Source organism: Streptomyces sp. NBC_00400 (genome assembly GCF_036048035.1).
Lineage (GTDB): Bacteria > Actinomycetota > Actinomycetes > Streptomycetales > Streptomycetaceae > Streptomyces.
Genome location: NZ_CP107940.1, coordinates 113,266 through 170,936 on the forward strand (window position 1 = coordinate 113,266; position 57,671 = coordinate 170,936).

The window sequence follows — 57,671 nt, forward strand, 5'->3', positions numbered from 1 at the left end:
TCACACGGGCCGCCAGCACCATCGACGCGTCCGAGGCCCGCCGCTTGACGAAGGCCCGGTAGAAGTCCTCGGTGAGGGCCATCGCCGAGACCAGCAGCTGGCTGTCCGCGGTGGACTTGATCGCGGCGAGCACGGCGACCAGCAGGATGCCCGCGACCCACGGATTGACCAACTGGGCGCAGAGCTCGATGAAGACGGTCTCCGGGTTGTCCAGCGGCTGGTTGAGGGCGGCGATCCCGACCAGCCCCACGAGCGAGGCACCCGCCAGACAGACGACCACCCAGCCCACACCGATACGGCGGGCCAACGGAATATCGCGGGTGCTGCGGATGCTCATGAAGCGGGCCAGAATGTGCGGCTGGCCGAAATAGCCCAGCCCCCAGGCGAGCAGGGAGATGACGGCCACCGCGCCGAGCGGCTCACCGGACGTCCACCGGGTGCCGTCGAAATGGGCCTTGGCTCCCATGTCCAGCAGGGACGACGTCTTGTGGGCGAGCAGCCTGTGCATCGCGCCGAATCCCCCGAGCAGCCCGATACCGATCACCGGGAGCGCAACGGCCGCGCAGAACATCACCGTGGCCTGCACCGAGTGCGTCACACTCACCGCGCGGAATCCGCCCAGGACGGTGTAGACGACGATCACCACGGCGAAGACGCTGAGCGCGAATTCGAAGCCGCCGCCGAAGATTTCCTCGAACAGCACTCCCCCGGCCAGCAGGCCGCTGGCCACGTAGACGGTGAAGAACACGACGATGACGGTCGCCGAGACCAGGCGCAGCATCCTGCTGCCGTCCTCGAAGCGCTCCTCCAGGTACGCCGACAGCGTTTTGGCGTCGCCGGCCAGCTCGGTGTAGGTACGCAAACGCGGTGCGACCAGACGCCAGTTGAGATAGGTGCCGACGGCCAGGCCGACGGCGATCCACGAGGCGCCGATCCCGGCCGCGTACACCGCCCCGGGCAGACCCAGGAACAGCCAGCCGGACATATCGCTGGCACCCGCGGACAGGGCCGCCAGTGGTGCACTCAGCCGGCGCCCGCCCAGGGCGAAGTCGGAGAACGTCAGCGTGTCCTGGTACGTCCAGATACCCACGGTCACCATGGCAAGCAGGAATATTCCAAATACGATCATGACCGGTACGATCAGGGGTGTCACCACTGCTCCTCGGTGCAGGCACTGCCAGGTATCGCGGGCCCGGAGGGATCCCACACGGAGCTTCCGGACGGGAAGGCTCCGGCGCGAGCTGACAATACGGAGCAGCCATCGGGAGCGGCACCCCTTTGGACGGATGTCCCTTGCATTCAAAGGCCCCACGGGCCTGAGGCGGTCCACGCACCGGGGCCATACCCGGGCGCACTTCCCCACGGCACACCAAACCCGTCAGCTGCCCATGAAGTCGATGATCCGGGCCAACGGGGCGGTGCTCCGGCACGTCCGTCCGGCAGCTACGGGGCGGACTTGCCGGCTGCGAACCGAGTGCGAGTGCGCTCCTCGCGTGAGTGGAGGTGCGTGCGGCGTACGCCCGGTACCTGCGCCGTCGCGCCCCAACAGGCCCTGGTGAGGCCAGAAATGCCCTGAGTGGGCATCGCGGCTGCGAACCATACTGGTGACGCTTCGCGGCCGGCCGCCCGTTGCCTCTCCGGCCCGGCGCGGCCTGGCTTTCCTGCTCGTACGCGACATCCCGGCCGGTCCGCAGCGACCCCGTCCCTCGCCGGCCGCCATCGAGGAAAAGGAGTTCTTCCCATGCGCCGTCTTCGCTCGTTCGTCGTCGCCGCGGCCGCTCTGACCGCCACCCTGGGGACCGTACCCAGCGCGACCGCGACTCCCGCAACGTCCCCCCGCCCGGCGGCCTTCCACTGCACCTCCGGATACTTCTGCATCTACAGCGACTGGAACGGCGGGGGAACCCGTTGCCAGTGGTCGCAGTCCAGCAAGGCGAACACCGCCGACGACTGCTCCTTCATCCAGCGGGGACAGAATGTCCGCTCCGTATGGAACAACACCCGGCACCGCGTGCAGTACTACACGCAGACCAACTACCACGCGCGCGTCGGGTCCACGCCCTCCGGCGCGGGCGGCAATCTGCAGGGCAGCTACCAGATCCGCTCCTTCAAGCCCCAGTAGGAGGAACCCGCGCGGTGCAGGAGCCGTCTTTCCCGTGGGCCGTCACCCCGGGAAAGGCGGCTCCTGCCATCTGCTCAGGGGCGAGGGGCAGCGAGAAGCCGCAGAAAGAAAGAGCCCGCAGAGTGGTTTGACGCGGCGTCGAAGACGTCAACTCCCCCCGCATAAGCCTTCCTTGAAGAATCACCAAGGACTGTTATGGGAGCAAATCACGTCGCATATCCGGTACGGCGAGCGACAGGAGAAAGCGACCGGGACGCCCCGACTCCGAAGATCCCGGAATGGGCGCGCACCATAGCGGCACCCCACAACCCAGCAGTCGCACATATATCCGGAATTGCGAAGTTCGTACAGCGAATATTTCCGGCCTAACGCCGTCAAGCGGTTGGTTGCGGGTGACGGGCCTCGACCACACGATCAGATTTCCGCGTGTCGCTCGGCCGGGTGCCGGCCACCTGACACGCCCGTCGTCGAGGAGGTCCTGTGATGAACGACCAGACGAGTCTCACCCCGGATGCGGCACGGCAACTGGCAACCACCACCAAGACCAGCCCGCAGATGCGCGGTATCACCCCGCGTTATCTGCTCCGCGCCCTGCCATGGGTGGATGTCGAATCGGGTGTCTTCCGCGTCAACCGCCGCCGCACTTACGTCCTCGGCGACGACCGCATCAGCACCCACAACGACGGTGGTTCGCCCCGCGTCATCCCGGGAGACCTGCGGGAACTTCCGTACCTGCGGGACGCCGACGACGCACTGCTCTCCGAACTGGCGGGCTCCTTCACGGAAGTCACCTTCGAGGCCGGAGAAATGCTGGCCCAGGACGGTGACGCGCACGACAAGCTGTGGGTCATCGCCCAGGGGCGTGCCGAGAAGCGGGTCAGCGGCCGCTACGGCGAGGACGCCGTACTCGAAGTGATCGGTGACGGCCAGTTCTTCGACCTCGACGCCTGGACCCGCTCCGAGCCCCTGCCGTACCGCGTCCGGGCACTCACCCCCGGCGTGGCCCTGTGCGTCGAACGCAGCGTGCTCACCGGGCTGTGTGACCGTGACACGGCAGTACGGGGAGCGATGGATGCCTACCTCTCGGCGGACGGCGTCCTGCCGGGTGCCGAGGTACCGGTCGATCTCAGCGCCGGGCACGTCGGCGAACCGGAACTCCCCATGACGTTCGTCGACTACGAGGACACACCGCGCGAGTACCACATGACCCTCGCCCAGACCGTGCTGCGCGTCCATACCCGGGTCTCCGACCTCTACAACGGGCCCATCGACCAGACTCGCGCCCAGTCCAACCTCACCGTGCACGCCCTGCGTGAGCGGCAGGAGGCCTCGCTGCTCAACCACCCGGAATTCGGCCTCTTCAACAATGTGGCCCCCGGACAGCGGGTGCAGGCCCGCACCGGCTCCCCGACCCCCGACGACCTGGACGAACTGCTGACCAGGGTCTGGAAGCAGCCCGGCTACTTCCTCGCCCACCCCAGGGCCATCGCCGCGTTCGGCCGGGAATGTACGCGCCGGGGTGTGCCCCCGGTCATCGACAACCGCTTCGGCAGTCCGCTGCTGAGCTGGCGCGGGGTCCCGCTGCTCCCCTCCGACAAGGTGCGGTTCTCCGGCAGCGCCGGCATCGGCACCACCGAGATCCTGCTGATGCGCACCGGTGAGGCGGAGCAGGGCGTGGTGGGCCTGCGTCCCGCGAAGGTCGAGGACGAGGTGGAACCCGGCCTGTCGATGCGGAACATGGGCGTCGACCAGAAGGGCGTCACGTCGTACCTGATGACGGCCTACTTCAACACCGCGGTGCTGGTCGAGGACGCACTCGCCGTGCTCCAGAACGTCGAGGTCTCCAACTACCATGACTATTCCTGACGTTACCGGGAGCCGGTGGCCGTACACGGCTCCCCCCGCGAACCCGCCGGCCGGCGACCTGACGTCCGCAGATCCGGCCGATCCGGCCGATCCGGCCACGGCACTGACTACGGCACTGGCCACGGCACTGGCGGCAGCGTCGGCCATGAGCACGGCCACGACCGCGCCCGCGGACCCGGTCACCGCTGCTCCGACCACCACCGATCCGGTCAGCGCTGCTCCGGTCACTGCTGCTCCGATCAGCACTGCTCCGGTCGGCACCGAACCGGCCGCCCACACCCGGTCCACCCACCACCCCGTACACCCCACCACCACCCAGCCCCTGCAATCCGCCGCCACCCAGCCCGGACAACCCACCGGCCTCCCCGGCCAACACGTCGCCTTCTCGCCCGAGATGGCGCGCCGGGACTTCCCGATCCTGCACCGGACCGTGAACGGGCACCCCTTGGTCTGGCTGGACAACGGGGCCACCACACAGAAGCCCCGCCAGGTGATCGAGACACTGGCCGGCTTCTACGGATCCGCCAACTCCAACATCCACCGTGGTGCGCACACCATGGCCCGGGAAGCCACCGAGGCCTACGAAGCGGGCCGGGCGGCGGTCGCCCGGTTCCTGGGTGCACCGTCACCGGACGACATCGTCTTCGTACGCGGCACCACCGAGGCGATCAACCTCGTCGCCCAGAGCTGGGGGCGGGCCAACCTCGGCCCCGGGGACGACATTCTGGTGCCTGTACTGGAGCACCACTCGAATATCGTTCCCTGGCAGTTGGTCGCCAAGGAGACCCGTGCCCGGGTGGTACCCGTACCACTGCGGCCGGACGGCCAGATCGATTTCCACGCGTACGCCGACCTGCTCTCCATGCGCACCCGACTCGTCGCGGTCAGTCAGGCGTCGAATGTGCTCGGCACCGTCCCGCCGGTACGCGAGATGACCGCACTCGCCCACCGCTACGGAGCCAAGGTGCTGGTGGACGGGGCGCAGGCGGTGGCCCACTTCCCTGTCGATGTGCAGGACCTGGACGCCGACTTCTATGTGTTCTCCGGCCACAAGCTGTTCGCCCCGACGGGCATCGGCGCCCTGTACGTGAAGCCGGAGATCCTGCGGAACATGGCGCCGTGGCAGGGCGGCGGCAACATGATCGAGTCGGTCAACTTCACCCACACCACCTACGCCCCCGTACCGCATCTCCTGGAGGCCGGAACCGGGCACATCTCCGGCGTGGTCGGTCTGCTGTCCGCGCTGAACTGGCTGACCTCCTTCGACCGGGACGCCATCGCCGCCTACGAGACCTCGCTGATGGCGTACGCGCAACAGGCCCTGGCCACGGTCCCCGGCCTTGAGCTGCTGGGCTCCGCGCCCGACAGAATCGCGGTCCTGACCTTCACCCTCGCCGGCCACGACCCGTCCACGATCGCCGAGTGGCTGGACCGCGACGGCATCGCCATCCGCGCCGGCCACCACTGCGCCCAACCGGCGCTGGCCCACTACGGCCTGGAGAGCGCGGCACGTGCGTCGCTCGCGCTCTACAACACATCCGAGGAGGTGGACAAGCTGGTGGCGTCACTGCACCGGTTGCAGCAGACCAGCTGACCCCGCTGTCCGTACGGGTTGCCGACCGTCCTCCGGTCGGCAACCCGTACGGCAACGCCGGGCGGCGACGCCGGCACCGGTACTCCGGCGGGCCGAGGTCACCGGCCGCCGGACGCCCGCTGCGTGCGCCAGTCCCGGGCCAGCACCGACCAGATCTCCATGTCGTGACGTACGCCGCGGTACGGGTTGCTCTCCCGGAGCACTCCCTCCCGCACCATGCCGAGCCGCTTGGCGACATTGATGCTCGCGGTGTTGGAGGAGGATGCGATCCACTCCACACGGTGCATCCCGCGCTCCCCGACCGCCCAGTCGATGAGGACCCGGATCGCGCGCGTGATCAGCCCGCGCCCGACAGCCGCCTCCTCCAGCCAGCAGCCGACCTCACAGTTGCCGGACTCGGTGTCGAACGTCCTGAAAAGGACCCCGCCGACGAGCACACGGTCCAGCCAGATTCCGTGGAGCCGGCCGCTGTCGGCAGCCGCCTTGTCCGCATAGAGCTGCAGGAGCGCCGTGGCGGAAGCGAGATCGGTGGCACGGTCCGGCAGTCCGATGGAGCGGCCGATGTACTCGCGGCCCCGGTCCATATGGGCGAGGTACTCCCCGGCATGCCACGGCTCCAGCGGCCGCAGCTCCGCGTCGTCGTCACCCAGCGATATCGCGAACATCTGCTTCTTTCCCGTCTCACTTCCACGTCAGCCTGTTGTGCGCTCGCGTTCCCGGACGAGCCGCTGTGCCGTCGTCGCCCGTGCGCTGCGTCCGGAATCGTCCCACAGCGGCGTGCGCTGCCTCTCTGTGCCGCCCGAGATGCGCCGTGCAGCGCAAGAGGCACAGACATGGGCCGCTCCTCGCGGTGCACGGCGGGTCCCCGCCAGGACGGCTCGCGTACACCTCGTGGACCACCGCATACGGCAGATTCCGGTGCCGTGAGCTGCAGAGACATGCAGGCAGGCAAGCACACGGACAACTGGGCAAGCAGGGTGAGGAAGAGGAAATGAACGAACCGGCAGGCAGCAGGAATCAGCAGCCGCTCTCCGTGGACGGGCTGATGGCCGTGCTGGCCGACTGCGAGGACGTCTGGGACACGCCGGACCGTTCGGGCGACCCGGTGGACATCCTCGACCACGGCCTTCAGGTCGCGGCCGTCCTGGCGCAGCGGCACCCGCACGACGAGGAACTTCAGGTCGCGGGCCTGGTGCATGACATCGGCCATCACCTGGTTCCCGGCGACGAGGCGCGGCACGGCGAGCACGCCGCGGCGGCCGTCGCCGGCCTGCTGGGCGCGCGGGTCGCACGGCTGGTCGCGCTCCACATCCCCGCCAAGCGCTACCTCGCGGCGACGGACGCGGAGCATACGACCGGGCTGTCCCCGGAGAGCACACGTACCCTCGCCCTCCAGGGCGGTCCGATGACGCCGGAGGAACAGGCCGCGTTCGCGGCACATCCCGACTTCCTCGCTGCCGTCGCGCTGCGCCACGCCGATGACGCGGGGAAGGTCGTGGGCCTGCGGGTGGCCGGCCTGGAGCATTGGCGGCCCCTCGTCGAGCGGGTGGCGGCCGGCCGCACCAGGACGTCGTCCATGAAGTGAGGCGGTGTCCCTCCTCGGTCGTGACGAGGTCGACGACCGTGGCCCGCCCGAGGAGGGCCGTCTGCCCGCCGGCGGCCGTTCGCCCGCGGCATCCCGTACCCGCCCCACGAATGCGCGACCGGCCCGGGGCGTGCGCCGTGAAACGGCCCAGCCGGACGCCCAGATCCTTCCAGTTCCGGAACCATCAAGCCCTCCCGAAGCAAGTGATGACCTCCACGAGGGCGCCTTACTTCGGGGAGTGGGGGTGCGGCATTCCCTTTCCGCTGCCCGCGTCCCCGGGGCTGCGCGCGGGGTGGACGCCGCCCGCCTCTCCCCACAGCGCCCGAGCCGGCCCCCCGGCTCAGTGCCAGGAACCGGCCCGCCACTTCGGTGCCAGGATCCGGCCCGCCGATCAGATCCCGGGTGAGGCGACCCGTGTGTAGGTCTTCGGTGCGCTGGTGCCGCCGGGGCTGGTGACGGTGACGGCGACCGGACCGGCGGCTCCGGGCAGGGCGTCGACGACGATGTGGTGGTCGGAGACGATGGTGAACCCCGCGGGGTCGGTGCCGATGAGCACCTGGGTTGCCTGGGCGAAGCCGGTGCCGGTGAGGGTGAGGGTGATCCCGCCGGCGGTGGGCCCCTGGTTCGGGACCACGGTCGTGACGACCGGTGGCGCCAGGTAGGTGTAGGAGACTCCGTTGCTCGTTCCCCCGGCGGTGCTCACGGTGACGTCGGCCGGACCGGCGGCTCCGGCCGGAACCACGGCGGTGATCTGGGTGTCCGAGACCACCGTGAACCCCGTTGCCGCGGTCGTCCCGAAGCGCACCGCGGTGGCTTCGACGAGGTGGACACCGGTGAGTGTGACGGTGTTCCCGCCCGAGAGCGGTCCCGAGGGCGGGGCGACACCGGTGAGGACCGGGGTGCTGACGTAGAAGTAGGCGCTTGGGAGGGTGCTGCTGCCGCCCGGGGTGGTCACGGTGACATTGACCGGACCCGCGGTCGCCGCGGGGACCACGGCGGAGATCTGGGTCGGGGACAGGACCGTGAAGGAGGTCGCGGGGGTGGTGCCGAAGGTGACCGCGGTCGTTCCGGTGAGGTTGGTGCCGGTGAGTGTGACGGTGTTCCCGCCGGATGTGGGCCCTTGGTTGGGGCTGACGCCGCTCAGGGCGGGCGTCACGGAGTAGGTATAGGAGACGCCGTTGCTGGTGCCGCCGGGAGTGGTGACGGTGACCTGCACCGTGCCGGTCCCGGCAGGAGCGACGGCGGTGACGTGGGTGTCGGAGACGACGGTGAAGGAGGTTGCCGCCGTGGTACCGAACCGTACGGAGCTGGTGGTGGCCAGGCCCGTGCCGGTGAGAGTGACCGTGGTGCCCCCGGCAGCGGGGCCCGAAGACGGGGTCACGGACGTCAGGACCGGTACGGAGGCCGTGGTGTAGGTGAACGGCACACCATTGCTCGTACCACCCGGCCCGACCACGGTGACCTGCACCGTGCCCGACCCCGCAGGCGCCGTCGCCGTGATCTGCGTAGCGGAGTTCACCACGAACGACGCCGACACCGCACCGAACCGCACCGCCGTCGCACCCGTAAAACCCGAACCCGTCAACGTCACCGTCGTACCACCCGACGACGGACCCGAAGCAGGAACCACCGAGGTCAAGACCGGCGCGGACACCGTCGTGTAGGTGAACAGCACACCATTGCTCGTACCACCCGGCCCGACCACGGTGACCTGCACCGTGCCCGACCCCGCAGGCGCCGTCGCCGTGATCTGCGTAGCGGAGTTCACCACGAACGACGCCGACACCGCACCGAACCGCACCGCCGTCGCACCCGTAAAACCCGAACCCGTCAACGTCACCGTCGTACCACCCGACGACGGACCCGAAGCAGGAACCACCGAGGTCAAGACCGGCGCGGGGGTGGCGACGTAGGAGAAGGTGACGAACTGGTTGCTGGTGCCGCTGGGGGTGGTGACGGTGACCTGCACCGTGCCGGTGCCGAGCGGGGTGGTGGCGGTGATCTGGGTGTCGGAGACGACGGTGAACGACGGCGTCGGTGTGGCACCGAAGCGCACGGCGGTGGCACCGGTGAAGCCGGTGCCGGTGATGGTCACGGGGGTGCCGCCCGCGGAGGCACCCGAGGCGGGAGAGACGGAGAGGACTGCGGGTGTGGCTGCGGCCGGCGTCTGCGCGGCGGAAGGGGTTGGCGGTTCTGCTGAGCGGTTCACGGCCATGGTCCTTCGAGAGCGTGAGCCCCGGCCTGCCGCCGAGGAGAAGCGCCGGGCCGAGGCTCGTCAGGTGAGCTGGGGGAGGGCCGGGCAGGGCAGGGCGCGCCCTGTCCGGACGGGTGGTGCGGGGGCCTGGCCGGGGGCCAGGCCGTCAGCGGCTCGGGGTGCCGGTCAGATGCCGGGGCCGGCCAGGTAGGTGAAGTCAGCGGTGGCAACGCCACCAGTGGTGGTCACGGTGACGGTGGCGGGACCGGGGGATCCGTCGGGCGTGGGCGGGGTGACGACGGAAACCGTGGTGTCACTGATGACGGTGAACGGTGCGGGCGTGGCGCCGAAGAGGACCGACTGGGTGGTGCTGAGGCTGGTGCCGGTGACGGTCACCACGGTTCCGCCGCTGGCCGGGCCGGAGTCGGGGTTCAGAGTGGCGACGGTCGGGGCGTCGACATAGGTGTACGACAGGCCGTTGTTGGTGCCGCCCGCGGTGGTGACACTGACGCCCACCGGTCCGGGCCCGGTGCCCGCCGGCACGGCGACGGTCAGCTGGCCGTCGTTGAGCACGGTCGGGGTCGCCGTGACGGTACCGAACTTCACCGCGGTGGCGGTGGTCAGGCCGGTGCCGTTGATGGTGACGGTGTTGCCGCCCGCGGTGACGCCGGATACGGGGGAGAGGCTGGACTTGAACGGCGCCCCTACGTAGAAGAACGACAGCGGGTTGCTGGTTCCGCCGGGGGTGGTCACGGTCACGGGAACCGTACCGCTGCCCGACGGGCTGATGACGGTGACCGATGTGGGGGTGTTGGCGGTGATGGTGGCTGTCTTGGAGCCGAAGTGCACGGCGGTGGCGCCGCCGAGACTGGTACCGGTGATGGTGACGGTGGTCCCGCCTCCGGTCGAACCCTGATTCGGAGAGATGGGCATGGCGATGCTCCTTCTGTGGAGTGTGTGAGTGGGAGTGATCAGCCGAAACCGGGCAGGTGCCTGCGCCGCCGGTGTCGGGGTGAGCTGTCTGGTGCGTGGTGGCCGATGCGCCGGCCGGCCGTCAGGTGCAGCCGATGACGCTGCCTGACGGAGCACAGTTGTCCGGGGTGTTGCCGCTGACGCTGGTGCCCAGCAGGGTCACGCCCCCGGAGTTCACGTAGATGCCACCGCCGCTGGAGGTGGCGGTGTTGCCGGTGACGGAGCTGGCGGTCAGCGACACGGCACCGTTGTCGTTGTAGATTCCGCCCCCGGCAACGGCGGTGTTCCCGGTGACGGCACTGGTGAGCAGGGAGACGGTGCCCCCCAGGTTCGAGATACCGCCCCCCGGCCAAGGGGACACGGCACTGCCGCCGCGGACGGTGACTCCCACCAGGCTCAACTGCCCTTTGGTGCCGGGCACGTTGGCGGCTCCCTGGACCTGGAGGACCCGGAAGGCCGGTGCGCTCGGGTCGCGGACGATGGTGACGCCCACTCCCAGCAGGGTGATCGACGTGGTGATGGGCGGCAGCCCCACCGGACCGGTGGGTCCGGTGCCGTGCGCGCTGGTGAGTTGGTAGGTGCAGAACGGGACCAGTGCCAGGGTGCCCCCGTCGGCCGCGTTGGCCGCCGTGATCGCGTTGACCAGCGAGGTTTCACTGCACAGCACAGGCGTCTGGGCGTGTGCCTCGTTCGGGACCGCGACCAGCCCGGCGGTCAGCGCCACGGTCAGGGCGCAGACACCGAGGATGGAGCGCAATGTACGGACAGTTCGCATGACGTCCCCAGAAGAGGTGATGTGAGCCGCCGCGCCGGCCGATGCCGACCAACGGCACCTGCCTGGTGTCTTCACGCCTCTGCGTGGGAGGGCATCCGTCGCGGTGCCAGTGCTGCACCGCCGCCTGCCCTCACGTGGGTGTGTTGTCAAGGTAGGCCAGCTGCCACTCGCCCGAGAGGGTAGGCGGCCCACCGGATTGGATGGCTCCCAGTAATCCACCCGAGTGACCACGCCTGCAACGCTCTTGACGCTCCGTCACCCGGATGGCAGAGCGCGTAGCGGCTGTGCCGCACAACGCCGGAGGCAGCACCTCACGCGTGACCCCGCGGTCCCTTGCCACCACGACTCCGGACAACGGGGCCGTGGCGCCGCGGCACGGCTGAGGGCGGCCGCTCGGCCGGGTCCGGCTCGGCCCGGTCCGGCTCGCTCAGGTCCGGTTCACTCGGATCCGGCTCGACGCCCGCTCCCCCAACGCCCCATATCACGGATGGCGATCACCTCGGCACCGTCTGTGATCGACACTGTGCCGGCCTGGTCCGGCGCGGACCGGTCCGGTTGACGGGCCGGGCCCACCAGGGACGGGCCGCCGGCCGGTGGGAAGCGGCGGATTCCCGCCCGGTACTGAGCGCGTCACGCGAGGGCCACGCCGGATCAACACCGCGGTCATGGCCGACCTCCCAGGCTGGCTGTCGACGGCCCGTCCACTCAAGAGGAGGCATCATGGCGACGAACATCCGCAAGCGAATTCCCCACGTGATCGGCGCGTCACTCCTGGCCGTGACACTCACCGGAACGGTGGGCGCGCTCACCGCGATGAGCAGTGAAGCGCCGCAGACAACGAAGGCCTGGGCCCCGACCAGCACCGAACAAGCCACAGGAGCCACCACCACCGGCGCCACCATCGGCGGCGGAGGGGGAGGCACCACAGGTGCCACCACGACCGGCGCGACCATCGGCGGCGGCGGCCTGGGCGGCACCACAGGAGCCACCACCACGGGCGCCACCATCGGCGGCGGTGTGGGTGGCACGACCGGCGCCACCACCACGGGCGCCACCATCGGCGGCGGTGTGGGCGGCACCACCGGCGCCACCACCACGGGCGCCACCATCGGCGGCGTTCTGGGCGGCACCACCGGCGCCACGACCACCGGCGCCACCATCGGCGGCGGCCTGGGCGGCACCACAGGAGCCACCACCACCGGCGCCACCATCGGCGGCGGCGGAGGCGTGCTCTGCCAGTTCCGTATCGTCCAGGGCAGGGTCGTCCTGGTGCCGGCGGGATGCAGGCTCGGCGGCGGCACGACCGGTGCCACCAGCACCGGCGCGACCATCGGCGGCCGCGTGGGCGGCACCACGGGCGCCACGACGACCGGCGCCACCATCGGCGGCGGCCTGGGCGGCACCACCGGCGCCACCACCACCGGCGCCACCATCGGCGGCGGCGGCCTGGGCGGCACCACCGGCGCCACCACCACCGGCGCCACCATCGGCGGCGGCGGCCTGGGCGGCACCACGGGCGCCACGACGACCGGCGCCACCATCGGCGGCGGCCTGGGCGGCACCACCGGCGCCACGACGACCGGCGCCACCATCGGCGGCGGCGCAGGCGGCACCACCGGCGCCACCAGCACCGGCGCCACCATCGGCTGAGACGGGCCACGCGCTGCGCGGAGCTCTCGGCGGCGGGGACGACCTGATACCCGCAGCGGGCACCTCGGACGAGGGTCCGCTCAGGGCCCCTCCAGAGGGGGCGTGGGCGACGGTCTCCTCCGCCGGCGAGGCGGGTTGGTAGCCATTCCTCCCCAGACCGTCCGAGTCCCCCGCCGGGACGGTGGTACCGGCGGGGGCGCGGTCCGGCCCGCTGCTTGCCGTGCGCAGCGCCGTACACATGGGCGCAAGCTCATCCCGTATCCCGTATCCCGCATTCGCCGCATCTGGGGGCGGCGAGGCGATCCCCCTTGTCTCCGGCCCCCGGTGCGAACGAGCCCGCCCGCACCGGGGGTCCGCGGGAACCGGACGCGTCCGCAGCGGCCGCACACCGCATGCGCACTCCCCCGGCCACGAACTCACACCGGCCGCCCCGCCCGTTCGCGCGGGTGGCAGGATGCGCGCCATGAGATCGCAACTGCCGTTCGGAGACGGATTACGGGCAACGCTGGGGACACCCGTGAGGCACCGCAGACTGGACAGCAGCCCGCGCTCGCGCGTCTGGCGGGTCGAGCTGAACGGGATACCGGTGGTCGTCAAACAGATCGTGGGCGCCCCCGACGCCGCTCAGCGGTATGCGCGCGAGGTGACGGCGCTGCGGCTCGCCTCCCGGGCCGAACCGGCCCTCGTACCGGGCCTGCTGGGCACCGACGACGAGGAACGCGTGCTCGTTCTGGAGCACCTCGAGCCCCGCCGGCCGTCCCGTGCATGGATCGTCGGCTACGCCACCGCACTCGCCCGGCTGCACGCCGCCGGCACCCCCGAGGACGCCGGACTCCTGCCGGCCTGGACCGGCCCGGCACAGGACGACATCGGTTCCTTCCTCCACCTCGCCGAGGCACTGGATGTGTCCGTGCCGTCCTGCGCGCCCGCCGAACTCGACGCACTCGTGGACCGGCTCGGCCGGGCACCGGGGCACGCCCTGCTCCACGGAGACCCGTGTCCCGGAAATGACCTGCACACCGCGCAGGGCGTCCGATTCATCGACTTCGAACAGGCCACACTCGGCAACGGGATCGTGGAACTCGCCTACCTGCGTATCGGCTTTCCCACCTGCTGGTGCTCCACCGCGGCAGCCGCACCACTCATGGACCGTGCCGAGACGGCCTACCGCACCGCATGGACCGCCGCGACCGGCACCGAGCCCCACGGCGACCTGACCGACGCCTGTGCCGGCTGGCTGCTGCGCGGCGACGCCCTGGTGCAGCGGGCGCACCGCGGCGCCGTCGACCACCTGGCCCGCATCCCGGACCACGACTGGACATGGGGCACCGCCACAGCCCGGCAGCGGCTGGCCCACCGGCTCGGCGTCGTCGCACAGATGACGGCCGAGCGGGCCGACCTGCGCGGTCTGCACCGGCTCTGTTCGGACCTGCGCCGGCGCATGCTGGAGCGGTGGCCGACGCTCAAGCCACTGCCCTCGCGGCGTCCGTAGAGCGGCCGGACCCGGTCCGGTCAGCGCCCGTCCGGCAGATCAGCCGAGGTGAGATCCGGTCTTCTCCAGGGCCTCGCGTACGGGCTGGTAGAAGGACTCGCCGCCCAGAAGGCAGTTGCCCCTGCCGCCCGAGGTCAGGCCCAGCGCGGTGTCTCCGTCGAAGAGCGAGCCGCCGCTGTCCCCGGATTCCGCACAGATGCCGGCCTGGACCAGATCGTCGACCGGCCCTTCCTGGTAGTTGGCCGTCACCTCGACGGCCGTGACGTCCCCGGTCCGGACGTGCGTGCTGCTGCCGCTGCGCCGCACCCGCTCGCCCACAATGGCATCGCCCACCTTGCCGATCGGCTGCAGGCTGCCGTTGTAGAGGTCCACCCTGCTGGGGTGGGCGATACCGGCGTCGGTGTATTTCGCGATCCCGAAGTCGTCACCGGGGAAGGCGCCGGTCTCCGTCACCGCGATCTCCGGACCTCCTTGCGAGGCGGACCAGTTGCGCACCGCGTTGGCGCAGTGGCCGGCGGTCAGGAAGTACGGCCGGCCGTCCCTGATGACGTTGAAGCCGAGCGAGCAGCGCGCGCCGCTGCCCCAGACGGCGTTGCCGCCGGCGATCAGCGGCCGGAGCGTGCCCGCCGACTGTCTGAGGACGACCCGGTCGCCGAGTGAGGCAGTGACCTTCTTGAGCTGCGCCAGGCGGTCGCCCTTGACCGTACGGTCGGCGACGACGACCACCTGGTTGGTCCTGGGGCCCATCGCCCAGGACGTCCCGGGGATGGTGGCCTTCTGCTTGAGGGTCGCACGAGCCGCATTCAGCGAGGTGAGGGAGTGTTTGACGATCTTGGCCTCGGCGCCGGCCCCACGGACCTTGGCCACGGCGGCCGTTGTGGTCACATTGACGATGAGTGTGTTGCGCGGCGCGTCGTAGTAGAAGCCCGCCGCGCTGGCTCCGAGGGCGGAGCTGATGGTCCTGGCACGCTGAGCGGCAGCCGTTGCTGACGGGGGCTCAGGGGATGTGGCAGGGGCGGCCTGGGCGCACTGCAGGATGAGTGCGGCGGCGATCAGAGCCACCGTCCCCGCACTGCCGAGGACGGTACGGGACTCAGGTGCGCTGGTGTGCTTCAACTCAAGACCTCTGGTGTGGGAGTGGGGCCTGCGGTGGATATCCGGGCCCGCCGGAGGCAGGCGTTTCCCTCCCCCTTGACCCAGCCGTTTCCGCGCCGCCCGCTCCTTCGCGCAGAAACTTTCCCGCACGCGCGCAGCGACGCATCAGTTCGCTCCTATATCGCGGTACCACCGTTACCGAGCACCCTGTGCACCGGAATGCGTTGCCTCGTCATATGCCCTGCCCTTGAGGGTGATCGGCGCCCCAGGCAGCCGGTGTGCATGGCACGGCGGAATGACGTCATTCTTTCCCGCGGCTGCTTCGCGCTCCACCCGCCCGGCCACAGGTCCCCAGGAATCACCTGTACGGCCGGGGGCGCACCAAGGGATGTCACGTGGGCCACGCCGGATACGGGCATTCCTGCGGGCGGGACTGACGACGCACCAGAGGTCTCCCCCTGGGCCGTACGAGTGAAATCGGGTCGCCTCCCTAGGCACGGGCATGGAGCGGTGGGTCAATCGAGGTATCCGCGCGACGGGCCGCCCATTCCTCCGCACGGGCCGGATCAGTCCTTCCCATCGATCCCCCGGCGACCCCCTCCGCGCACCCCTGTGCATCGGTGTGGTGGTCATGGGCCCGGTCGTTCCCGCAGGAGGCCACTCGTGCACGATCTCCCCGGACCGTCGTCCCCCTCCACCGCGACGGTCGGCCGCGTCGTCGGCCGCATCGGCACACCGGAGCCGTCGGCGAAGGACGGCACACGATCGGGCCGGCCCCGGCAGTTGCCTTCTCTGACCGGTCTGCGGTTCGCCGCTGCGGGCGGAGTCGTCTACACCCACAGTGCGCTGCTGATCAACCCGCACCTCGCCCGGACCCTGGGGCCCGAAGTATGGGTCGGGGCGAGTTCGGTTTCGCTTTTCTTCATTCTGAGCGGCTATGTGCTGACGCATTCCGCCCGCCCGACCGACACCGCACGCGCCTTCTGGCAGCGCCGGGCCGCCAAGATTCTGCCCAATCACGTACTGACCTGGTGCGTGGTCATGGCCGCGCTCGTCTGCGCCGGAGGGACGGCAACGCACGGTTCCGGATGGCCGGCGAACCTTTCCAGCCTCTTCCTGGTGAACACCTGGGTTCCCAGCCAGCGCTTTGTCTCCGCGGGTAACCCGGTTTCCTGGTCACTGGCCGCCGAAGGGTTCTTCTACCTTCTCTTCCCCCTGCTACTGCCCCATGTCCAGCGGCTGTCACGTCGTGGACTGCTGATCGGGGCGGGCGGGGCGGTCGCGCTCGTCTGGACCTGCCCGGTGCTGTACGAGTTCGTCCTCAACCAGGGCGGACCGTCATTTACCGGATACTGGTCCTTGTACATGCTGCCGATCACCCGGCTGCCCGAATTCGTCCTCGGCATGATGCTGGCCCGCATCTCCTCGACGGGAATGCGAATTCCGCGTATCGGCGTTCTCCCGGCCGCCCTGGGCGTCATCAGCACGATCGTGGTGAACGCTGCGTTTCTCCCGCACAGCTTCCTGTACGCGGCCTCGACCGTGATCCCGCTCGCCACGCTCGTCCACGCAACCGCCGAGCTGGACCTGCGCAGCAGAAAATCGCTGCTGCGCACGCCTGTCCTGGTGTTCCTCGGTGAAATCTCCTACGCCATGTATCTCGTCCACTTCATGGTGCTGGGGTTGCTGTATCTGTCCTTGACGGGTCATGGATGGAGCAACCTCGCCGTGGTCCTGGCCGGCCTGCCCGTCGTGCTGCTGACCTCGTGGCTGCTGTATGCGGGGGTGGAGCGGCCGTGTGTGCGGCGCTTCTCCGTGTCCCGCCGTGCCCGCCCCCGTGCCGCCACTGCGTAGTGCACCCGGGCGTTCCGGCGTCCGTGCGGTGCGCGCCCGGTCCCCGGAGCGGCCCGGCGTGCCCCGCCCGCCCTCCACACCGGTGGCAGCGCTCCCCCTCAGGACCACATCGGAAAGAAGCCCCCCATGATGAGTATGCGAAGCGAGCAGATCGCCGCCCACCGGCCCCGATACCAAGACGAGCTGGCACACGGGCTGGAGCGGTTCTTCGAACCACGGCGCACCACGTGTCCTTGGTGCACCTCCTCCCGGCTGCGCGGGCGCCTGCGCACCACCGACCATCCCCAGCACAAACCCGGGACGTTCGTACTCGACCAGTGCCGCAGTTGCGGGCACGTGTTCCAGAATCCCCGGCTGAGCGCGGACGGACTGGATTTCTACTACCGGGACTGTTACGACGGTCTGGGCGAGGCGACGATGGCCCGGCTGGCCCGCTCGCCCCTCGCGGTGAGGCTCTACCGGGCCCGCGCCCGGGCGCTGCTCCCGTTCGGCCGCCCGTCACGGTGGCTCGACGTGGGAACCGGTCACGGCCACTTCTGCGCCGAAGCCCGGAAGATCCATCCGGACACCCGGTTCCACGGGCTCGACTGGGGCGAGGGCGTCGAGATCGCCGCACGCAACGGCCGTATCTCCCGGGCCTACCGGGGTTCCTTCGTCGGGCTGGCAGGCCAGTTGGCCTGTCAGTACGACGTGGTGAGCATGCATCACTACCTGGAACACACCCTGGCGCCACGGCAGGAACTGGCCGCCGCCCACACCGCGCTCCGGCCCGGCGGTCACCTTCTGGTGGAGGTGCCCGACCCGGAATCCGCCTCCGCCCGTCTGCTCGGCCAGTGGTGGGGGCCGTGGCTCCAGCCGCAGCATCTGCACTTCGTCCCGCTGGACAACCTGTGCAGTGCACTGGCCGAGCAGGGATTCACCGTCGTGGCCACCGACCGGCACGCGCCCCATGTCCCCACCGATCTGACGTCCGCGGCGGTGAACCTGCTCAAATCCGTCCTGCCGAGCGAGGATCTGCCCTGGCTGCCCCGGAGGCCGGGGCCGGTCAGCCGCTGGATCCGCGGGCTTTCCCTGCTGGCCGTCGCACCCGTGCTCCTCGTCCTCATCGGGCTCGACCTCCTGCTGGCTCCCTTCACACGGCGCACCCGGCTGTCCAACGCCTACCGGGTGATCGCACGCCGCGACTGACCACCGCGCCGGGGTGCCGCGAATACGCCCGCGGGGGAGGCCACCCGGCCCTCGTCCACCACACAACTGCGCGGGGATTCCCACGCGTTCGGCTCCACACGGAAATACGGCGGTTACACCGCCGGAGTGAAGCCGGTCGCAGTCGGAATCATCGCAGCCGACGAGACGGGACACTGCCGACCATGCACATCCTGATCGCTACCGCGGGTTCGCACGGGGACGTTGCTCCCTACACCGGCCTGGGGGCCCGGCTGCATCGCGCCGGACACCGGGTGGTGATGGCCACCCATACGCGCTCGGCCGAGCTCGTACGCCGCAGCGGCCTGGGCTTCCACCCCCTTCCGCTCGACCGGTACGCCACGTCCGGAGCGGAGGACACGCCGGGGCACGGACCGGCGAAGGGCGCCGGCCTCTCCAAGGCCGAACAAATGCGGCTGGCACGGGAATTGGCGCCGGAGATGGCCGATGCGGTGACCGAGGCCTGTGCCTCGGGTGCCGAGGTCCTGTTGTTCTCCAGCAGCCTGGCTCCCCTGGGACTCGTGGCGGCAGAGGGGCTGCAACTGCCCTGCGCCGGGGTGTTCTTGCAGCCCCTGGAGCCCACCCGGGAGTTCCCGCCGGTCATCTTCGATGTGCCGTCGTGGGGACCACTCGCCAACCGGGCGCTGGGGCAGTGCGCGCAGTCGTTGCTGGCCCGGGCCTTTGCACCCGGGGTGCGCCATCTGCAGCGCCGGCTGGGCGTGACACGGGAGGCCCTGGAGCGGCGCCGGGCCACCTGGCCGGTCCACCACGGATTCAGCCCGGCGGTGGTTCCCCGGCCCGCCGACTGGCGGCCGGGAATGGAGGTGGCAGGCTACTGGTGGCCGTCGGAAGTCCCCGGCTGGGCACCGGAATCCAGGCTGGCGGATTTCCTCCGGGCCGGTCCGCCACCGGTCTTCGTGGGCTTCGGCAGCATGGCGCCCAGCGACCCGGAGCGACTGGGACGTCTCCTGGCACGCGCCTTGCGGCTCGCCGGGGTACGCGGTGTCGTCCAGTCGAGCCGGGCGGGCCTGTCGGTCGAGGGGGACGACGTCCTGACGGTGGGCGAGGTCCCGCACGTCCAGCTGTTTCCGCAGATGGCAGCCGTCGTCCACCACGCGGGTGCCGGAACCACGGCGGCCGGCCTGCGCGCGGGCGTGCCGGCGGTCCCCGTTCCGATGATGCTGGACCAGCCCTTCTGGGCGTCACGTCTGACGTCACTCGGCGTCAGCCCCGGGAAGATCCCCTTCCAGCGCCTGACCGCGGAAAACCTCGCGGCCGCCGTGGGCAAGGCCGTGCGCGACCCCCGGTACCGTCAGCGCGCCCGCCAGGTGGCGGCGTTGCTCGGTACGGAGGACGGCGCCGGCCGGGTGCTGGCAGCGGTCGAGCGCGGGGCGGGGGGATACCGCAGGGGCGGTCAGGACCCGGGCCGCTGAGGCTGCCCGAGTGAGTCCACCGAGTCCAGGAAGCTCACCATCCGGCTGTTGACCGACTCCGCGTGGTCGATCTGCGGTCCATGGCCGGTGTCGGCGACGATCTCGACGCGGGCGCCGGGCAGCAGGCGCGGGACGCGCTCCTTTTGCCGTTGCGGGTGCACCAACAGGCTCCGCTTCCCGAGCAGCAGGTAGAGCGGAGTGCGGATACTGCGCAGTTCGGCTTCGGTGAGGGGGAGCGGGGAAGGGCGGCGGATACGGTGGGCGCGCACGCCGAGCCGCACCATCGCGCGCAGTTCCGGCACCACCAGGACCGGCTGGTCGAGCCAGGCGGCGAGACGTGGACGCAGCGCTTTCGGCGCACAGGTCGCGAAGAGGTTGACGAATAACCAGGCGAAGAACCGCAGGCCCACCCTCTCCAGGCCGCCCGGGTCCAGCAGGGTGACCGAGGCCAGTCGGCCGGGCCGGTGCAGCGCCTGGTTCACGGTGAGCCATCCGCCGTAGGAGGACCCGATGAGGTGGACCCGGTCGAGTCCGAGGCCTTCGAGCGCCTCGTCGAGCCACTGTGCGGCACGTTCGGGCTGGTGGACCACCGCCTCGTTCACATAGCGGCCGACGGCGGGGTTGCGGTCTCGCGTCTTGGTGTCGGGCACAGCAGGCCACCTCCTGACAGCGTTTTGGTAATACCACCGTATCACCAAAGTGGTACAGCGGTACCATGTAGCCGATCTCCCAGGCCGGAACGGAACGAACGAGGCGGAGGGCACGGGCCGATGCCGAAGCGCGTGGACCACGAAGAGCGGCGTACCCAGATCGCCGAGGCGCTGGTCCGGGTCGCCGGGCGGCGCGGATTGCACGCCATCGGGATGCGCGATGTGGCGGCCGAAGCGGGGGTGTCCCTGCGGCTGGTGCAGTACTACTTCGAGACCAAGGAGAAGCTGCTGCTCCATGGACTGCAGCAGCTGACCACCGGGCTCGGGACCCGTATCGCCGACCGGGTCCGGGCCACCGGGGACACCCCGGGACCACGCGGGATTCTCGAGGCCATCCTCCTCGAAGCGCTCCCCCGCGACGAGGAGAGCCGGACTTTCCACCTCGTCTACACCTCCTACGCCGTGCTCTCCGTGACGGACGAGGCACTGGCCGCCCAGCCGTTCATCGACGGCCCCAATGCCGCCGAGGACTTGGTGGCCGACCAGTTGGAGCGGGCACGCGAAGCCGGTCTGACCCCGCCCGGCACGGACGTACGCACGGAGGCGGTCAGCCTCCTCGCCCTGTCGGCGGGCCTCGGCACCAGCGTTCTGGTGGGCCAGCGCACCCCGGAAGCCGCAGCAGCGGTCCTCCGCCACCACCTGGACCGGCTCTTCCCGGACGGTGGATGAACCGGCCCGGGAAGCCGGAGCCGCTGCCCGCAAAAATTACGTCGACTGCCCCAGCATCTGCAGTTAGCCTCGGCCTCCATGCCCAGCACCCCGCAGACGGTCGATGACGTGCCCGTCCGGGTCGCCGTCCTCGGTGACATCTCCCGCCACACAACGGCAGGTCCGGCACCGCGGGATGTCATCCACGAGTGCACCCGCGGGCGGCAGACGCGGCCCTCGCCGATGCCGGGGAAGCCGCAAGAGCGGCTGACAGGGCGGGGCGTGGCCCGATGACGTCCCCCAGGAAGGAAGCCGCATGACCGAGTCGTTGACCGCACGGCTCATCACCGCCCTCTACGAGGAACAGGTGCGCGAGGTGGATGCGCTCTTGCGGCAGGGGGCTTCGCCGTCCGCTGCGAGCGCCGACGGGGAGACACCGTTGTACCGTGCCGCGGTGAACGGGCACACCGACACCCTCCGGCTGCTCCTCGAAGCGGGCGCCCCACCCGATGCGGAGAGCCGGGGAGAGCCGGGCAGTTCGGGTCTGCCGCTGTGCGCGGCGGCGTGCTGGGACCACTCGGAGGCGGTGCGCGAACTGCTCGCTCACGGCGCCGACCCCGACCGGCGGGAGGACGACGGCACCTCCTACTCCCCCTTGATGTGGGCGGCCACCGGCGGCCACCACCGGACCGCCCGGCTGCTGCTCGACGCGGATGCCGATCCGAACGCGGCCCATGGTGAGCGGACCCCGTTGATGATGGCGGCCGAGCGGGGATCGATTGCGGTGGTGCGGGCTCTGCTGCACCACGGCGCCGACCCCCGTCTCACCGATGCGCAGGGCCGGACGGCAGGGGACATGGCCCGCGAACAGTGCGGCAGGGATATCGAGAGCGAGCTGCGGGAGAAGGCGGGCGCCGCCCCGGACAGCCGGTGCGGGGTCTGGCGCAGTCCCCGGCCCGAGGGCACGGAGCTGATCGAGGTCACGGTCTGCTCACCGGACGGAAGGGGCGGGGCCCAGTGGCAGGGCGAGACGGGGCACGCCCTGATCGCCGCGCTCCTGCGGGACACCATGCAGGACGCCATGCGGGATTGAGGCTGGTCGGCAAGGTTCGCGGGCACGGGGATACGGCGCGCCGGACAGCCTTGCGTCACCGAGGCGTTCGGGAGTGCGTCCGGCAGCACCCCGGTAGGCGAACGAGGCATGAGAAGAGGCACGGACCTTGCACGGACCCCTGCGCCTCAAGACCAACCTGCCGCCTCTGTAGAGTCATTGGCCTGGCGAGCACGACCGATCCGGGGAGAGTGGCATGGCCGACCGGCATCGGTACCCGCATGCGGACCGGGCGGACCGCGCCGACCGGAGCCTGGGGAGCCGACAGCTCGCCGCGATGCTGCCCGACCCGGCAGAAGCACGGCCGGCCTACCGCCACCTGGCCAGGGCGATCAGTGCGCTGATATTGGACGGACGCATCGCGCTGCACGTCAGGCTCCCCGCCGAACGGGAGCTGGCCACGGCCCTGCACACCAGCAGGGCCACCGTCACCGCCGTGTACGACCTGCTGCGCGAGAGCGGCTACGCGCACAGCCGCCAGGGTTCCGGTACCTGGACGGCCCTTCCGGAGGGCCGGGCCCCCAGCGGCATCGCACGGCTCCTCGGGCCCCAGGACACCGCGATCGACCTGGCCAGCGCCGCACCGGGACTGCCGGAGCAGGCGCTCCTCGATGCCCTCGCCCAGGTCACCCCGCGGCTGGCCGAGCACGCACACACCCCCGGCTACCATCCCTACGGCCTTCCGGAGCTGCGCGCCGCCGTCGCCGAGCGCTTCACCCGGCGGGGGCTGGCCACCATGCCCGAACAGATCCTGGTGACCGCCGGCGCCCAGCACGCGCTCACGCTCGTCCTGGGGCTGCTGTGCCGGCCCGGTGACCGGGTCATGGTCGAGAACCCGTCCTACCCGAACGCCCTGGAGGCCATGCGCCGCGCCCGGCTGCGCACCCTGTCGGTCCCGGTGACCGACACCGGCTGGGACATCGAGATCACCGAATCGACCTTCCGCCAGGCGGTTCCCCAACTGGCCTACCTGCTCCCCGACTTCCACAACCCGACCGGCTGCCTCATGCCCGATGAGGAGCGCGTCCGCATTCTGCGCGCCGCGGAGCGCTCCGGCGCCTGGCTGGTCGTGGACGAGACCCTGGCCGACCTCGCCCTCGATGTCCCCGCCCCGCCACCGTTCGCCTCCCGCGCCACTCCCGGCGGGGCCGGTCAGGTCATCACCATCGGCTCGATGAGCAAGACGCACTGGGGCGGTCTGCGCATGGGCTGGGTGCGCGCCCCCGCGCGGCTCGTCACCGAACTCGCCGGCCAGCGAGTCGCCACCGACATGGGCGGCTCGGTGCTGGACCAGCTGCTGGCCGTCCCGCTCCTGGCCCGTGCCGGGGAACTGTTGCCGGCCCGCCTGGAACAGCTGCGCCGGCAGCGCGCCGCTCTGGCCGCGGCCCTGACCGAGCACCTGCCGCAGTGGACCTGGCAACTGCCGCCCGGCGGACTGTCGCTGTGGGTCGACCTCGGCGCACCCCTCGCCTCGGCGCTGGCCGAACGGGCCCTGGACTACGGAGTACGGATCGAGGGCGGTGCGTACTTCGGCACCGATCCGGGCCTGTTCGAACAGCGCCTGCGGATCCCCTACACCACCTCGCCGGAGACTCTGCATGAGGCCGTGCACCGCATGGGCGCCGCGCTCGCGGCGGGGCTTTCACCATCATCCGCCGACCGCCGGGCGCACTGGGTTGCCTGAACCGGGCACGGGCTTCGATCGGGCACGGCTAGCGATCGGGCACAGCTTTCGGTCGGGCCCCTGGCGTCTCGGCTCGTCCGGCCGGTGTGCGCCGCACCGGAGTTGGCGCGGCCCTGAGCGGCCGTACGTCGGCCCGCCGCCGCCAGGGCCACCACGCCACACCCGCTCCCCTCGCCATTCATAGTCTGATAATTACTTTCTTTCACACTCTGTCTGCATTGTGTAAAACCTTTGGTGTTAGCCGCATATGGAGCACGTCATGGGTGCATGGTCAGTGATGCCCGGCCATCGGCAGGGCATCTCGCACCATGGCTTCGCACCATGGCAATGCAGAAAGGCACGATCGATGACTGACGGATTCAAGCGCGCCCTGGCTCTCGGCGCCGCCACCGTTGCTCTCGCCGGAGGCACCCTCCTCTCCTCGGTGGGTGTCGCCTCGGCCACGCCGTCGCACCACGGAGACCGCACGACCACCCGACACGTCGACAGGGGGCGGTGCCACATGGTCCACGGACACTGGACCCGCACCTGGCACCCGGCCTGGCGTGACCGGCACGGCGTCCGCCACCCCGGCTACTGGACCCGGACCTGGCACCGGGAGCACCTGGTCTGCCGCCGCCACTGACCACTCCCCCGCAGTAGTTGCCCGCAGTAGTTGAAGGGCCCCCGAGCCGACGCGTACTCGGGGGCCCACCCGCGTCCGGCTTCAGCGCACGCCGTGGGGCCGGAACTGGATGCTGATCCGTGGCCCCGCCGCACGGCTCTTGGGGATCGCATGTTCCCAGGTCCGCTGGCAGGAGCCGCCCATCACGATCAGGTCGCCGTGGCCCAGCGGCCGCCGTACGGTGCCGCCGCCGCGCCGCGGACGGAGCAGCAGATCGCGCGGTGTGCCCACGGACAGGATGGCGACCATCGTGTCCGCACGCCGGCCGCGGCCGATCCGGTCGCCGTGCCAGGCCACACTGTCGCGGCCGTCGCGGTAGCAGCAGAGCCCGGCCGTGGTGAACGGTTCGCCGAGCTCGCCGGCGTAGTGGGCGGACAGCGCATCCCTCGCCTCGGCCAGCACGGGGTGCGGCAGCATGTCGCCGGCCTCGTAGAAAGCGAGCAGCCGCGGCACGTCCACCACCCGCTCGTACATCCGCCGGCGCTCGGCCTGCCAGGGCACCTCGGCGGCGAGCTGCGCGAACAGGGCGTCGGCCCCGCTCAGCCATCCGGGCAGCAGATCGAGCCAGGCCCCGTCACCGAGCTCGGTCCTGCGCACGCCGCGCAGTGGGCCGAGACGGACCTCGTCGGCCTGGTCGAAGAGCGAGCCCTGAAGGTGCGTGGCCATGTTTCCAGGGTACCCATTATTCGAATACATGTTCTGCAGCGTGGCCGTCACACGCGGGCACTCCCTGCGCCATCGATTGCGCTCCGGCAATGCCCCGCACACCCCGGCCCAGCCCGACGCGCCCGGCGCCACCCGCCACACCCCGACACCACCCGCCACCCCCGGTACGCACCCCGTCCGCGAGGCAACGGCACCCGCCGCGACACGGCCTTGCCTCCCCGGGTCACCGGGAGCAGGCTGAAGACATGGGCAACGAAGAAGGCCCTACGCTCATCACTTCCGTCCAGCGCGCCTTCCGCTTGATGGAGGCCGTGGGTGCCCACGAGGGCGGCGCACCGGCGAAACAGCTGGCACGCGAGACAGAGCTGCCACTGGGCACCACCTATCACCTCCTGCGCACGCTGGCGCACGACGGGTACATCCGGAAGCTGGAGGACGGCGGCTTCGTCCTGGGCGACAAGCTGGACACCCTCCATACCGGAGGGCGGGGGCAGGCGCTGCTCAACCGGGTCCGGCCCGCGCTCGCAGCGCTACGGGACGACCTCTCGGCCGCCGCCTACCTGACGTTCTACGAGGATGGCGAGATCCGGGTGGCCGAGATCGTCGACGGCCCCCGGGCACCCCGGGTCGACCTCTGGGTGGGGTTCGAGGACGCCGGGCACGCCACGGCGCTGGGCAAGTGCGTGCTGCGTGAGCTGGATGACGAGGCCCGCGACGACTACCTCTCCCGGCACCCCCTTGCCGACCTCACGCCCCGCACCATCACCGGACGGGCCGAACTGCTGCGCAAGCTCGACACCCTGCCCATGGCACCGCTCGTGACGGACATGGAGGAGTACGCGCTCGGCACGTTCTGCGTCGCGGTGCCGGTCTACAGCGGCGAGACACTCGGATCCCTCGGCGTATCGCTGCGGGCGGACCGCATCTCGCGCATCGACGAGGTCCGCAGCCGGCTGCTTCCGACAGCGAACCGCGTAACCAGGGGACTCTCACTCACTATGTGAAATCCCGACCCTTGCCACTCCCCCATAGATGCCGCTTTTCTTGATGAAACGGACATTTTCAGGTGCTGATGCCCTCAGCCCAGGCCCTGAACAGGGAAGCGAGCCGCGGAACCGTACATGCGCCAAGCCCGGACCCCTCACCACGACCGCCTGCCGCGGCGGCAGGCCCCCAAGCCGTTCTCCACGCTGCGGACAGCGGTCCGCCGGCCCGCCCCGCCCCGGGGTGACACACCGGCCCGTGCGACGGACAACCGCCGCCACTACACCTCCTGCCTGCCGGTTCTGATCATCGCAGCCGTGACGGTCCTCGCCTTTTCCGGCGGAACCGGTATGAGCTGGCTGCCGCTGCTCGCCGTGGGCCCCGCGCTGGCTGCCGCCACCAGCGGGCCGTGGGGCGTGCTCCGCGTCGGTGTCCTGGCGGTGGCGCTGGGGGCGGCGCTCGGCCTGCATGATGGTGCGCCGGGCAGCGACCAGGCGATCGTGCTGTCCACACTGTCCGCCGTGACGTTGGCCAGCAGTCTGGCCGGCGCCCTGCGCAGGCGTCGCGAGCAGGTGCTGGCCGCCGTCCGCTCGGTCGCCGAGGCCGCCCAGCACGCCTTCCTCAAACCCGTGCCGGCAACGGTCGGGCCCTTCCAGACCGCGGTCCACTACAGCGCCGCCGCTGCCGAGGCCCGGATCGGCGGGGACCTCTACGCCCTGGTGCCGACGCCGTACGGGGTCCGGCTGATCGTGGGCGATGTGCGCGGCAAGGGGCTGCCGGCGGTGGGAATCGCCGCGCTGGTCCTGGGCGTGTTCCGGGAAGCGGCCTACGACGAGCCGGATCTGCTCGATGTGGTCCACAGGATCGAGCGCAGCCTGGCGCGCAACCTCGGTCCGGACGACTTCGTCACCGCGGTGCTGGCCGGATACCCCGAGGCCGGCCGTATGGAGCTGGTCAACTGCGGGCATGCCGCTCCGCTCCTGGTCCACGATGCGGGCGTGCGGCCCGTCGAGCCCGCCCGTCCGGCCCCGCCGCTCGGTTTGCGTGCCCTGGCCGACGAGGCCCCCGGCCTCCAGGAAATCGCCCTGCACGAAGGGAACCAGCTGCTCTTCTACACCGACGGCGTGACCGAGGCCCGGGACCACAAGCGGCAGTTCTATCCGCTCGTCGAGCGGCTGTCGCAGCACATTTCGCAGGAGCCTTCGCGCACTCTCGCCGCGCTCCACGAGGACCTGCTCGCGCATGTGGGCGGCGAGCTGCACGACGACGCCGCCATGCTCCTCCTCCGGAAGACGGCCGACGCTCCCTCGGCGGTCCCGGACGCACCGGACCCGTCGGCCGGACGGCAGCCCTGCCCTCCGGTGGCCGCCGAATAGGAGCACCGCTCCGGGGGCTGTGCGGTGTGGCGGTGCCCCGGGAGGCGGGAACCGGTGTGAGCTGAGTACGGTCGACGGTGTTGATCGACCGTGTTGACCGCCCCGGACGGCGAACAGCACCGTCTTCACCTGCCGACCCGAACGGCCCACAGCACCGTACTCACGTATGGAGGAGCGCCTCGTATGTCGAAACCACCGCTTCCCGATGAGGCAGCCGCCCTGTTGAGCAAGCCGAATCCGGCCGTCATCACGACGCTGCGGCCGGATGGGCAGCCGGTGTCCACGGCCACCTGGTACCTCTGGGACAACGGCCGGATCCTGGTCAACATGGATGAGGGCCGCAAGCGGCTGGAGCATGTCCGCAACGACCCCCGCGTCACGCTGACCGTGCTGGACGAGGGCAACTGGTACACGCACCTCAGCATCATCGGCCGTGTCGCGGCACTCCGTGACGATGAAGGGCTCGCCGATATCGACCGGCTGGCGCAGCAGTACCTCGGCAAGCCGTACCCGCAGCGGGACCGCCGCCGGGTCAGCGCCTGGGTCGAGATCGACCGCTGGCACGGCTGGGGCAGTATGAAGGACAGCAGCCAACCGGGCTGACGACAGCCACCGGCCCGCTCTCCTCCCCTCCTCCCCACTGCCGGGGCAGACGGGGGTCACCCGCCGTTGCCGCTCACCCGCACTTCCGCGGAAGGGGCCGCGCACCCGCGCGCGATGCACGCCCCAGCCGTCGCCCCAGCCGTCGCCCCGGCAGCGACAGGTGCGTTCACGTCCCGGCCAGGAGTCCCTTGCGCAAGGTGGCGCACACGCGGGTCAGCAGGCGCGAGACATGCATCTGGGAGAGGCCGAGCTCCGCACCGATCTCGGACTGGGTCATTTCCTCGCCGAAGCGCAGCTGGAGAAGGGTGCGTTCGCGGTCGTCGAGCTCGGCCAGATGCGGCTTGAGCGCCTGGATGTCTTCCGCCAGGGCGAGGGCGGGATCGTCGGTGCCCATGAGGTCGGCGACGAGACCGGTGGTCGGCTGCTTGCCGCCGCCGGCTTGGACGGGCCGGTCTATGGAGTCGCTGTCGTAGCCGTTGCCGGCCACGAGTCCTTCCGCCACCTCGTCCTCCGCCAGATCGAGGCGGGCGGCGAGTTCGGCGACGGACGGCTCGTGGCTGCCCTCGCTCTCCAGCTCTTCCCTGGCACGGGCGATGTCGATGCGGAGTTCCTGCAGGCGCCGCGGTACGCGCACCGACCAGGTGGTGTCCCGGAAGAACCGCTTGATCTCGCCCTGGATGTAGGGGACGGCCAGCGTGGTGAACTCCACGTCGCGGGACGGGTCATAGCGGTCGATCGCCTTGATCAGACCGATCGTCCCCACCTGCAGGACGTCCTCCATGGACTCCTTGCGGCTGGAGAAGCGTCGGGCGACATAGCGCACCAGGGAGAGATTCATCTCGATGAGGGTGTTGCGCGCGTACTGGTACGCGGAGGTCCCCTCCTCCAGCTCCTGCAGCCGCAGCAGGAACTGCTTGGACAACTCCCGTGCGTCGGACGGAGCGACGCGCAGCGGAAACTGGATCTGCGGCAGCACCGTCGGGGCGGGCGCGGCACACTCCTGCGAGGTGGTCTCCGACTCCGTTCCCGCGTTCATGGTGCTGTTGCTGCTCATGCTGCTGGCTCCCGCCTGTTGCTGAGCCCCCGTCGCCTGCGCCCCTACCCGTCACTGCCGCAGGCATGTCAGGTCAGCCGCCCTTGTCCGGCCCGCCCGCCGGCGCTCCTCATGAACCGGCCGTCACCCGACCATGGCCGGACCTGCCCGGCAGGCCGTCTCACGGCCGGGCCGGCGACTCCGGGCGGGTGGAGAGGAACAGCGGGGTGACCGAAGCACGGAGGTGGACGGTGCTGCCGTTCCGGTCGACGGGCACACGGGTGCCGAACGCGTCGAGCGCGTGGACCGTCGCGTGCGGCCACGGCCAGTCGACGGGTGTCCCGGGTTCGTCCTCGCCGGTGAAGGCGTCCCCGGCCGCCCACAGGACGTGCAGCGGCCCGCGGTCCTCACGGGACACCTCGAACGCGTACAACTCCGGTCGGCCTCCGGCCTCGAGGCGGCGGATCTGTGTGGTGCCGTCGAGGCAGGCGGTGACGAGGGCGAAGGTGTCGGCGGACGGGTGGCGTCGGGTCAGGCGGCCGGTGCCGTCGTAGTCCATCAGGGCGAGCCGGCCGAAGAGGAATCCCATCATGTTCAACCGGTCGCGGTAGCCCGGGATTTCGGGGGCCAGGTTCCAGCATGCCGTGCGGGTCACCCCGGCGGCGAGGGCGAGGACGTTACGGGTGACCATCTGGCGGCAGTTGATCCGGTCCCGCTTCGCGGCGAGTTCGGGCGGGCAGCCCTCCATGAACATCTGTAGCTGCGGAGGGAGTTGAGCCATGCGGGCGTAGAGGGAGCGCATGGCCGTGCGGTCCGGGGGCTCGGGAGAGGCTTCCTCCGGCAGCTCATGGGAGGCCTCGTCCGAGGGCTGGTGGGAGGCCTCGTCCGAGGCCGCGTCCACCGGTCCGTCCGGGGTCGCGTCCGCGGGCTGCTTCTCGGGGGCGGCCTGCTCCGGTCCCGCGAAGGCCGCCATCATCGTCTGCTGGAACGCGGCCTGGGCCTCGGGGAATTCGAAGAGCGTCGGCCCGTTGTACTCCCCCGCCACCACCGGCCGCTCGTAGCCGTGGCGGCGCATCATCTCGCGGACGGATGCCACCTGCTCGGGGATGTGGTGCGGATCGCCGTAGAGGTGGACGGAGAACAGGTCGAAGGCGTCCCGGCCGTGCGCGGCCACATGGTCGAAGAACTGCCGGGCCGGACTGCCGGACGGGCTGGAGAGCACGTCGTAGCCGCACCCCCCGAGGACGACCTTCGCTTCCGGGTCCGCGCCGCGCACACCGCGGTGGAAGGCGGTGAGCTGATCCACGTACTCCGGCGCGGTACCCGCCCACAGGAGACCGGTGTTGCTGGGCTCGTTGTTGCACTGCCAGTAGTGGACGCGTCCCCGGCAGCGGGTCACCAGGTCGCCGATGAAGCGCTCGTACTGCCGCGGGTCGTGGGCGGGCGACGACGGCAGAAAGCCCGTCGGGTGCCGGGTCGCCCAGGGGGAGCTGGAGCACACGGTCACCCATACCTCGTCGGCCGGATCCAGCTGGCCGAGAATCGCGTCGACGACCGTCCAGTCGTAGCGTCCCGGCTCCGGTTCGATCTGGCCCCAGTAGACATAGACACGCACCAGCGTGCCGCCGAGTTTCCGCATCTCGGGCACGAAGCTGTCCGGAGCCCCGAACATGCCGTAGCTGATTCCCCTGACGACACCCAGACGGACCCCGGCCGGGGCGACGGACGGGTACTGGTTCATGTGAACTCCCTCGGCTTGCGTATATGACATATACCTTACCTTGACGAGATAAACTCAAGTCATGAAGGAGAATCCGAGCGGCGCACCGGCACCCTTGATCTGGACCCATCCCTCCCCCGCGCGGCGACGGAGCCCACTGGAGCGGGACGACATCGTGCGGGCCGCCGTCGCGGTCGCCGACGAGGGCGGGGCGCAGGCACTGACGATGACGGCGGTCGCCAAGCGGCTCGGGCCCTATACCCCGATGGCGCTGTACCGCTATGTACTCAGCAAGGACGGCCTGATCGACCTGATGCTCGACAGCGTCACGGCGGAGATCCCGGTACCCGAGGAGCCGGGCGCCGACTGGCGCGCGGACCTGCACGCACTGGCCTCGGAGAGCTGGGCAATGGCCAAGCGCCACCTCTGGTACGCCCAGCTCGCGCCCACGCGCCCGCCCCTGGGTCCGCACGTGATGCGCCGCACCGAATTCATCCTCCGGGTGCTGGTGCGGCAGGGGTTCACGGTCGGCGAGGCCATGACCTACGCGGCACTCCTGGACCGGCACATCCTGGGCAGCGCACAGCAGGAGGCGGAGGAGCTCGCCATGCGCCGCCGGTACGGACTCCACTCGCCGCAGCAGCTCAGTGAGGCCATCACCGCCGCCCGCGATCTGGCGGCCGAGGGCGGGCGCCATCCGCTGCTCACGGAGTGGATGACCGCCCCGTCGGGAGCCGGCATGGACGAGCAGTTCGAGCTCAGCCTGGCGTTCCTCATCGACGGCATCGCGGCACGCCTGCCGCGCCGGGGCACACCCGCAGGAGGAGGCGACGGCGCGACGAGGTGAGGGGCGCACCTGGAGAGAGGGGCGTCCACTGCCGCACGCTGCGGACCCCGCGCACGCCGAACTCCGCGGCTCACACCCCGCAGCTCACCGGTCGCGCCCCGCACAGGCCGCGCAGCTCACGCAGCCGGCCGCCGTGCGCGCGGCAGATCGCACCGAATTTCCGTTGCGTGGGCGGAGCCGCCATGCCATCCTTTTCCTAACGCAACATTCGTAGCAGTAAGTGTCACAGGGGGAAGAGCTGCCGATGTCCCGCCGCGCCGTTTCGTTCGAGGAGATCCCGGTCTCCGACGCCAGTTCAGGCCCCTATGCCCTCACCAGGGGCCCCGACGACGCGCTGTGGTGCACTCTGGTCCACTCCGGGCAGATCGCCCGGCTGGCACCGGACGGGCAGCTCGATCGCCATTCGCTCGACTCCGCCGTCTGCGGCCCCTCCCTCATCACCTCGGGACCCGAGGGGGCGTTGTGGTTCACCCGTAGTCAGGATCATCGAATCGGACGGATCACTGTGGACGGGAAGGCGACCTCGTTCCCCCTCCCGAGTCCGGGCAGCGGCCCCTTCGGGATCGTGGCCGCCGGCGACGGCGCCCTCTGGTTCACCCAGCTGCACACCGACCGCATCGGGCGTATCGACACGGACGGCCGGGTGACGGAGTTCCCGCTGCACCTGCCCGGCGCCTTCCCCTCCGCCATCACGACCGGCCCCGATGACGCCCTGTGGTTCACCCTCAACCAGGCAGACGCGATCGGTCGCCTGAGCTTCGAGGGCGACCTCACCCTCCACCGGCTCCCGACCGAGAGCGCCGCACCGGTCGGCATCACTTGCGGAGCGGACGGCGCGCTCTGGTTCGTCGAGATAGGTGCCGGCCGGATCGGCCGTATCACCACACAGGGCCGGATCGACGAGTTCCCGCTGCCGGACCCGGAATCCCGGCCCCATGCGATCGTGGCCGGCCCGGCCGGTGACTGCTGGTTCACCGAATGGGGCGGCAACCGCATCGGGTCCATCACCCCCGACGGCCATATCGAGGAGTACGACCTCCCGGGCCCCGCTTCGGAACCACACGGCCTGGCCTTCGGAGCTGACGGCGCCCTCTACGTGGCGCTGGAAATCGGAGCGATTGCCCGCATTACGCTCCAGGACACCGCGGTGTCGTTCTCGGCATGCTCCCTCCCGGTGTCACCATCGAGAGACAAGCATCGCCGCCGGGAGCACGGGCGACCGACGGTGCCACGAGATGGACAGCCCACGGGGCGAAGGCTCGGCGAGCTGCAACCCGAGGAGAAGTGTCTGAATGAGCAGTGCAGCCGCCCGGGCCCGGATGCTGGGTGACCTGATCACCGCCAGCCACGTGATCACGCTGGAGCAAGTGCCGGACCTGGTCGTCAAGCACGCGGCCCGGGTCGGCTGGCCGGGGGTGCTGATCTACCTGGCCGATCTGCAGCAGGAGGTGCTGTGCCTGCTTGCCGGTCAGGGGCCCGGTGCCGGCGGCGGCGCGGAGGCACCGCCGGACGTGGTGCGCATGGAAGGCACCCTCGCCGGACGGGCATTTCAGACCGGGGGCATCGTCGCGAGCCCCACTCCCGGGGCCGAGCAGTGGTGGGTTCCGTTGCTCGACGGCACCGAGCGACTGGGCGTGCTGCGCGCCTCCGGCCCCCCGGGCACGGAGATGGACGCCCAGGCGGCCCAGGACCTGCGCAACCTTGCCGGGCTGATTGCGCTGATGATCGTCAGCAAACGGGGGGCGAGCGACACCTACGCCCGGCTGGTACGGCGCCGGAGGATGAATGTGGCCGCGGAGATGGAGTGGCGCATCATGCCGCCGAGGACCTTCGCCACCGACCGGGTGCTGGTCAGTGCGGTGATGGAGCCCGCCTATGAGGTCAGTGGGGATGTCTTCGACTACGCCATCGCCGGGGAGACCGTGCACCTGGCGCTCTTCGACGCCATGGGCCACGACACGGCCGCCGGGCTGACAGCGAGCCTCGCGGTCGCCGCCAGCCGCAACCGGCGCCGGCAGAGCCCCGGAATCCTGCAGATCGCCGAAGCCGTGGAACACGCACTGGTGGAACAGTTCGGCTGCAGCCGCTACGCCACGGGCATTCTGGCCGAGCTGAACACCGGCACCGGGCTCCTCACCTGGACCAGCGCCGGGCACCCTCCACCGGTCATCATCCGCAAGGGCCGCACCGCACTGAGTCTGACCTGCCCGCCCGCCCCACCCATGGGCACCGATCTGGGCCTGCCGCCCACCGTGGTCCGGGAACAGCTGGAGCCCGGCGACCGCCTGCTGCTCTACACCGACGGCATCACCGAAGCCCGTAACCGCGAAGGCCAGGAATTCGGCCTGGCGGGATTCACGGACTTCCTCATCCAGCACCACGCCGACGGGCTGCCCGTCCCGGAGACCCTGCGGCGCCTGATCAGGCGCCATCTGGCCTATCACGACGGCCGGCTCGACGACGATGCCACGGTCCTGCTGCTGGAGTGGAACGGCCCCACCCCCTACCGCCCCGCACGGGTCGAAGCCCTCGCCGGGCTCCCGGAGCACACCACCGAAGACCCGCCCCTGGCCACCCCCTGGAGCACACCCACCAGAGACGTCCTGTGAAACGCGGGGGCCGCAGCGCGCCAGCGGTCTCCTCCGCAGCGGCAACCGGAGTGTGACGCCGACGGCGGGGCAGAAGTATCCCGCTCTCGTCGGTGGAGACCGGGCGGGTGCGCCCCCGACGGCGGGGCAGAAGCCCTCTGGAGGTCACACATGCCATCGACTCTTGCGGTACCGCACATCGGACGACGCACCGCCCGTCGCGCCGCGCGCAGCTCGGCCGTCCGGGCCGCGGCACGCGGTGGGTTCGCGGCCCGGGGAGTGATCTACCTCCTCGTGGGGGTACTGGCGCTGCGCATCGCGTTCGGCGACGCCGGTGAGCAGGCCGACCGGGGCGGAGCGCTGGCGGAGATCGCCGCCCGGCCGTTCGGCGGCGTGCTGATATGGGCGCTCGGCCTGGGACTGGCCGGGATGGCCCTGTGGCGCCTGTCCGAGGCGGCGTTCGGTGCGGCAGGGCCCGACGGGCACAAGGCCGGAACGCGACTGCTGTCGCTCGTCCGTTGCATCTTCTACGCCGTGGTGTCCTTCTCCGTGCTGTCCTTCGCGGCGGGGAAGAAGGGCAGCGGAAGCGGGGCGAGCGACCAGCAGTCCCGGGACGCCACGGCCACGGCACTGGAGCTGCCCGGCGGCCCCTGGCTGGTGGCCGCCGCGGGGGTGGGCATTGCCGTGGCCGGAGTCTGGATCGCGGTGCGGGCCGTCCTGCGCACGTTCCACAAGCACCTCAACAGGAGCGGCATGTCACGGTCCGCCCGGCGCGGTATCGATGTGCTCGGCGTCTCGGGCGGCATCGCCCGCGGTGGAGTGTTCACGCTCGCCGGCGTCTACGTCGTCAAAGCCGCGGTCACGTACGACCCCGGCCGCGCCAAAGGCATGGACGATACGCTCCGTTCCTTCGCCCACACCCCGGCCGGTCCCTGGCTGCTGGCCGCGATCGCCGCGGGCCTGGCGCTGTTCGGCGCCTTCTCGTGCGCCATGGCCCGCTGGCGGGACGTCTGAACCCGCGAGGCCCGGCTGCCCGCGATCCCCGGAATCCTCACCGCAAGTCCCGCACTCCCGCCCCACCGAAACTCTCCCAGCCCTCGGCGCACTCCGCCCCACGACACACTCCCACTCCACGTCAGGAGCTCTCTTCGGATGACCGAGACCCATCAGAATGCCCCGGCTGCACGGGCCGTCTACCGTGCCGAGGCTTTTGTACGCAACGGCCGCTGGCACCTCGAAGTCGCCAGCCTCGACAGCGAACCCGACACCGGGGACACCGAAGCCCTGCTCGTCACGCTGTGGCCCGTCGAAGAGGCGCCGAACGGCAGCGGCTTCCCCGCCGCCTCCCTCGGCGCACAACTGCGCGACAGCGGCTTCGCTCTCGCCGACCCCGATCGGGGCACCGGCGGCTGGACGCCCACCGGCGACCGGGACCGTTACACCGCCTCCTGCTACGCGACGGACGAGACGACCACTTGAGGTGCCGGGCATCTCGCGGCGGAGCGACGGGCGTCGCCCCGTTGTGCCGGAGGTCTGTTCGCCGGCCGGGGAGGAAGCGGCGCCGGCGTGAAGCCGCGCAGGAGGGAAGCGGCGCCGCAGTGACGTCGCGCCGCGCTGAAGTGGCGCCGGAGGGGCGAGCCGGATTCTGCCCGCCCCTCCGGGCCGTCGGTCAGCCGGTCTGCAGGGTCGCGTCGTCGATGACGAAGCTGGTCTGCAGGCTGGAGTCCTCGGTGGCGGTGAAGGTCAGGGTGATCCGCTGTCCGATGTAGGGGGTCAGGTCCAGGGTCCGCTGGGTGTAGCCGCTCGATGCCGCGGTGTTGGAGAGGGTCGCCAAGGTGGTGCTGCCCACCTTGACCTTGAAGGTGTCGTAGGCGACCCGGTCGGTCTCATCGGTGTCGATGTGCAGCCAGTAGGCCAAGGTCGCCTTGCTGCATCCGGCGGGCACGGTCACCGCCTGGTTGAGGGTGTCGGTGGCGGAGGAGCCGTAGCCGCCGAGCCAGGCGAACCTGCTGCCGCCGTGGGCGGACTGGCCCGCGTGGGCGCCGATCGCCCCGGTGTCGCCCGTCCAGGGAGTGATGCCGTTCTCGAATCCGCCGTTGGCGATCAGCTGTTGGGCGGTGCAGCCTCCGGCGCCCTTGATCGTCAGGGTGTACGGCGTGCTGTGGGTGACGGACCCGGTGCCGGTGACGGTGAGGGTGTAGGTGCCGGGCGGCGCGCTGGACGTCGTGGCGAGGGTCATGGTGGAGCTGCCGCCGGAGGTCACCGAGGCGGGGCTGAAGGAGACGGTCACACCGGCCGGAGCGCCCGAGGCCGACAGGGCCACCGTCTGTGGGGACCCGCTGGTGGTGGCCGTGGAGAGGGTGCTGGTGGCCGAGGCACCCGGGTCCACGCTGCCGGTGGCGGGGCCGGCGGTCAGCGAGAAGTCGTTCGCCGGAGTGGTGTCGGCGACGGCGAGCTTCCACAGGGTGGCGGCGATGCCGTCGACGCTGTGGTTCAGTCCAGTGGTGTTGATGTTGCCGGTGGTGTCGCAGGACTGGTGGTAGCAGGCGTCGTAGGCGCGGTTGGCGGTGCCGCCCCACTTGGCCGCCTGCGCGGAGGTCTTGCGGGCACTGGCGCCCATCGCATATCCGGAGGTGGGGATGCCCGCCTGCTCGAAGGAGTAGTCGTCGGAGCGGCCGGCGCCCTCGGTGTTCTCCTCGGGCTGGAGGCCCAGGGAGTCCCAGTAGGCCTTCATCGGCTGGGCGGCCGCCGAGGTCACGTGGTTGATGAAGTAGCCGCCGTTGAGCGAGGCGATCATGTCGAAGTTGTAATACGCCTTGATCTTCGACCGCTCGGCGGAGGAGAGGGAGTTGACGTAGAAGTCGGAGCCGTTGAGGCCCTGTTCCTCGTCGGTCCACCAGCCGAACCGGACGCGGGCCGCCATGGCGGGGTGCTGCTGCGCGAGGGTGAGGGCCGTCTCCAGCAGCGCGGCCGAGCCGGAGCCGTTGTCGTTGATGCCCGGCCCCGCTCCGACGCTGTCGAGGTGGGAGCCGAACATGTACACCTTGGTGGCGTCGCCCTGCGGCCATTCGGCGATCAGGTTGGGCCCGGCCCCGGTGGCGCAGCCGGAGGTGCAGGGCTGTTCGGTGACGGTGTAACCGGCCGCCTGGAGCTTGGCCTTGGCGTAGGCGACCGAGTCCCGGTAGCCCTGGCCGCTGGATTTGCGGGTGCCGCCGTTGCGGGTGGCGATGGCGTTCAGCTCGGTCAGATGCGCCTGGACCTTGGCCACATCGATGTCGGGGGCTTCAGTGGCGCCGGTGCGGACGGCGACGGGGCCTTCGACAGGCGTGGCCTGACCGGTGGGCGTGGCCGGACCGCCGGTCGAGGCCCGGTCGACGGCCGCTGTCGCGGCGCCCGCCGGGTGGGGCGGCAAGGCGGTCTGCGAAGCGGCCGCGGCGGTGGGGGCGAGGGTCAGCACGGCGGCTTGGAGGGTGGCGGCGAGGGAGACGCCGGCCACCGCGAGTCTTCGTAACACCATGGCTCCTTGAGGGGTAGGGAGTGCTACCGACGGAGGTTGTGGTGGAGCGCCGGGCCGTGGCGGCGTCTCGTCCGGCCGGCCTCGGCCACGTGGGGCGGCGTCAGCACGGTGCGAGAACGGCATGTCCATGACCCAGGCCGCCGTACCATCACACCGCGGCACCCACCACGTCAACGGATGTCCCGGCGCAACGCCGTGTTTGTCGAAAAACGGCAGATGGCGCCCGATAACCGGGCACTTGGCCGGGTCCGCGGGCCGTTTCGGACGCCCCCGGCACGACGAACCCCCGCCCTGCGCGGGGCAGGACGGGGGCGGTCGAGGGCGTGCGGCGCGGGCGCGGGGCCCGTCCGGTCCCTACAGGAAGCTGACGTTCTGGGCGAGGGCGAGCCGGCTGGAGTAGTTGATGGTGTTGGTGGCGGAGCGCATGTAGGCGCGCCAGGCGTCGGAACCGGATTCCCGGCCGCCGCCGGTCTCCTTCTCCCCGCCGAAGGCCCCGCCGATCTCGGCGCCTGAGGTGCCGATGTTGACATTGGCGATGCCGCAGTCGGAGCCCTCGGCGGACAGGAAGAGCTCGGCCTCCTGCTGATCGCGGGTGAAGATGCTGGACGAGAGGCCCTGCGGGACATCGTTGTGCAGGGCGATGGCCTCCTCCAGGGTGTCGTAGGTCTGCACGTACAGGATGGGGGCGAAGGTCTCCTCGCGGACGACGTCGGTCTGTTCGTCGACGCGGACGAGGACCGGCTCGGCGTAACCGGCCCGGGGCGCGGCGTCGGCCAGGCGCCGGTTGCCGCCCGCGAGGATCTTGCCGCCCTCGGCCTGGGCCCGGGTGAGGGCGTCCTGCATGGTGTCCAGGGCGGTGGTGGAGATCAGCGGGCCGACGAGGGTGGTCTCGTCGAACGGGTCGCCGATGGGGAGCTTCTGGTAGGCGGCGGTCAGCCGGGCGATGAGGGTGTCGGCGATGTCCCGGTGGACGATGAGACGGCGCAGGGTGGTGCAGCGCTGGCCCGCGGTGCCGGCCGCGGCGAAGACGATGCCCTGCACGGCGAGGTCGAGGTCGGCGGAGGGCGCGACCACGGCCGCGTTGTTGCCGCCGAGTTCGAGCAGGCTGCGCCCGAAGCGGGCGGCGACGCGCGGGCCGACCTCGCGTCCCATGCGGGTCGAGCCGGTGGCGCTGATCAGCGCGATACGGGGATCGTCGACGAGCTTTTCGCCGATGGTGCGGTCGCCCAGCAGCAGGCGGTGCACGTCGCGTGGGGCGCCGACGTCCTCGGCGGCCTGCGTCAGCAGCCGGTCGCAGGCCAGGGAGATCAGCGGGGTGAGTTCCGAGGGCTTCCAGATCACGGTGTCACCGCAGGCCAGCGCGACGGCGGTGTTCCACGACCACACCGCGGCGGGGAAGTTGAACGCGGAGATGACGCCGACCACGCCCAGCGGGTGCCAGGTCTCGGCGAGCCGGTGGCCGGGACGCTCGGAGGCGATGGTGCGGCCGTAGAGCTGGCGGGACAGGCCGACGGCGAAGTCGCAGATGTCGATCATCTCCTGGACCTCGCCGAGCGCCTCGGAGCGGATCTTGCCCGCCTCGATGGTGATGAGGTCGGCCAGCTCGCCCTTGTGGTCGCGCAGCAACTCGCCCAGGCGGCGCACGAGTTCACCGCGTCGGGGCGCGGGGGTGGTGCGCCAGGTGAGGAACGCCTCGCGGGTGGCGGCGATGGCCTCCTCGGTGTCGGCGGCGGTGGCCGCGCGCAGGCCGAAGAGGTCGTCACCGGTGATGGGGCTGCGGGCCGAGAAGTCGTCGCCCTCCGGGACGGTGACGCCGAGGGCGGCGAGGCTGTCGCGGGCACGGGTGCGCAGGTCCTCGGTGGTGGGGAGGATGGTGCTGGTCATGATGCTCCTCTGGGGTGTTGAGGGTGTCGAGGCGTGTTGAGGGTGTCGAGGGGTGCGGGCGGCGGGCCGGGGGTCAGCCGGGCGTGCCGTCGAGTCCGAGTTCCCGGGCGGCCTGCGCGAGGGAGCGGTTCTGCTGCTCCTCGTAGAGGTCGAACGGGTCCAGGACGTCGCGGCCGAGGACGCCGGAGAGCCATGCGCTGTCGTAGGCGGCACCCTGCTGGTCGCTGTTCCTGGAGCCCTCCTCGCTGAGGTTGGACTGGAAGATGCCGGCCGCTGAGCGCGGCAGGAAGTCCTCGTAGACCAGCGGTTCGGCCCGGAGCCAGCCCCCTTCCAGCAGGTCATGGAGCCCGGCCGGCGGGCGGCTGCCGTCACGTGGGCGGTCCGGCGCGGCGTGGTAGGTGAAGTGCGCCAGGCCCGCCGCGGCGAGTCCCTGCTCGCTGTCGGGAAGTTCCTCCGCCCACAGGCGGCGGGCGAGTCCGGCCCGTTCGGCAGGGGGCAGACCGGCGGCCCGGTTGTCGACGCGGGCGAGCAGCCGGTCGTAGCGGGCCCGGCCCTCGCGGCTGAGGGCGATGCCGCGGGCTTCGACCTCACCGAAGCGCACCCGCAGGGATCCGCTGATCACGCTGCCGTCCGGGGTGCGCAGGGCGCGGGGCTCGGCGAGTGCCCGGAAGGAGGTCTGGCGCAGCAGGACGTCGGGGCCCTTCCAGCGGGGTGGCCCCTGGATGGTGTCGATCATCTCGATGCCGCGCTCGGTCATCCGCCGGTAGAGCTCGTCGATGTCCAGGACGCGGGGGGTGAGGTGGTTGATATGGGTGCTGCCCACGCCCCCGATGTCCGCGGCGACGGCGGAGATCCGTTCCAGGGTGGCGTACCAGGCCTGGTCGACGGGCTCGGGGGACAGTTCGAAGGCCTGCACGGCGAGGTGGAGGAACCGTTCGGCGTCCGCTTCGGGCAGTTCCCCGGCGCTTTCCGCGCGGTCGGCGAGGGCGAGCAGTTCCGGGGGGAAGAGCCGGCGGGCGGCGAGGAAGTTCTCCAGGCGGGCGCGCAGGTCGGGGTCGAAGAAACGGGGGTCGGCGGGGGTGAGCAGGGAGGTGAAGACGCGGAAGGGATTACGGGCCAGTTCCCCGGCGTCGACGGGGCGGAACGCGGTCGACACGACGGGGATCGCGCTGGCGGCGGCCTCCCGCAGATCGTAGAAACCGACCGGGTACATCCCCAGGGCGCCGAAGATCCGGGCGACCTGGCGCAGTTCCTCCGGAGAGCCGACGCGGATGGCGCCGTGCCGCTCCGCGGTCACCCGGCCGATGGATCCCAGGCGCTCGGCGTCGGCGCCCTGTGCCCGCAGCACGTCCTCGTTGACCTCGCGGGAGACGTCCACGAGCGTGGTGTAGGCGGGCACCTCCCGCCCGTACATGTCCGAGAGCCGCTGGGCGAACGCGGCGCGCAGTTGCCACTGGCTGATCATCGGCAGGTCGTCCTTCCGTATCGGGGGGGGGATTCACACCACGTGGATTTCGGGGCGGATCTCGGCACCGGCCGTGAAGCGGTCGGCGCTGAAGGGGGTGACATCGACGAACGGTGTGCGCTCCAGGTAGAGGTCGCGCACGATCTCGCCGACGGCGGGGGCCTGCAGGAAGCCGTGGCCGGAGAACCCGGTGGCGTACAGGAAGTTGTGCGGCGCGCCGGCCCGTCCGATCAGGGCATTGTGGTCCGGGGTGACCTCGTACAGTCCGGCCCAGCCGCCGGTGGTCTCCATCCCGGCGAGGGCGGGGGCCCTGCGCCGTGCGGCGGCTCGGAAGAGTTCGAGCCAGTCCGGCGTCCAGGTGGTGTCGAAGCCCTCGTCCTGTCCGGGGTCGGCGAGGCCGAACAGCAGGCCGTCGTCGCTGTTGTGGAAGTAGGCGGTCGAGGCGAAGTCGATGGTGAAGGGGATACGCGGGGCGGGCGGCGCGAGCGGCGCGGTGAAGGCGAGCTGGCGGCGTACCGGACGCACCGGGAGGTGGACGCCCGCCATCTCGCCGAGCCGCGCGGACCAGGCGCCCGCGGTGCAGATGACCGTGGAGCAGGAGATCCGGCCGTGATCGGTGTGAACGGCCGTGACCCGGTCACCGGTGGTGTCGAGGCCGGTGACGGTGGTGTGCGTGGCGAACGTGACGCCTGCGCCCGCGGCGGCGCGCGCATAGCCCTGGACGGCGAGTTGGGGCCGGGCGTGGCCGTCGGTCGGGGAGTAGGCGGCGGCCACCAGCCCGTCGGTGCTGACGTAGGGACACAGCCGCTGTGCCTCGTGGGGGGCGATCATTCGGCTGGGGACACCGAGGCCGTTCTGGAGCCGGACGGCGGTCTCGAAGTCCGCGGCCTGCTCGTCGCTGGTCAGCAGGAAGAGATAGCCGACGCTGTCCAGCCGGATGTCCGCGCCGGGACGCTGTCCGAAGTCCTGCCAGGCGCGCAGACTCCTGCTGCCCAGGGCGATGTTGAGGGGATCGGAGAACTGCGCCCGCACTCCGCCGATCGGTTTGCCCGAGCTGCCGCCGGCCAGTTCGCCGCGCTCGATGACGACGATGTTGGACACCCCGGCCTCGGCCAGGTGGAACGCGATGCTGGTGCCCATCACACCGCCGCCGACGATCACGACGTCGGCAGTCGGCGGCACGGTGCGGGAGGTGGATGACATGGACAAGAGGCCGATCCCTTCCGGAGGCCGCCGCCTGCGCCGGAGGCATCCGTCCGGCGCGTGGCGGGGCTGTCAGTGCATGGCGAGAAGAGCTGATCAGCTAGCTGCCCGTCATCGTGCAGCACTCCAACCTTTGACGTCTACGAACAGTTAGTGCGTCCGATCTATTAGGATCTCTATATGGACTGGACGAGTGCCCAGCTGCGGTCCCTGGTGGAGCTGACCAGACGCGGAACGATCACCGCGGCGGCCCAGGCCCTTGGATACACGCCCGGTGGCGTCTCCCAGCAGATCGCCGCGCTGGAGAAAGCCGCGGGCACGGAGCTGCTGCGGCGGGTCGGGCGACGGGTGGAGCTGACCGATGCCGGCCGCACGCTGGCGTGTCACGCCGAGCGGATCCTGTCGACGGAGGCGGAAGCCGTCGAGGCTCTGGAGCGCACCCGGCACGAGATCTCCGGGGTGCTGCACGTAGGGCTGTTCGCCACGGCAGCCGCCGAGATCCTGCCGCCGGCGCTGCAGGAGGTACGGCAGATCCATCCCCGGCTCGCGGTGCACAGCCGCGATATGGAGGTGGACGAGGTGCACGACGCGGTCGCTTCCGGAGCGGTGGACCTGGCGCTCGGTCTCGACTACCCGGATGTGCCCCTTCCGCGGGAGTCCGCCCTGCAGGTGCGGCAGCTGTACCGCGAGCGGTTCTCGCTGGCGGTACCCGCCGGGTCGATGCACGGCCACGAGGTGATCGGCCTGGCCGATACGCAGGACCTGGGGTGGATCCTGCCGTCGGCCGACAGCTACTACGGCCGGGCGGTGCGCACGGCCTGCCGGCGCGCGGGCTTCGAGCCCCGGGTGCAGCACGAGGTCACCGACACCGCGGCCACGCTGGCGCTGGTCGAGGCGGGAATCGGGGTGAGCACGGTGACGGATCTGATGCTCGGCCTGCGCGCGTCCCGCCTCGATGTCGTACGGCTGCGGGAGAAGGTCGAGCGGCACATCGTGGTGCTGTTCCGCTCCTCCGTGGAGCACCGGCCCACGGTGGCGGCACTGGTCGACGTTCTGCGGGCGGTGTCCGGGGCCCGGCACGGCACCCCAGCCCGCCGCGACCCGTAAGACAAGGCCCCGGCCGCCGTCCCACCGGACGCCCAGCCGTCAACAGGCGTGCTCCCCGGGCGAGTTGACGTACACCGGAACAAGATGCCCAGTGCACGAGAATCCGGACTGCTCGCCCTGCGGAGCGCCTTCCCCAGTTCCGCTTGCCCTCAGCCACGCAAGTTGTCGCGCTGGGGTCCCTTTTGCCGGGGCGCATCCTGGGTGAAGGTTTCAGGCCAGTGGTGACCCCCGCCACGACGGTGGCCCGTCGTGCCGCCGTTGCCTGACAGGGAGCGAGCGATGTCCACCCATCACACCCCGAAATCTCCCCTTCGCGCGTTGCTGGGAAGAGGCCCCCAGGGAATCTTCCGGCGAACGCTTCCCCATGAACAGCCCAGCGGTGAGCGCATGGTGCGCACGCTCGGCCTCACCCAGCTGACAATGATCGGCATCGGCGCCATCATCGGGGCCGGAATCTTCAGCCTGGCCGCGGCCGTCGCCCGGGACGTCGCCGGCCCCGCCGTCCTGATCTCGTTCCTGGTGGCCGGGGCCGCCTCGCTCTGTGCGGCCTTCGCCTACGCCGAGTTCGCCGGGATGGTGCCGAAGGCAGGCTCGTCCTACACCTACTGCGCCGCGGTCCTGGGGGAGATCGTCGGCTGGATCGTGGGCTGGGACCTGCTCCTGGAGTACACCGCCATCGTCGCCGTCGTGGCGATCGGGATGTCGGGCTATCTGGGATTTCTGCTGCAGGCGGTCGGCATCCATCTGCCGGTCTGGGCCCTGGGCGCCCCCGGCACCGGCGCCGGCCACCGGGTGGACCTGCTCGCGATGGCGATCTGCCTCGCCGTGGCCTGGCTGCTGACCCGGGGCACCCGCACCTCGGCCCGGGTGGAGACGGTGCTGACCATCATCAAGATCGGCATCGTGCTGCTGGTGATCGTGGTGGGCTTCACCAAGGTCAAGACCGGCAATCTGCATCCCTTTGCACCGTTCGGCTTCGGCGGGGCCTTCACCGGGGCGGCCACGGTCTTCTTCGCCGTGTTCGGCTATGACGCGCTGAGCACGGCGGCGGAGGAGTCGATGGAGGCACGGCGCAAGCTGCCGAAGGCGATGATGCTGTCGCTGGCGGTCTCCATGGTGCTGTACGTGCTGGTCTGCATCGTGCTCACCGGGATGCAGCGCTACAGCGAGCTCAACCCGAACAGCGGGATTTCCAGCGCGTTCCAGAGCGTGGGGCTGAGCGGGCTGGCCAATGTCATCGCCGTCGGCGCGGTCATCGGCATCGTCACCGTGACCTTCTCCTTCATGATGGGCGCCTCCCGCCTGTGGTACGCACTCAGCCGCGACGGGCTGATGCCGGCCTGGTTCGGCGCCATCCACCCCCGGCGCAAGGTGCCGCACCGCGCCACCTGGCTGATCGGTGGGGTGTCCGCGGTGCTGGCGGGGCTGTTGCCGATCAACGCGGTCGCGGAACTCACCAATATCGGAGTGCTGCTGGCGTTCGTGGTGGTCTCCGCTTCCGTGCTGGTCCTGCGCTACCGCAAGCCGCACCTCAAGCGCGGTTTCCGCTGCCCGGGCATGCCGGTGGTGCCCGTGCTCGGGATGGCCTTCTCCGTCTGGCTGATGTCGTTCCTGCAGTGGGAGACCTGGGTGCGGCTCGGCGGCTGGCTGGTTGTCGGCCTGGTCATCTACGCCACGTACGGCTACCGCCGCACCCGCAGGGTCATGCCGGGAGGCTCGGTGGATCTCGACGCCCTTGACCGGATGTCCGACTCCGATGAATCCGAGCCCGCACCCGTCCCGTGACGGGCGGCCGGCCGTCCACGTGGGTACTCCGCCACTCCCCTCACCGGGAGAGGCGGAGCCCGCCCGTGTCCCGGCCGGTCACTCGTCGGCGGGGTGCACATACGGCTCGCCGTCGGGCACCGCGCGCCGCAGACAGCTGATCACTGCGGGGAGCAGCGGGTTGCTGTTCTCGCTGCGGTGCAGCGCCATCACCGTGCGGTGTGCGGAGCGCTGGGTGACCCGGGTCGCTTCGATCCCGTCGCCGGGAACGTGGCCGAGCGCCGGGACCACGGCCACGCCGAGTCCCGCGGACACCAGCTCCCGCACCACCGCGTAGTTGTTGCTGCGGAAGGCGACGGCGGCCTCGAACCCCACGGCCGCGCAGAGGCGGACGAAGGAACGCGCCCCGGCGGTGTCCTCCCGGCTGGTGATCCAGCGGGCCCCGGCCAGCTGGGACAGCTGGGCGCCCAGGCCGCTGTCGCGGGCCCTGAGCAGCACCAGGTCCTCGCGCAGCAGTTGATGGCAGGTCAGGCCGTCGGGCCACTGGCGGGGGCTGAGCCCGTACTCGAAGACGAGCGCGACATCGAGGTCGCCGTGGCTGAGCGCGGTGACGAGCTCTTCGGGCTCGCCCTCCTCCAACTGGATCCGGGCCCGTGGATGGCTTTCGAGGAGCGCGGACAGGGCGGCGGGCACCAGCCGTACATCGGCCGTGGGAAAGCTGCCCAGCCGCAGCCGGCCGGTGGCGCCGGTGGCGAGCTCCTGGACGTGATGGTCCAGGTCCTCCATGGCCGCCAGCACATGGGTACTGAGATCGACCAGGCGGTGGGCCGCGGCGGTGGGGCGGATCCCGTGCGCCTCCCGTTCGAAGAGCACCAGGCCGGTCTCCTTCTCCAGCGCGGAGATCTGCTGCGAGATGGCGGAGGCGGTGTAACCGAGGTCGCGGGCCGCAAGGGCGAACGAGGCGCTGCGGACGACGGCCTTGAGGGTGAGCAGATGCAGTGGCTTCAGCAACGCGGGCTCCCAACGACGCGGGAGGCGAGCATAAGCATCCACCGCCCTCGAACGCGAGCCTCAGCATTCCTTGCCCTCAAGCATGGATTCTTTCGTGCTGCTGGGCCTTGTCCCCGGCCCCGGGTGCCCCACATCGTGGACGGGACCAGGCGGAACACGACCGGTGAGCACGAAGGAGCGAGCAGGGTGACCTCGACAGCCCAGGGCGTCGGCAGCCTCGACGCGGCAACGGTGGCCGAAGCCCTCGACCACGGGGACTGCGGCAAGGTCGCCGGCGATGCCGGTCACCGGGCACAGTACGCGTCCGATGCCTCGAACTACCGCCAGATCCCGCTCGCCGTGGTCTTCCCCCGCGAGCGGCAGCACGTCCTCAACGCGCTGCGGGTGTGCCGGCGCCTGGGGGTGCCGGTCACCGCACGCGGCGCGGGCACCAGCACCTCCGGGCAGGCCGTCGGGCCGGGTGTGGTGCTCGACTTCTCCCGTTACTTCAACCGGCTGACGGCGCTGGATCCGCACGCCCGGACCGCGACCGTGCAGCCCGGCATCGTCCTGGACGACCTGCAGAGCGCCGCCGCCGAGCACGGTCTGGTATTCGGCGCCGACCCCTCCACCCACAGCCGCTGCACCCTGGGCGGCATGATCGGCAACAACGCGTGCGGATCCCACTCGCTCGCCTGGGGACGCACCGCGGACAACATCGTCGAACTCGAAGTGGTCACCTACCGCGGCACGGTGGTCCGGCTCGGCGAGATGACCCGGGAGGAGATCGACGCGGCCGTGGCCGCGGGAGACGACCGCGGAGAGCTGATCGCCGCCCTGCACCGGCTCGCCCAGGGCAATCTGGCGACGCTCCGCACCGAACTGGGGCAGTTCCCCCGGCAGGTGTCGGGCTATGCGCTGGAACAGCTGCTGCCCGAGCGGCGCTTCCACCTCGCCAGGGCCCTGGTCGGCAGCGAGGGCACCCTGGCCGTCGTCCTCTCGGCGACCGTCCGCCTCATCTCACCTCCCCCCGCACGGGCTCTGGTCGTCCTCGGTTTCTCGGACGCCGGCGCCGCGGCCGATGCGGTCCCCGCACTGCTCCGGCACGAGCCGCTGGCCCTGGAAGGGCTCGACCGCGGACTGACCGACATCGTCACCCGGCCCGCGACCAGGGACACCATCGACACCCTGCCCACCGCGCAGGCCTGGCTGTTCGCGGAACTCGGCGGCGCCGCCGACACACTGTCCCGGCAGGCCGAAGCGCTGGCCGGGACCGCGCACGGGGCCGCGGGCTTCACCGGCAGTGAGATCGTCACCGATCCCGCACGCGCCCGCAGTCTGTGGCGGATCCGCGAGGACGGTGCGGGTCTGGCCACCCGTCTGCCCCCGGGCACCGGGACCGAGGGCGGGGCCGAGGCCTGGCCCGGATGGGAGGACGCGGCCGTCCCGCCCGGTCAACTGGGCTCCTATCTCCGCAAGTTCACCGCCCTGCTGCACCGCCACGAGCTCCAGGGCGCCGTCTACGGCCACTTCGGCGAGGGCTGTCTGCACGTCCGGATCAACTTCGACTTCACCACCGAGCAGGGCACCGCCGTCTTCCGCACCTTCCTCGCCGACGCCGCCGACCTGGTCGCCGCACACGGTGGTTCGCTGTCCGGCGAACACGGCGACGGCCAGGCCCGCTCCGCGCTCCTGCCCCTGATGTACGGCCCCGACGTCATCGCCCTGTTCGAGGAGTTCAAGAACATCTGGGACCCGGACAACGGCCTCAACCCCGGCATGATCGTGCGGCCGCTGCCCGTCGACGGCAACCTGCGTGTCAGCCCGCACCGCACTCCCCTGCCCCTGACCACGGTCTTCCCCTTCCACTCCGACGACGGCGACTTCGCCAAGGCCACCCGCCGCTGCGTCGGCGTCGGCAAGTGCCGCTCCACCGCCCACCGCGGCGATGTGATGTGCCCCAGCTACCGGGTCACGCGGGACGAGAAGGACTCCACCCGTGGCCGCGCCCGGCTCCTGTACGAGATGACCCAGGGTGAAGTGATCACGGACGGCTGGCGTTCCACCGAGGTCCGCGACGCGCTGGATCTGTGCCTGTCGTGCAAGGGGTGCAGCGCCGACTGCCCCGTCGGCGTCGACATGGCCACCTACAAGTCGGAGTTCCTGCACCACCACTACAAAGGGCGCCTGCGACCCGCCTCGCACTACACCATGGGCTGGCTGCCCCTGCTCTCACGGGCCGCCGCCCGGATCCCCGGCCTGGTCAACGCGCTCACCTCCTCCCGCCTGGCCCCGGCCCTCAAACGACTGGGCGGCATCGCCCCGCAGCGGGACCTCCCCCGCTTCGCCGCGCAGACCTTCCTGACGTGGTTCCGCCGCCGCACACCCGGAGGCGACGGCCGGCGCGGCCCCGTCCTGCTGTGGGTCGACTCCTTCAACAACCACTTCAGTCCCGAAGTCCTCCAAGCCGGCGTGGCCGTGCTGGAAGACGCGGGCTTCCGGGTGCAGGTCCCCGAGGGCACCCAGTGCTGCGGGCTCACCTGGGTCACCACCGGTCAGCTCGGCATCGCCCGCCGTATCGCCCGGCGGACGGCCACCGCGCTGGCTCCCGCGGTCCGCGCCGGCATACCCGTCGTCGGACTGGAGCCGAGCTGCACAGCGGCCCTCAAGAGCGACCTTCCCGAACTCCTCGACGGCAACGAAGATGCCCGCGCCCTCTCCCGGGCCACCCTCACCCTCGCCGAACTCCTCGTCCACCACACACCCGGCTGGCAGCCCCCACGGATCGAGGGCAGCACGCTCAGCCAGACCCACTGCCACCAGCACGCCACCTCCGGCTTCGGCGCCGACAGCGCGCTGCTGGCCCGTATGGGCATCGACAACACCACACTCGATTCCGGCTGTTGCGGCCTGGCCGGCAACTTCGGTTTCGAGCGCGGCCACTACGACGTCTCGGTCGCCGCGGGCGAACAGGTGCTGCTCCCCGCGGTGCGCTCGGCCGCCGCCGACACCCGGATCCTGGCCGACGGTTTCAGCTGCCGCACCCAGATCGCCCAGCAGACCCCGCGCAGCGGCACCCATCTCGCCGAACTGATCGCCCAGGCACTGCCCCCGTCCGACACCTCCTCCTGACCCACACTCCCCCGCCTCCCTCTTCCTTCTCCTCCCTCCCTCTTTTCCTCCCTTCCTTCCTACCGACAAGGAACACACCGTGACTGATGCACTCTCCCTCGTCGACGAGTGGGGCCCCGAGAAGATCGTCGTCGTCTCGCACCGGCGCACCGGTATGAAGGGTGTCCTGGTGATCGACAACACCGCTCGCGGCATCGGCAAGGGCGGCACCCGGATGAGCCCCGGCGTGACGGTCAACGAGGTGTCCCGGCTGGCGCGCGTCATGACATGGAAGTGGGCCGCCGTCGACCTCTTCTACGGCGGCGCCAAGGCCGGCATCGTCGCCGATCCGGCCTCCCCCGACAAGGAGGCGGTGCTGCGTGCCTTCGCCCGCGCGCTGTCCAACGAGGTGCCCCGCGAGTACGTGATGGGACTCGACATGGGCCTGACCGAGGACGACGCCGCCATCATCCAGGACGAACTGGGCGACCGCGGCGCCGCCGTCGGCACCCCCGCGCACCTCGGTGGCGTGGCCTACGACAAGCTCGGAGTCACCGGCTACGGCGTTGCCGAGGCGGCCGACGCCGCGGCAGGACACCAGGGGCTGGAGATGGCCGGCTCCCGGGTGGCCCTGCAGGGCTTCGGCGCGGTCGGCAGCGCAGCCGCCCGCCGCTTCGCCGGCCTCGGTGCCACCGTCGTGGCGGTGTCCACCGCCCACGGGGCGCTGCACGACCCCAGCGGTCTCGACGTGGACGCGCTTCTGGCGGCGCGCGAGGAGCACGGCGACCACTTCGTCACCCGCCACTCCTCCGGCACCGTGCTCGCTCCCGGCCGTGAACTCACCGTGGACTGCGACATCTTGGTGCCCGCCGCCCTGCAGGATGTCATCGACCGCACCACCGCGCGCGACATCAAGGCGAAGCTCGTGGTGGAGGGCGCCAATCTGCCCACGTCTGCCGAAGCCCGGAGCATCCTCGCGGAGCGCGGCATCACCGTGCTCCCCGACTTCGTGGCGAACGCCGGCGGCGTCGTCGCAGCCGCCTTCGCGATGGACGCCCGCTACTCCGGGTTCCGGCCCGACACCGCCACCATTGTCGAGACGGTCTCCTCGCGGCTGCGCGCCAACACCATGACCGTCCTGGACGAGGCCCGGCTGCAGCACATCACCCCGCACGCCGCCGGCCGCCGCCTGGCCGAGGACCGCGTCCGCACCGCCATGCACAGCAAGGGACGCATCCCCCGCGCCTGATACGCCCGGCGGAGCCCGCGCCGCCGGCTCCTACCGGCACGACTCCGTGCGCTTGACCACGGTGAGCGTGACCCGCCGGCCCCGCAGGTCTGTGCCCGCCGCCGGATCCTGGGCACAGACCTTCCAGCCCGCCGGCCACAGCACATGGCGGCCGGCGCCGCGCCCGTCCTTGAGCCGAACCGAGGTGTCGTAACGGAGCGCCGCATAGGCGGAGACCAGCCCCTGCCCCGCCACCTGCGGCATCGTCCGGGGACCGTCGGCATGGGCCGGAACGGCCGGAACCAGGCAGCAGAGGGAAAGGACCGAGGCAGTAACGATTCTCTTCACCACCGGAGAACGATCCCCACGCACAACGGTCACCGCGGCAGCTCACAGGTGATCACGGATCGCCGTGGCCGGCCAGATGCCGGGCCCTCTGCCGCGATGCGCTCCCGACTGACCGGCCACAAGGCCACGGTGAATTCGGCAGCATTCAGCCCGGAAGCACGCCCCGTGGCCACCGGGGAGCGAGGACGGCACTGTGCGGCCACGGGACGCCGACACCGACCGGGCAGTCACCAAGAGATGCGCGGGATTTCGTTCCGCCCGGCCCTCATGATGCCGTGGGCTGCTCCGCGGCGCTGCCGTCCTCGGCGGCGGTGGCAGCGATCCGGCGCGGCAGTTTCGCGGCGATGGCGATCGTCACCACGCTGAGAGCGGCGGCGACGCCGAAGGCCAGCTTCATCCCGCTGAGCTCTGCGGGCACGGCGGCGACGCCGTCGGCGACCAGGTCACCGGTGCGCGCGGACATCACGGTCACCACGAGTGCGGTCCCGAACGCTGCGGCGACTTGCTGCAACGTCCCGAGCATCGAACTGCCGTGGGAGTACAGGTGCGGGGGAAGCGCACCCATACCGAGCGTGAAGACAGGGGTGAACGTCGCCGCCAGGCTCACCATCAGCAGCGCGTGCAGTCCGAGCACCTGCCAGTACGGCATCGTCATCGAGACCTGGGTGAAACCGCAGAGGGCGAGCACCATCCCGATCGAGCCGGGCAGCACCAGCGGCCGGCTGCCGAACCGGTCGAAGATCTTTCCCACGGTCGGTCCGAGCAGTCCCATGGCCAGACCGCCCGGCATGACCAGCAAGCCGGTCTCCAGCGGGCTGAGCCCGCGCACGTTCTGCAGGTACAGCGGCAGAAGGATCATCGACCCGAGCATCGCCAGGAAGCCGACGGATATGAGGGCCAGGGAAAGGCCATAGGTGCGGTGACCGAGGGTTCGCAGGTCCATCAGAGGCGTGCCGGTGCGTTGCAGCTTGAGCTGGCGGATCACGAAAACCGCGATTGCCGCGACCCCGGCGAGGACGATGCCGATGCCGAGCCCGAACCTGCTGCCCGTTTCGCCGAGGAGGCTCAGGCCGTACACCAGGCCGCCGAAGCCGAGCGCCGCCACGGAGACACTGAGCCAGTCGATGGCACCCACCTGCGGCTCACTGATGTTGTCCACCTTGCGCAGCCCGAGCAGGGTCACCAGAGCCGCGATCGGCAGGACGACCACGAACAGCATCCGCCAGGAGCCGGTCTGCAGGATCAGCCCGGACACGGCAGGTCCGAGCGCGGGCGCCACCGAGATCGCCAGGGTGACGTTGCCCATCACCCGGCCGCGGTCCTGTTCGGGCACCACGATCATCAACGTGGTCATCAGCAGGGGCATCATCACGGCTGTACCTGCGGCCTGTACGACTCGCCCGAGCAGCAGCACCTCGAAGGAGGGCGCGACGGCTGACAGGGCGGTACCCGCGAGGAACACTCCCATCGCGATGGCGTAAGCCCGGCGGGTGGTGACCCGCTGCAGGAACCAGCCGGTGACCGGAATCACGGCGGCCATGGTCAGCATGAACGCCGTGGACACCCACTGCGCCGACTGCTGGGTGATGTGCAACGAGTCCATCAACCGCGGGATGGCGTTGATCAAGATCGTCTCGTTGAGGATCACCACGAATGTGGCCAGCACCAGCAGCCGTACCACGGTCGGTATGCGGCCCGCCTGCACGGCCGGTCGTTCTTGGATCGCAGCTGTCATGGCAGCACCTCGCTGGGGTTCCTGGGCACAGTCGCCTCGCAGCCAAGGGCTGTCGGCACGAACGTGGGTGTGATGGATGGGTGTGATTGTAGGAAGAGACCGGCATGCCCGGTAAGACTCATCGGCCGGCGCGAGTGTTTCGTATCCTCGCGCCGATCTCACCCGATTTTCCGCCCGCGGCACGGCGTGATGCGGCGCAGCCGCTACGGCGCACGCGAGGCGGAACGCATCGCCCGGCTCTCGCCTACCGCGTCAAACGCGCAGAAGAGCTCCTGCCCTCGGCCACCACCGCAGACAACTCACCGGAACTGCGGCTCGCCCTGGAGATCGCCCGCACCGTGCTCGGCTGACGTCACCACCGGCACGGAATGAAACAACCCTTTTGCCCATAATCCTCGCCGTGCATTGCGGTATGCCGGATATTCGCATGATGGGCGGGTGAGCCCGGCAAGCGATTCACGTGGTCCGTGCCGGGGCCGGGCGGGACCAGGCAGGCCGCGCGGCACCAGGTGCACGTCCCCCGCCCCCGGCCCGGGCCTGGTCGCGGAAGGGGAACGAAGGACGAGGAGCGCATGGTTGAGCTGGTGTCGGGGCCCATGGTGCCGGAGCGGGAACCCATCGGTGAGCGCGCCGACGGCCCTCCCGCCGTGTTCGGCGGACGGACGGCTTTCGCTGCGCGGACGCTCGTGGACGTCCTGGACATCACCGTCCTGGTCCATCCGCACGAGCCGGCCCTGGACGACGGACGGACCCCGCTGAGCTACCAGGAGCTCGCCGGTGAGGTCGATGAACTACGGCGCCGGCTGGCGGCGGCCGGGATCGGCGTGGGCGACCGCGTCGGGGTGCGGCTGCCGTCCGGCACCAATGATCTCTACATCTGCATTCTGGCGGTGCTCGCCGCGGGTGCGGCGTATGTACCGGTGGACGCCGAGGACCCGGACGAGCGGGCGGATCTGGTGTTCGGTGAGGCGGCGGTGAGCGCCGTCCTGGAGGCCGGGCGGCGTCTGACCCTGACGGGCGGCCGCGCCACCGGCTCTCCGCGCCGTCCGGGTCCCGCGGATGACGCCTGGATCATCTTCACCTCCGGTTCCACCGGCAGGCCCAAGGGCGTCGCCGTCACCCACCGCAGCGCGGCGGCCTTGGTCGACGCCGAGGCGGCCTTGTTCCTCCAGGAGGAGCCGATCGGTCCGGGTGACCGGGTGATGGCGGGTCTCTCGGTCGCCTTCGACGCCTCCTGCGAGGAGATGTGGCTTGCCTGGCGGCACGGCGCCTGTCTGGTGCCCGTGCCGCGTTCCCGGGTGCGTGACGGAGCCGGTCTCGGCCCGTGGCTCGCCGAACAGGACATCACCGTCGTGTCCACGGTCCCCACACTCGCCGCCTTGTGGCCGGCCGAGGCGTTCAACGAAGTACGGCTGCTGGTCTTCGGTGGCGAGCCGTGTCCGCCCGAATTGGTGGAGCGGCTGGTCACCGAGGGGCGGGAGGTGTGGAACACCTACGGTCCGACCGAGGCGACCGTGGTCACCTGCGCCTCGCTGCTGACCGGCGAAGGACCGGTCAGGATCGGCCTGCCGTTGGACGGCTGGGACCTGGCCGTGGTGGACGGGGCCGGTGAACCGGTCGCCATGGGCGGCAGCGGCCAACTGGTCATCGGCGGGGCCGGACTGGCGCGTTACCTGGACCGCGACAAGGACGCCGAGAAATACGGCCCGCTGGCGTCGCTCGGCTGGCCACGGGCCTACCGCACCGGTGACCTCGTACGGGCCGAGCCCGACGGACTGGTCTTCCTGGGGCGCGACGACGAACAGATCAAGCTCGGCGGCCGGCGGATCGAGCTCGGCGAGGTGGACGCGGCCCTCCAAGCTCTGCCCGGCGTGATCGGCGCCGCGGCCGCCGTCCGGACGGCGCGCGGCGGCAACCCCCTGCTGGTCGGCTATGTGGTGACCCAGGACGGCTGGGACCGGACGCAGGCCGTCGAGCGGCTGCGCGCCCAGCTGCCCGTCGCCCTGGTGCCGTTGCTCGCCCCGGTCGACGCCTTGCCCACCCGCACCTCCGGCAAGGTGGACCGGGCCGCGCTGCCCTGGCCGCTGCCGCGGACGGCAGGGCCCGATCCCGGCCTGTCGGGTCCGGCCGGGCAGCTCACCGGCACCGAAGCATGGCTGGCCGGGCGGTGGCATGAAATTCTCGGTGTGCCGGTCACCGACGCCCGGGACGACTTCTTCGCGAGCGGCGGCGGCAGCCTTGCCGCCGCCCAGCTCACCACCCTGCTCCGCGACCGCTACCCGGCCACCGCCGTCCGCGACATCTACCGGCACCCCACCCTGCGCAAGTTGGCCCGGCTGCTGGAGCGTTCCGCGCCGGACGAGCGCGACGGCACGCGCCGGGTGACGCCCGTCCCGGCCAAGGCCGGCCTCGTGCAACTGCTCCTGCTCCTGCCGCTCTTCACCGTGGCCGGGCTGCGCTGGATGCCGGGGCTGCTGGTCCTGGGCAATGTCCTGGCGTGGTGCGGCAGCTATCCCTGGGCGCCGACGGCCTCTTGGTGGTGGCCGGCAGCCGGTGGCCTGCTGTTCTTCAGCCCGCCGGGCAGGCTGGCGACAGCAGCCGGTGGGGCGCGGCTGCTTTTGCGGGGGCTGCGGCCCGGCAGTTACCCGCGCGGCGGAAACGTCCATCTGCGGCTGTGGACCGCGGAACGGCTCGCGGAGCTGAGCGGGGCGCACTGCCTGTCCGGAGCCTGGCTGGTCCGTTACGGCCGGGCGCTGGGCGCCCGTATCGGGCCGGACGTCGATCTGCATTCGCTGCCGCCGGTCACCGGGATGCTCAAGCTGGGCCGGGGGTGTGCCGTCGAGCCCGAAGTGGACCTGTCCGGCTACTGGCTGGACGGGGACCGGCTGGAGGTCGGTCCGGTGAAGGTGGGCTCCGGCGCGGTGGTCGGTGTCCGCAGCACGCTCTTCCCCGGCGCCCGGGTGGGCAAGCGGGCCCAGATCGCTCCCGGTTCCGTCGTCACCGCCCGGGTGCCGACCGGCCAGAGCTGGGGCGGCGCGCCCGCCGTCAAGCTGGGCAAGGCCGAACGGCGGTGGCCCAAGCGGCGTCCGCCGCGCCGGGCCGGGTGGGCGGCGCTCTACGGTATGAGCGGCCCGGGGCTCGGGCTGCTGCGGCTGCCGGCAGCGGTCCCGGCACTGGCGGTGGCGGGCTGTTTCGTCCACGCCGGGGACGGCCCCGGCGACGCCGTACGCGGAGCGCTGATCGCGCTCGTGCCCGCCACACTGGCCTTCGGGGCGGCGTACGCCGCCCTGCTGATCGTCGCCGTCCGGTTGCTGAGCCGCGGTCTGCGCCCCGGCTGGTATCCGCTGCACGGCCGGATCGGCTGGCAGGCCTGGACCGTCAGCCAGCTCATGGACCGGGCACGTGACACGCTGTTTCCGCTCTACGCCGGTCTCATCACTCCCGTCTGGCTGCGTGCACTGGGAATGAAGGTCGGCAGGCGCGCCGAGGTCTCCACCGTGCTGGCGCTGCCCAGTCTCACCAGGGTGCGCGACGGAGCCTTCCTGGCCGATGACACCCTGGTCGCTCCGTACGAGCTGGGGGGCGGGTGGCTGCGGATCGGCGCGGCCGAGATCGGCGAGCGGGCCTTTCTCGGCAACTCCGGCATGACCGCCCCGGGCCGCGCCATCCCGGCGCGAGGCCTGGTGGGGGTGCTGTCCGCAACTCCGGAGAAGGCGAAGAAAGGCAGTTCGTACCTGGGGATGCCGCCCATGCGTCTGCCGCGTTCGGCAGGCACCGGGGACCGTCGCCTGACCTACGACCCCCCGGCCCGGCTGCTCTGGGCCCGAGGACTGGTCGAAGGGTGCCGGCTGCTACCGGTGCTGGTCTCCGCCGCCCTCGGCCTGCTGTCGGTGGCCGCGCTGGCCCACTTGGCCGCACACGCCTCGCCGGCGGTGGCGGCGCTGCTGTCCGGCCTGGTGCTGCTGGCCGCGGGGACCGTTGCCTGTGGGGTGACCATCGCTGCCAAATGGCTGCTGGTGGGCCGGTTCCGCCCGGCGGAACACCCGCTCTGGAGCGGCTTCGTCTGGCGGACGGAGCTCGCCGACACCTTCGTCGAGGTGCTGGCCGTGCCGTGGCTGATCGGTCCGGTGCCGGGCACCCCGCTGATGAACCTCTGGCTGCGGGCTCTGGGAGCCACCGTCGGCCGGGGTGTGTGGTGCGAAACCTACTGGCTGCCGGAAGCCGACCTGGTCACCCTGGAGGACGGGGTGAGCGTCAACCGGGGCTGTGTGCTGCAGACCCATCTCTTCCACGACCGCATCATGCGCATGAACACCGTGGTTCTCCGCGAGGGCGCCACACTCGGCCCCGGCGGCATCGTGTTGCCCGGCAGCATCCTCGGGGCGCACAGCGCACTCGGGCCGGCGTCGTTGGCCATGGGCGCGGAAACGGTCCCGGACGGCACCCGGTGGCTGGGCAACCCGATGGCGGCGTGGCGAGAATGAGGCACCGCGCGACGAGGCACCGCAGGCCCACCGGTGCCAGGAGGGAGCGAGACCGTTGAATCCCCGGCAGGCTTCCCCTCCCGGCAGGGACCCGTACTTCCCGGATCACGGGGACACCCGCTACCGGGTCCACCACTACGCACTCGACCTGGACTACCGGCCCATGTCCAACCGGCTCAGCGGCTCGGCCCGGCTCAGCGCGCTGGCAGGCCCCGCGCCGCTGGAGGAGATCACACTCGACCTGGCCGCCTTGAGGATTCAGCGGGTGCTGCTGGACAGCCGTACCGTGCGCTACACCCACCGGGCGGGCAAGCTGCGGATCCGCCCGGCGAAGGCGCTCGCCCCTGGCACCGCCTTCACCGT

44 protein-coding genes and 1 pseudogene (2 of these 45 only partly in view) are annotated in these 57,671 nt (G+C 71.0%); 28 read left to right on the plus strand and 17 right to left on the minus strand.

Features of this window, described 5'->3' with window-relative positions; translation table 11 throughout:
• On the minus strand, positions 1 to 1,129 hold the 5' portion of the coding sequence (putP, locus tag OHS81_RS00550; RefSeq protein WP_328381368.1) for a sodium/proline symporter PutP. The gene continues 374 nt to the left of window position 1, outside the view; only the first 1,129 of its 1,503 coding nucleotides appear in the window; its start codon is at positions 1,127 to 1,129; its stop codon lies off the left edge, out of view.
• Between the two features lie 612 nt (positions 1,130 to 1,741).
• On the opposite strand from putP, the gene OHS81_RS00555 reads away from it, so the two are divergent.
• The 3 genes from OHS81_RS00555 to OHS81_RS00565 all read left to right on the plus strand — a co-directional run bounded on the left by OHS81_RS00555 (position 1,742) and on the right by OHS81_RS00565 (position 5,582).
• Entirely contained in the window at positions 1,742 to 2,122 is a 381-nt protein-coding gene (locus OHS81_RS00555; protein ID WP_328381370.1) for a peptidase inhibitor family I36 protein, read from the plus strand.
• Between the two features lie 483 nt (positions 2,123 to 2,605).
• The gene (locus tag OHS81_RS00560; protein ID WP_328381372.1) at positions 2,606 to 3,988 is read left to right on the plus strand and encodes a family 2B encapsulin nanocompartment shell protein; all 1,383 of its coding nucleotides are present in this window, start codon (positions 2,606 to 2,608) and stop codon (positions 3,986 to 3,988) included.
• Positions 3,975 to 5,582, plus strand: a complete 1,608-nt coding sequence (locus OHS81_RS00565; RefSeq protein WP_328381374.1) for a cysteine desulfurase — start codon at positions 3,975 to 3,977, stop codon at positions 5,580 to 5,582. Before OHS81_RS00560 ends, OHS81_RS00565 begins: the two co-directional genes overlap by 14 nt.
• 98 nt (positions 5,583 to 5,680) lie before the next feature.
• Here OHS81_RS00565 and OHS81_RS00570 read toward each other — a convergent pair whose 3' ends face one another.
• Entirely contained in the window at positions 5,681 to 6,247 is a 567-nt protein-coding gene (locus OHS81_RS00570) for a GNAT family N-acetyltransferase (protein ID WP_328381376.1), read from the minus strand.
• A 326-nt stretch (positions 6,248 to 6,573) separates the two neighbouring features.
• On the opposite strand from OHS81_RS00570, the gene OHS81_RS00575 reads away from it, so the two are divergent.
• Positions 6,574 to 7,167 carry an HD domain-containing protein gene (locus OHS81_RS00575; protein ID WP_328381377.1) on the plus strand — a complete coding sequence of 198 codons (594 nt, stop codon included), beginning with the start codon at positions 6,574 to 6,576 and terminating at the stop codon, positions 7,165 to 7,167.
• Positions 7,168 to 7,558: 391 nt separating this feature from the next.
• Here OHS81_RS00575 and OHS81_RS00580 read toward each other — a convergent pair whose 3' ends face one another.
• The 3 genes from OHS81_RS00580 to OHS81_RS00590 form a co-directional block, all read right to left on the minus strand.
• Complete coding sequence (locus OHS81_RS00580) at positions 7,559 to 9,376, minus strand: beta strand repeat-containing protein (protein ID WP_328381378.1); 1,818 nt, start codon at positions 9,374 to 9,376, stop codon at positions 7,559 to 7,561.
• 171 nt (positions 9,377 to 9,547) lie between these two features.
• Entirely contained in the window at positions 9,548 to 10,294 is a 747-nt protein-coding gene (locus tag OHS81_RS00585; RefSeq protein WP_328381379.1) for an IPT/TIG domain-containing protein, read from the minus strand.
• Positions 10,295 to 10,415: 121 nt separating this feature from the next.
• Complete coding sequence (locus OHS81_RS00590; protein WP_328381380.1) at positions 10,416 to 11,108, minus strand: hypothetical protein; 693 nt, start codon at positions 11,106 to 11,108, stop codon at positions 10,416 to 10,418.
• A 720-nt stretch (positions 11,109 to 11,828) separates the two neighbouring features.
• Here OHS81_RS00590 and OHS81_RS00595 point away from each other — a divergent pair.
• Entirely contained in the window at positions 11,829 to 12,758 is a 930-nt protein-coding gene (locus OHS81_RS00595; protein WP_328381381.1) for a hypothetical protein, read from the plus strand.
• 463 nt (positions 12,759 to 13,221) lie between these two features.
• Positions 13,222 to 14,250 (plus strand): phosphotransferase, encoded by a 1,029-nt coding sequence (locus OHS81_RS00600; RefSeq protein WP_328381383.1) that lies wholly within the window; start codon positions 13,222 to 13,224, stop codon positions 14,248 to 14,250.
• 39 nt (positions 14,251 to 14,289) lie between these two features.
• On the opposite strand, the gene OHS81_RS00605 is transcribed toward OHS81_RS00600, so the two are convergent.
• Positions 14,290 to 15,366, minus strand: coding sequence for a S1 family peptidase (locus OHS81_RS00605; RefSeq protein WP_328381385.1), 1,077 nt, complete (start codon positions 15,364 to 15,366; stop codon positions 14,290 to 14,292).
• A gap of 642 nt (positions 15,367 to 16,008) precedes the next feature.
• Between OHS81_RS00605 and OHS81_RS00610 the strand changes: the two genes are divergently transcribed.
• From OHS81_RS00610 to OHS81_RS00620, 3 genes are all read left to right on the plus strand, one after another.
• Positions 16,009 to 17,199, plus strand: coding sequence for an acyltransferase family protein (locus OHS81_RS00610; protein WP_328381387.1), 1,191 nt, complete (start codon positions 16,009 to 16,011; stop codon positions 17,197 to 17,199).
• A 126-nt stretch (positions 17,200 to 17,325) separates the two neighbouring features.
• A complete protein-coding gene (locus tag OHS81_RS00615; RefSeq protein WP_443058630.1) occupies positions 17,326 to 18,387 on the plus strand; it encodes a class I SAM-dependent methyltransferase in 1,062 nt (353 codons plus the stop codon).
• Between the two features lie 182 nt (positions 18,388 to 18,569).
• Complete coding sequence (locus OHS81_RS00620) at positions 18,570 to 19,838, plus strand: glycosyltransferase (RefSeq protein ID WP_328381389.1); 1,269 nt, start codon at positions 18,570 to 18,572, stop codon at positions 19,836 to 19,838.
• Here OHS81_RS00620 and OHS81_RS00625 read toward each other — a convergent pair.
• On the minus strand, positions 19,820 to 20,710 hold the full coding sequence (locus tag OHS81_RS00625; RefSeq protein ID WP_443058824.1) for an alpha/beta fold hydrolase: 891 nt from the start codon (positions 20,708 to 20,710) through the stop codon (positions 19,820 to 19,822). The genes OHS81_RS00620 and OHS81_RS00625 overlap by 19 nt on opposite strands.
• Between OHS81_RS00625 and OHS81_RS00630 the strand changes: the two genes are divergently transcribed.
• The 4 genes from OHS81_RS00630 (at position 20,609) to OHS81_RS00645 (ending at position 24,616) form a co-directional block, all read left to right on the plus strand.
• Entirely contained in the window at positions 20,609 to 21,217 is a 609-nt protein-coding gene (locus OHS81_RS00630; protein WP_328381391.1) for a TetR/AcrR family transcriptional regulator, read from the plus strand. The two genes, OHS81_RS00625 and OHS81_RS00630, sit on opposite strands and share 102 nt — an antisense overlap.
• A 295-nt stretch (positions 21,218 to 21,512) precedes the next feature.
• The gene (locus OHS81_RS00635; RefSeq protein ID WP_328381393.1) at positions 21,513 to 22,289 is read left to right on the plus strand and encodes an ankyrin repeat domain-containing protein; all 777 of its coding nucleotides are present in this window, start codon (positions 21,513 to 21,515) and stop codon (positions 22,287 to 22,289) included.
• 214 nt (positions 22,290 to 22,503) lie between these two features.
• On the plus strand, positions 22,504 to 23,991 hold the full coding sequence (gene yczR / locus OHS81_RS00640) for a MocR-like transcription factor YczR (RefSeq protein WP_328381395.1): 1,488 nt from the start codon (positions 22,504 to 22,506) through the stop codon (positions 23,989 to 23,991).
• Between the two features lie 346 nt (positions 23,992 to 24,337).
• The gene (locus tag OHS81_RS00645) at positions 24,338 to 24,616 is read left to right on the plus strand and encodes a hypothetical protein (protein WP_328381397.1); all 279 of its coding nucleotides are present in this window, start codon (positions 24,338 to 24,340) and stop codon (positions 24,614 to 24,616) included.
• Positions 24,617 to 24,697: 81 nt separating this feature from the next.
• Here OHS81_RS00645 and OHS81_RS00650 read toward each other — a convergent pair whose 3' ends face one another.
• Complete coding sequence (locus OHS81_RS00650) at positions 24,698 to 25,321, minus strand: alpha-ketoglutarate-dependent dioxygenase AlkB (protein ID WP_328381399.1); 624 nt, start codon at positions 25,319 to 25,321, stop codon at positions 24,698 to 24,700.
• Between the two features lie 245 nt (positions 25,322 to 25,566).
• On the opposite strand from OHS81_RS00650, the gene OHS81_RS00655 reads away from it, so the two are divergent.
• The 3 genes from OHS81_RS00655 (at position 25,567) to OHS81_RS00665 (ending at position 28,284) form a co-directional block, all read left to right on the plus strand.
• Positions 25,567 to 26,325, plus strand: coding sequence for an IclR family transcriptional regulator (locus OHS81_RS00655; RefSeq protein ID WP_328381400.1), 759 nt, complete (start codon positions 25,567 to 25,569; stop codon positions 26,323 to 26,325).
• Positions 26,326 to 26,442: 117 nt separating this feature from the next.
• Positions 26,443 to 27,681 (plus strand): PP2C family protein-serine/threonine phosphatase, encoded by a 1,239-nt coding sequence (locus OHS81_RS00660; protein ID WP_443058631.1) that lies wholly within the window; start codon positions 26,443 to 26,445, stop codon positions 27,679 to 27,681.
• A 183-nt stretch (positions 27,682 to 27,864) separates the two neighbouring features.
• Positions 27,865 to 28,284 (plus strand): PPOX class F420-dependent oxidoreductase, encoded by a 420-nt coding sequence (locus OHS81_RS00665; RefSeq protein WP_328381402.1) that lies wholly within the window; start codon positions 27,865 to 27,867, stop codon positions 28,282 to 28,284.
• Positions 28,285 to 28,450: 166 nt separating this feature from the next.
• Here the strand turns inward: OHS81_RS00665 and OHS81_RS00670 are convergent, their stop codons facing one another.
• The gene (locus OHS81_RS00670; protein ID WP_328381404.1) at positions 28,451 to 29,338 is read right to left on the minus strand and encodes an RNA polymerase sigma factor SigF; all 888 of its coding nucleotides are present in this window, start codon (positions 29,336 to 29,338) and stop codon (positions 28,451 to 28,453) included.
• A 160-nt stretch (positions 29,339 to 29,498) separates the two neighbouring features.
• Positions 29,499 to 31,058 (minus strand): hypothetical protein, encoded by a 1,560-nt coding sequence (locus OHS81_RS00675; protein ID WP_328381406.1) that lies wholly within the window; start codon positions 31,056 to 31,058, stop codon positions 29,499 to 29,501.
• Positions 31,059 to 31,119: 61 nt separating this feature from the next.
• Between OHS81_RS00675 and OHS81_RS00680 the strand changes: the two genes are divergently transcribed.
• The 5 genes and pseudogenes from OHS81_RS00680 to OHS81_RS00700 all read left to right on the plus strand — a co-directional run bounded on the left by OHS81_RS00680 (position 31,120) and on the right by OHS81_RS00700 (position 35,951).
• Positions 31,120 to 31,884, plus strand: a complete 765-nt coding sequence (locus OHS81_RS00680) for a TetR/AcrR family transcriptional regulator (protein WP_328381408.1) — start codon at positions 31,120 to 31,122, stop codon at positions 31,882 to 31,884.
• Positions 31,885 to 32,128: 244 nt separating this feature from the next.
• Positions 32,129 to 33,013 (plus strand): annotated as a pseudogene (locus tag OHS81_RS00685) (Vgb family protein); the annotation flags it as partial.
• Positions 33,014 to 33,203: 190 nt separating this feature from the next.
• Positions 33,204 to 34,493: a PP2C family protein-serine/threonine phosphatase gene (locus tag OHS81_RS00690; protein WP_328390815.1), complete on the plus strand. Its 1,290-nt coding sequence runs from the start codon at positions 33,204 to 33,206 to the stop codon at positions 34,491 to 34,493.
• A gap of 150 nt (positions 34,494 to 34,643) precedes the next feature.
• Complete coding sequence (locus OHS81_RS00695) at positions 34,644 to 35,486, plus strand: DUF1206 domain-containing protein (protein WP_328381410.1); 843 nt, start codon at positions 34,644 to 34,646, stop codon at positions 35,484 to 35,486.
• Positions 35,487 to 35,624: 138 nt separating this feature from the next.
• Positions 35,625 to 35,951 carry a hypothetical protein gene (locus OHS81_RS00700; RefSeq protein ID WP_328381412.1) on the plus strand — a complete coding sequence of 109 codons (327 nt, stop codon included), beginning with the start codon at positions 35,625 to 35,627 and terminating at the stop codon, positions 35,949 to 35,951.
• A 190-nt stretch (positions 35,952 to 36,141) separates the two neighbouring features.
• On the opposite strand, the gene OHS81_RS00705 is transcribed toward OHS81_RS00700, so the two are convergent.
• The 4 genes from OHS81_RS00705 to OHS81_RS00720 form a co-directional block, all read right to left on the minus strand.
• Positions 36,142 to 37,989, minus strand: coding sequence for a M28 family metallopeptidase (locus OHS81_RS00705; RefSeq protein ID WP_328381414.1), 1,848 nt, complete (start codon positions 37,987 to 37,989; stop codon positions 36,142 to 36,144).
• Between the two features lie 354 nt (positions 37,990 to 38,343).
• Complete coding sequence (amaB, locus tag OHS81_RS00710) at positions 38,344 to 39,873, minus strand: L-piperidine-6-carboxylate dehydrogenase (RefSeq protein WP_328381416.1); 1,530 nt, start codon at positions 39,871 to 39,873, stop codon at positions 38,344 to 38,346.
• A 73-nt stretch (positions 39,874 to 39,946) separates the two neighbouring features.
• A complete protein-coding gene (hglS, locus tag OHS81_RS00715; protein ID WP_328381418.1) occupies positions 39,947 to 41,338 on the minus strand; it encodes a 2-oxoadipate dioxygenase/decarboxylase in 1,392 nt (463 codons plus the stop codon).
• A gap of 33 nt (positions 41,339 to 41,371) precedes the next feature.
• The gene (locus tag OHS81_RS00720; protein ID WP_328381420.1) at positions 41,372 to 42,541 is read right to left on the minus strand and encodes an NAD(P)/FAD-dependent oxidoreductase; all 1,170 of its coding nucleotides are present in this window, start codon (positions 42,539 to 42,541) and stop codon (positions 41,372 to 41,374) included.
• A 180-nt stretch (positions 42,542 to 42,721) separates the two neighbouring features.
• Between OHS81_RS00720 and OHS81_RS00725 the strand changes: the two genes are divergently transcribed.
• Positions 42,722 to 43,648, plus strand: coding sequence for a LysR family transcriptional regulator (locus OHS81_RS00725; protein ID WP_328381422.1), 927 nt, complete (start codon positions 42,722 to 42,724; stop codon positions 43,646 to 43,648).
• A gap of 387 nt (positions 43,649 to 44,035) precedes the next feature.
• A complete protein-coding gene (locus OHS81_RS00730; RefSeq protein ID WP_328381424.1) occupies positions 44,036 to 45,433 on the plus strand; it encodes an amino acid permease in 1,398 nt (465 codons plus the stop codon).
• A 78-nt stretch (positions 45,434 to 45,511) separates the two neighbouring features.
• Here OHS81_RS00730 and OHS81_RS00735 read toward each other — a convergent pair whose 3' ends face one another.
• On the minus strand, positions 45,512 to 46,423 hold the full coding sequence (locus OHS81_RS00735) for a LysR family transcriptional regulator (RefSeq protein ID WP_328381426.1): 912 nt from the start codon (positions 46,421 to 46,423) through the stop codon (positions 45,512 to 45,514).
• A gap of 186 nt (positions 46,424 to 46,609) precedes the next feature.
• Here OHS81_RS00735 and OHS81_RS00740 point away from each other — a divergent pair, with 186 nt between their 5' ends.
• Both OHS81_RS00740 and OHS81_RS00745 read left to right on the plus strand, forming a co-directional pair.
• Complete coding sequence (locus OHS81_RS00740; protein ID WP_328381428.1) at positions 46,610 to 49,534, plus strand: FAD-binding and (Fe-S)-binding domain-containing protein; 2,925 nt, start codon at positions 46,610 to 46,612, stop codon at positions 49,532 to 49,534.
• 79 nt (positions 49,535 to 49,613) lie between these two features.
• Complete coding sequence (locus OHS81_RS00745; protein WP_328381430.1) at positions 49,614 to 50,762, plus strand: Glu/Leu/Phe/Val family dehydrogenase; 1,149 nt, start codon at positions 49,614 to 49,616, stop codon at positions 50,760 to 50,762.
• A 30-nt stretch (positions 50,763 to 50,792) separates the two neighbouring features.
• Here the strand turns inward: OHS81_RS00745 and OHS81_RS00750 are convergent, their stop codons facing one another.
• Together OHS81_RS00750 and OHS81_RS00755 are read right to left on the minus strand one after the other, a co-directional pair.
• Positions 50,793 to 51,092, minus strand: a complete 300-nt coding sequence (locus OHS81_RS00750) for a PASTA domain-containing protein (RefSeq protein ID WP_328381432.1) — start codon at positions 51,090 to 51,092, stop codon at positions 50,793 to 50,795.
• 262 nt (positions 51,093 to 51,354) lie between these two features.
• Complete coding sequence (locus tag OHS81_RS00755; RefSeq protein WP_328381434.1) at positions 51,355 to 52,824, minus strand: MDR family MFS transporter; 1,470 nt, start codon at positions 52,822 to 52,824, stop codon at positions 51,355 to 51,357.
• A gap of 104 nt (positions 52,825 to 52,928) precedes the next feature.
• Here OHS81_RS00755 and OHS81_RS00760 point away from each other — a divergent pair, with 104 nt between their 5' ends.
• The 3 genes from OHS81_RS00760 to OHS81_RS00770 all read left to right on the plus strand — a co-directional run.
• Positions 52,929 to 53,174, plus strand: a complete 246-nt coding sequence (locus tag OHS81_RS00760) for a hypothetical protein (RefSeq protein WP_328381436.1) — start codon at positions 52,929 to 52,931, stop codon at positions 53,172 to 53,174.
• Positions 53,175 to 53,396: 222 nt separating this feature from the next.
• Positions 53,397 to 57,308, plus strand: coding sequence for a Pls/PosA family non-ribosomal peptide synthetase (locus OHS81_RS00765; protein ID WP_328381437.1), 3,912 nt, complete (start codon positions 53,397 to 53,399; stop codon positions 57,306 to 57,308).
• Between the two features lie 55 nt (positions 57,309 to 57,363).
• Positions 57,364 to 57,671 carry the beginning of a M1 family metallopeptidase gene (locus OHS81_RS00770; protein WP_328381439.1) on the plus strand. 1,090 nt of this gene lie beyond the right edge of the window, so the window shows 308 of its 1,398 coding nt (coding positions 1-308); it begins with the start codon at positions 57,364 to 57,366; its stop codon lies beyond the right edge, outside the window.

Excerpts from the sequence above, each read along its gene's own strand:
- OHS81_RS00555 (WP_328381370.1), top strand. The coding sequence starts at position 1,742 with ATGCGCCGTCTTCGCTCGTTCGTCGTCGCCGCGGCCGCTCTGACCGCC.
- OHS81_RS00720 (WP_328381420.1), bottom strand. The coding sequence starts at position 42,541 with ATGTCATCCACCTCCCGCACCGTGCCGCCGACTGCCGACGTCGTGATC.
- OHS81_RS00560 (WP_328381372.1), top strand. The coding sequence starts at position 2,606 with ATGAACGACCAGACGAGTCTCACCCCGGATGCGGCACGGCAACTGGCA.
- OHS81_RS00655 (WP_328381400.1), top strand. The coding sequence starts at position 25,567 with ATGGGCAACGAAGAAGGCCCTACGCTCATCACTTCCGTCCAGCGCGCC.
- OHS81_RS00690 (WP_328390815.1), top strand. The coding sequence starts at position 33,204 with ATGCTGGGTGACCTGATCACCGCCAGCCACGTGATCACGCTGGAGCAA.
- OHS81_RS00660 (WP_443058631.1), top strand. The coding sequence starts at position 26,443 with ATGCGCCAAGCCCGGACCCCTCACCACGACCGCCTGCCGCGGCGGCAG.
- OHS81_RS00755 (WP_328381434.1), bottom strand. The coding sequence starts at position 52,824 with ATGACAGCTGCGATCCAAGAACGACCGGCCGTGCAGGCGGGCCGCATA.
- OHS81_RS00595 (WP_328381381.1), top strand. The coding sequence starts at position 11,829 with ATGGCGACGAACATCCGCAAGCGAATTCCCCACGTGATCGGCGCGTCA.
- OHS81_RS00615 (WP_443058630.1), top strand. The coding sequence starts at position 17,326 with ATGATGAGTATGCGAAGCGAGCAGATCGCCGCCCACCGGCCCCGATAC.
- hglS (WP_328381418.1), bottom strand. The coding sequence starts at position 41,338 with ATGATCAGCCAGTGGCAACTGCGCGCCGCGTTCGCCCAGCGGCTCTCG.
- yczR (WP_328381395.1), top strand. The coding sequence starts at position 22,504 with ATGGCCGACCGGCATCGGTACCCGCATGCGGACCGGGCGGACCGCGCC.
- OHS81_RS00695 (WP_328381410.1), top strand. The coding sequence starts at position 34,644 with ATGCCATCGACTCTTGCGGTACCGCACATCGGACGACGCACCGCCCGT.
- OHS81_RS00630 (WP_328381391.1), top strand. The coding sequence starts at position 20,609 with ATGCCGAAGCGCGTGGACCACGAAGAGCGGCGTACCCAGATCGCCGAG.
- OHS81_RS00680 (WP_328381408.1), top strand. The coding sequence starts at position 31,120 with ATGAAGGAGAATCCGAGCGGCGCACCGGCACCCTTGATCTGGACCCAT.
- OHS81_RS00725 (WP_328381422.1), top strand. The coding sequence starts at position 42,722 with ATGGACTGGACGAGTGCCCAGCTGCGGTCCCTGGTGGAGCTGACCAGA.
- OHS81_RS00635 (WP_328381393.1), top strand. The coding sequence starts at position 21,513 with ATGACCGAGTCGTTGACCGCACGGCTCATCACCGCCCTCTACGAGGAA.
- OHS81_RS00730 (WP_328381424.1), top strand. The coding sequence starts at position 44,036 with ATGGTGCGCACGCTCGGCCTCACCCAGCTGACAATGATCGGCATCGGC.
- OHS81_RS00575 (WP_328381377.1), top strand. The coding sequence starts at position 6,574 with ATGAACGAACCGGCAGGCAGCAGGAATCAGCAGCCGCTCTCCGTGGAC.
- OHS81_RS00645 (WP_328381397.1), top strand. The coding sequence starts at position 24,338 with ATGACTGACGGATTCAAGCGCGCCCTGGCTCTCGGCGCCGCCACCGTT.
- OHS81_RS00585 (WP_328381379.1), bottom strand. The coding sequence starts at position 10,294 with ATGCCCATCTCTCCGAATCAGGGTTCGACCGGAGGCGGGACCACCGTC.
- OHS81_RS00705 (WP_328381414.1), bottom strand. The coding sequence starts at position 37,989 with ATGGTGTTACGAAGACTCGCGGTGGCCGGCGTCTCCCTCGCCGCCACC.
- OHS81_RS00700 (WP_328381412.1), top strand. The coding sequence starts at position 35,625 with ATGACCGAGACCCATCAGAATGCCCCGGCTGCACGGGCCGTCTACCGT.
- OHS81_RS00590 (WP_328381380.1), bottom strand. The coding sequence starts at position 11,108 with ATGCGAACTGTCCGTACATTGCGCTCCATCCTCGGTGTCTGCGCCCTG.
- amaB (WP_328381416.1), bottom strand. The coding sequence starts at position 39,873 with ATGACCAGCACCATCCTCCCCACCACCGAGGACCTGCGCACCCGTGCC.
- OHS81_RS00760 (WP_328381436.1), top strand. The coding sequence starts at position 52,929 with ATGCCCGGTAAGACTCATCGGCCGGCGCGAGTGTTTCGTATCCTCGCG.
- OHS81_RS00600 (WP_328381383.1), top strand. The coding sequence starts at position 13,222 with ATGAGATCGCAACTGCCGTTCGGAGACGGATTACGGGCAACGCTGGGG.
- OHS81_RS00650 (WP_328381399.1), bottom strand. The coding sequence starts at position 25,321 with ATGGCCACGCACCTTCAGGGCTCGCTCTTCGACCAGGCCGACGAGGTC.
- OHS81_RS00765 (WP_328381437.1), top strand. The coding sequence starts at position 53,397 with ATGGTTGAGCTGGTGTCGGGGCCCATGGTGCCGGAGCGGGAACCCATC.
- OHS81_RS00570 (WP_328381376.1), bottom strand. The coding sequence starts at position 6,247 with ATGTTCGCGATATCGCTGGGTGACGACGACGCGGAGCTGCGGCCGCTG.
- OHS81_RS00675 (WP_328381406.1), bottom strand. The coding sequence starts at position 31,058 with ATGAACCAGTACCCGTCCGTCGCCCCGGCCGGGGTCCGTCTGGGTGTC.
- OHS81_RS00670 (WP_328381404.1), bottom strand. The coding sequence starts at position 29,338 with ATGAGCAGCAACAGCACCATGAACGCGGGAACGGAGTCGGAGACCACC.
- OHS81_RS00565 (WP_328381374.1), top strand. The coding sequence starts at position 3,975 with ATGACTATTCCTGACGTTACCGGGAGCCGGTGGCCGTACACGGCTCCC.
- OHS81_RS00620 (WP_328381389.1), top strand. The coding sequence starts at position 18,570 with ATGCACATCCTGATCGCTACCGCGGGTTCGCACGGGGACGTTGCTCCC.
- OHS81_RS00665 (WP_328381402.1), top strand. The coding sequence starts at position 27,865 with ATGTCGAAACCACCGCTTCCCGATGAGGCAGCCGCCCTGTTGAGCAAG.